This is a genomic window from Caproiciproducens sp. MSJ-32 (assembly GCF_018918055.1).
Lineage (GTDB): Bacteria > Bacillota > Clostridia > Clostridiales > Clostridiaceae > Clostridium.
Window position 1 is genome coordinate 1 of the sequence record NZ_JAHLPS010000093.1, and the last position, 43,956, is coordinate 43,956.

46 protein-coding genes are annotated in these 43,956 nt (G+C 29.1%); 43 read left to right on the plus strand and 3 right to left on the minus strand.

Features of this window, described 5'->3' with window-relative positions:
* A partial coding sequence (locus KQI16_RS13105) for an IS1/IS1595 family N-terminal zinc-binding domain-containing protein (protein WP_286172843.1) occupies positions 1-194 on the minus strand: 194 nt, incomplete at its 3' end.
* Between the two features lie 123 nt (positions 195-317).
* Here KQI16_RS13105 and rpsP point away from each other — a divergent pair.
* The 7 genes from rpsP to KQI16_RS10385 all read left to right on the plus strand — a co-directional run bounded on the left by rpsP (position 318) and on the right by KQI16_RS10385 (position 4,457).
* Positions 318-563 (plus strand): 30S ribosomal protein S16, encoded by a 246-nt coding sequence (rpsP, locus tag KQI16_RS10355; RefSeq protein ID WP_216434184.1) that lies wholly within the window; start codon positions 318-320, stop codon positions 561-563.
* 43 nt (positions 564-606) lie between these two features.
* A complete protein-coding gene (locus KQI16_RS10360) occupies positions 607-846 on the plus strand; it encodes a KH domain-containing protein (protein ID WP_216434187.1) in 240 nt (79 codons plus the stop codon).
* A gap of 145 nt (positions 847-991) precedes the next feature.
* The gene (gene rimM, locus KQI16_RS10365; protein ID WP_216434189.1) at positions 992-1,489 is read left to right on the plus strand and encodes a ribosome maturation factor RimM; all 498 of its coding nucleotides are present in this window, start codon (positions 992-994) and stop codon (positions 1,487-1,489) included.
* Positions 1,479-2,192 (plus strand): tRNA (guanosine(37)-N1)-methyltransferase TrmD, encoded by a 714-nt coding sequence (trmD, locus tag KQI16_RS10370; RefSeq protein WP_216434191.1) that lies wholly within the window; start codon positions 1,479-1,481, stop codon positions 2,190-2,192. The genes rimM and trmD overlap by 11 nt, the downstream gene beginning before the upstream one ends.
* A 112-nt stretch (positions 2,193-2,304) precedes the next feature.
* On the plus strand, positions 2,305-2,649 hold the full coding sequence (rplS, locus tag KQI16_RS10375; RefSeq protein ID WP_216434192.1) for a 50S ribosomal protein L19: 345 nt from the start codon (positions 2,305-2,307) through the stop codon (positions 2,647-2,649).
* A 117-nt stretch (positions 2,650-2,766) separates the two neighbouring features.
* Complete coding sequence (ylqF, locus tag KQI16_RS10380) at positions 2,767-3,612, plus strand: ribosome biogenesis GTPase YlqF (RefSeq protein ID WP_216434194.1); 846 nt, start codon at positions 2,767-2,769, stop codon at positions 3,610-3,612.
* A 23-nt stretch (positions 3,613-3,635) separates the two neighbouring features.
* The gene (locus KQI16_RS10385) at positions 3,636-4,457 is read left to right on the plus strand and encodes a ribonuclease HII (RefSeq protein ID WP_216434197.1); all 822 of its coding nucleotides are present in this window, start codon (positions 3,636-3,638) and stop codon (positions 4,455-4,457) included.
* Here the strand turns inward: KQI16_RS10385 and KQI16_RS10390 are convergent.
* The gene (locus tag KQI16_RS10390; RefSeq protein ID WP_216434198.1) at positions 4,444-4,815 is read right to left on the minus strand and encodes a YraN family protein; all 372 of its coding nucleotides are present in this window, start codon (positions 4,813-4,815) and stop codon (positions 4,444-4,446) included. The genes KQI16_RS10385 and KQI16_RS10390 overlap by 14 nt on opposite strands.
* A gap of 125 nt (positions 4,816-4,940) precedes the next feature.
* On the opposite strand from KQI16_RS10390, the gene KQI16_RS10395 reads away from it, so the two are divergent.
* From KQI16_RS10395 to KQI16_RS10570, 36 genes are all read left to right on the plus strand, one after another.
* Positions 4,941-6,470, plus strand: a complete 1,530-nt coding sequence (locus tag KQI16_RS10395; RefSeq protein WP_216434199.1) for a YifB family Mg chelatase-like AAA ATPase — start codon at positions 4,941-4,943, stop codon at positions 6,468-6,470.
* A 15-nt stretch (positions 6,471-6,485) separates the two neighbouring features.
* Positions 6,486-7,520 carry a DNA-processing protein DprA gene (gene dprA, locus KQI16_RS10400; RefSeq protein WP_216434201.1) on the plus strand — a complete coding sequence of 345 codons (1,035 nt, stop codon included), beginning with the start codon at positions 6,486-6,488 and terminating at the stop codon, positions 7,518-7,520.
* 45 nt (positions 7,521-7,565) lie between these two features.
* A complete protein-coding gene (topA, locus tag KQI16_RS10405) occupies positions 7,566-9,662 on the plus strand; it encodes a type I DNA topoisomerase (protein ID WP_216434203.1) in 2,097 nt (698 codons plus the stop codon).
* A gap of 125 nt (positions 9,663-9,787) precedes the next feature.
* A complete protein-coding gene (gene codY / locus KQI16_RS10410; RefSeq protein ID WP_216434204.1) occupies positions 9,788-10,558 on the plus strand; it encodes a GTP-sensing pleiotropic transcriptional regulator CodY in 771 nt (256 codons plus the stop codon).
* Positions 10,559-10,775: 217 nt separating this feature from the next.
* A complete protein-coding gene (gene rpsB / locus KQI16_RS10415; protein WP_216434207.1) occupies positions 10,776-11,477 on the plus strand; it encodes a 30S ribosomal protein S2 in 702 nt (233 codons plus the stop codon).
* Positions 11,478-11,559: 82 nt separating this feature from the next.
* Complete coding sequence (tsf, locus tag KQI16_RS10420; RefSeq protein ID WP_216434209.1) at positions 11,560-12,471, plus strand: translation elongation factor Ts; 912 nt, start codon at positions 11,560-11,562, stop codon at positions 12,469-12,471.
* Between the two features lie 69 nt (positions 12,472-12,540).
* Positions 12,541-13,257, plus strand: coding sequence for a UMP kinase (gene pyrH / locus KQI16_RS10425; RefSeq protein ID WP_216434211.1), 717 nt, complete (start codon positions 12,541-12,543; stop codon positions 13,255-13,257).
* Positions 13,258-13,267: 10 nt separating this feature from the next.
* Complete coding sequence (gene frr / locus KQI16_RS10430; RefSeq protein ID WP_216434213.1) at positions 13,268-13,825, plus strand: ribosome recycling factor; 558 nt, start codon at positions 13,268-13,270, stop codon at positions 13,823-13,825.
* 56 nt (positions 13,826-13,881) lie between these two features.
* On the plus strand, positions 13,882-14,628 hold the full coding sequence (locus tag KQI16_RS10435; RefSeq protein ID WP_442861808.1) for an isoprenyl transferase: 747 nt from the start codon (positions 13,882-13,884) through the stop codon (positions 14,626-14,628).
* Between the two features lie 18 nt (positions 14,629-14,646).
* Positions 14,647-15,441, plus strand: a complete 795-nt coding sequence (locus KQI16_RS10440) for a phosphatidate cytidylyltransferase (RefSeq protein ID WP_216434216.1) — start codon at positions 14,647-14,649, stop codon at positions 15,439-15,441.
* Positions 15,442-15,712: 271 nt separating this feature from the next.
* Positions 15,713-16,873: a 1-deoxy-D-xylulose-5-phosphate reductoisomerase gene (dxr, locus tag KQI16_RS10445; RefSeq protein WP_216434218.1), complete on the plus strand. Its 1,161-nt coding sequence runs from the start codon at positions 15,713-15,715 to the stop codon at positions 16,871-16,873.
* Positions 16,874-16,884: 11 nt separating this feature from the next.
* The gene (rseP, locus tag KQI16_RS10450; RefSeq protein WP_216434220.1) at positions 16,885-17,904 is read left to right on the plus strand and encodes an RIP metalloprotease RseP; all 1,020 of its coding nucleotides are present in this window, start codon (positions 16,885-16,887) and stop codon (positions 17,902-17,904) included.
* Between the two features lie 12 nt (positions 17,905-17,916).
* Positions 17,917-18,966, plus strand: a complete 1,050-nt coding sequence (gene ispG / locus KQI16_RS10455; protein ID WP_216434222.1) for a flavodoxin-dependent (E)-4-hydroxy-3-methylbut-2-enyl-diphosphate synthase — start codon at positions 17,917-17,919, stop codon at positions 18,964-18,966.
* A gap of 254 nt (positions 18,967-19,220) precedes the next feature.
* Positions 19,221-19,685 (plus strand): ribosome maturation factor RimP, encoded by a 465-nt coding sequence (gene rimP / locus KQI16_RS10460; RefSeq protein ID WP_216434224.1) that lies wholly within the window; start codon positions 19,221-19,223, stop codon positions 19,683-19,685.
* A gap of 16 nt (positions 19,686-19,701) precedes the next feature.
* Positions 19,702-20,790: a transcription termination factor NusA gene (nusA, locus tag KQI16_RS10465; RefSeq protein WP_216434226.1), complete on the plus strand. Its 1,089-nt coding sequence runs from the start codon at positions 19,702-19,704 to the stop codon at positions 20,788-20,790.
* A 13-nt stretch (positions 20,791-20,803) separates the two neighbouring features.
* On the plus strand, positions 20,804-21,070 hold the full coding sequence (gene rnpM, locus KQI16_RS10470) for an RNase P modulator RnpM (protein ID WP_216434228.1): 267 nt from the start codon (positions 20,804-20,806) through the stop codon (positions 21,068-21,070).
* Positions 21,063-21,368 (plus strand): ribosomal L7Ae/L30e/S12e/Gadd45 family protein, encoded by a 306-nt coding sequence (locus KQI16_RS10475; protein ID WP_216434230.1) that lies wholly within the window; start codon positions 21,063-21,065, stop codon positions 21,366-21,368. Before rnpM ends, KQI16_RS10475 begins: the two co-directional genes overlap by 8 nt.
* 22 nt (positions 21,369-21,390) lie before the next feature.
* Positions 21,391-23,469, plus strand: coding sequence for a translation initiation factor IF-2 (infB, locus tag KQI16_RS10480; protein ID WP_216434232.1), 2,079 nt, complete (start codon positions 21,391-21,393; stop codon positions 23,467-23,469).
* A gap of 15 nt (positions 23,470-23,484) precedes the next feature.
* Entirely contained in the window at positions 23,485-23,835 is a 351-nt protein-coding gene (gene rbfA / locus KQI16_RS10485) for a 30S ribosome-binding factor RbfA (RefSeq protein ID WP_216434233.1), read from the plus strand.
* On the plus strand, positions 23,835-24,809 hold the full coding sequence (locus KQI16_RS10490; protein WP_216434235.1) for a DHH family phosphoesterase: 975 nt from the start codon (positions 23,835-23,837) through the stop codon (positions 24,807-24,809). Before rbfA ends, KQI16_RS10490 begins: the two co-directional genes overlap by 1 nt.
* 1 nt (position 24,810) lies before the next feature.
* A complete protein-coding gene (gene truB, locus KQI16_RS10495; protein WP_216434237.1) occupies positions 24,811-25,689 on the plus strand; it encodes a tRNA pseudouridine(55) synthase TruB in 879 nt (292 codons plus the stop codon).
* Positions 25,690-25,698: 9 nt separating this feature from the next.
* Positions 25,699-26,634 carry a bifunctional riboflavin kinase/FAD synthetase gene (locus KQI16_RS10500; protein WP_216434239.1) on the plus strand — a complete coding sequence of 312 codons (936 nt, stop codon included), beginning with the start codon at positions 25,699-25,701 and terminating at the stop codon, positions 26,632-26,634.
* Positions 26,635-26,756: 122 nt separating this feature from the next.
* Entirely contained in the window at positions 26,757-27,020 is a 264-nt protein-coding gene (gene rpsO, locus KQI16_RS10505) for a 30S ribosomal protein S15 (protein WP_216434241.1), read from the plus strand.
* Between the two features lie 78 nt (positions 27,021-27,098).
* Positions 27,099-29,210 carry a polyribonucleotide nucleotidyltransferase gene (locus KQI16_RS10510; RefSeq protein ID WP_216434243.1) on the plus strand — a complete coding sequence of 704 codons (2,112 nt, stop codon included), beginning with the start codon at positions 27,099-27,101 and terminating at the stop codon, positions 29,208-29,210.
* Positions 29,211-29,405: 195 nt separating this feature from the next.
* The gene (locus tag KQI16_RS10515) at positions 29,406-30,704 is read left to right on the plus strand and encodes a M16 family metallopeptidase (protein ID WP_216434245.1); all 1,299 of its coding nucleotides are present in this window, start codon (positions 29,406-29,408) and stop codon (positions 30,702-30,704) included.
* A gap of 70 nt (positions 30,705-30,774) precedes the next feature.
* Complete coding sequence (locus KQI16_RS10520) at positions 30,775-31,101, plus strand: YlmC/YmxH family sporulation protein (RefSeq protein ID WP_216434247.1); 327 nt, start codon at positions 30,775-30,777, stop codon at positions 31,099-31,101.
* 21 nt (positions 31,102-31,122) lie between these two features.
* Complete coding sequence (dapG, locus tag KQI16_RS10525; RefSeq protein ID WP_216434248.1) at positions 31,123-32,322, plus strand: aspartate kinase; 1,200 nt, start codon at positions 31,123-31,125, stop codon at positions 32,320-32,322.
* Positions 32,323-32,367: 45 nt separating this feature from the next.
* On the plus strand, positions 32,368-33,171 hold the full coding sequence (locus KQI16_RS10530) for a ClpP family protease (RefSeq protein ID WP_216434250.1): 804 nt from the start codon (positions 32,368-32,370) through the stop codon (positions 33,169-33,171).
* A gap of 114 nt (positions 33,172-33,285) precedes the next feature.
* Positions 33,286-35,658, plus strand: coding sequence for an FtsK/SpoIIIE family DNA translocase (locus tag KQI16_RS10535; protein WP_216434253.1), 2,373 nt, complete (start codon positions 33,286-33,288; stop codon positions 35,656-35,658).
* A 73-nt stretch (positions 35,659-35,731) separates the two neighbouring features.
* Entirely contained in the window at positions 35,732-37,069 is a 1,338-nt protein-coding gene (gene rimO, locus KQI16_RS10540; protein WP_216434255.1) for a 30S ribosomal protein S12 methylthiotransferase RimO, read from the plus strand.
* Complete coding sequence (gene pgsA / locus KQI16_RS10545; protein ID WP_216434257.1) at positions 37,053-37,643, plus strand: CDP-diacylglycerol--glycerol-3-phosphate 3-phosphatidyltransferase; 591 nt, start codon at positions 37,053-37,055, stop codon at positions 37,641-37,643. The genes rimO and pgsA overlap by 17 nt, the downstream gene beginning before the upstream one ends.
* A gap of 190 nt (positions 37,644-37,833) precedes the next feature.
* Positions 37,834-38,883 carry a recombinase RecA gene (recA, locus tag KQI16_RS10550; RefSeq protein ID WP_216434258.1) on the plus strand — a complete coding sequence of 350 codons (1,050 nt, stop codon included), beginning with the start codon at positions 37,834-37,836 and terminating at the stop codon, positions 38,881-38,883.
* A gap of 272 nt (positions 38,884-39,155) precedes the next feature.
* Positions 39,156-40,697, plus strand: a complete 1,542-nt coding sequence (rny, locus tag KQI16_RS10555; protein WP_216434260.1) for a ribonuclease Y — start codon at positions 39,156-39,158, stop codon at positions 40,695-40,697.
* 180 nt (positions 40,698-40,877) lie between these two features.
* Entirely contained in the window at positions 40,878-41,138 is a 261-nt protein-coding gene (locus KQI16_RS10560) for a stage V sporulation protein S (RefSeq protein ID WP_009169189.1), read from the plus strand.
* Positions 41,139-41,312: 174 nt separating this feature from the next.
* Complete coding sequence (locus tag KQI16_RS10565) at positions 41,313-41,573, plus strand: HPr family phosphocarrier protein (protein WP_119865040.1); 261 nt, start codon at positions 41,313-41,315, stop codon at positions 41,571-41,573.
* A 90-nt stretch (positions 41,574-41,663) separates the two neighbouring features.
* Positions 41,664-42,803, plus strand: coding sequence for a DUF6398 domain-containing protein (locus KQI16_RS10570; RefSeq protein ID WP_216434262.1), 1,140 nt, complete (start codon positions 41,664-41,666; stop codon positions 42,801-42,803).
* Positions 42,804-42,880: 77 nt separating this feature from the next.
* On the opposite strand, the gene KQI16_RS10575 is transcribed toward KQI16_RS10570, so the two are convergent.
* Positions 42,881-43,894 carry a site-2 protease family protein gene (locus tag KQI16_RS10575; protein ID WP_216434264.1) on the minus strand — a complete coding sequence of 338 codons (1,014 nt, stop codon included), beginning with the start codon at positions 43,892-43,894 and terminating at the stop codon, positions 42,881-42,883.
* Positions 43,895-43,956 lie beyond the last annotated feature (62 nt).

Genomic DNA, 43,956 nt, shown 5'->3' on the forward strand with positions numbered 1-43,956 from the left:
CCATTACCACAAACAGGACAACGAGGATATCCTCTCAATATACGATTTTTCTTACCCCTACAATCTTCAAAAGTAAACTGACGTCTACAGTCTTTACATTGATATTTTTGATTACCTGCCTTATCTTTACCAAAGCGATAAAGGTTATGACTATGGCATCTTGGACATGTAATTTTATTCACTAATTTGCACATAATTTCATCTCTCCTTCGGAGGTATTTTTGGTGTTGCTATATTTAAGATACTCTAAGGAGGGATGAAATTCAAATATCATATAACTTAACAGAACTAGTTTAATTAAAAGGAGGTGAATTATAATGGCAGTAAAAATCAGATTAAGAAGAATGGGTGCTCACAAGGCTCCTTTCTATAGAATAGTTGTTGCTGATTCAAGATCACCAAGAGATGGTAGATTTATTGAAGAAATAGGATATTACAATCCATTAACTGAACCAGCTACTATTAAAATTGATGAAGAAAAAGCTACTAAATGGGTTGCTAATGGAGCTCAACCAACAGACGTAGTTAAGAGACTTTTTGAAAAAGCAGGGTTAAATAAGTAATTTTTAGGAGGTGAACTCTGTAATTTCTTAATTACAGTTGTTTATGAAGGAATTAATTGAAATTATCGCTAAAGCTCTTGTGGAAAATCCAGATGAAGTTCATGTAAATGAAGTTAGAGGAGAGCAATCAATTATTCTGGAACTAAAGGTTGCTCCTGCAGATATGGGAAAAGTTATTGGAAAACAGGGAAGAATAGCTAAGGCTATTAGAACTGTTATTAAAGCAGCAGCAATAAAAGAAGATAAAAAAGTAGTAGTAGAAATTATTGATTCAAAGAGTTAGGATTTTCCTAACTCTTTTTATAAATGTAAAATATTAATTTGCTTACCTAGTACTTATAGAAATTTCAATAAATATTGAAATTTGTACAAATACTAGATAAGATCTTATAAAATAAATATTATTTCATGATAAAAAGAGGTGTGATATGAGAGATATTTTAAGAGTTGGAAAAATTCTAAATACTCATGGCTTAAAGGGTGAATTAAAAGTATTGCCTTTAACTGATAATCCAAGAAGGTATGATGATTTGGAATTTGTTTTATTAGATGGAAAAGAAGTTAAGCTAGAAGGCTGTAAATATCAAAAAGATAGAGTGATTTTAAAATTAGAAGGTATTAATACTATTGAAGAAGCTGAAAGATTAAAAAATAAATATCTAGAAATACCAAGAGAATACGCTGTTGAATTAGAAGAAGATACATATTTTATTGCTGATTTAATTGGCTGTACAGTTTATGATACAGAAGGAAGAAATTTAGGTAAAATTTATGATGTAATACAAACAAAAAATAATGATGTTTATTGGATAAGAGAGCCAAAAGAATTATTAATTCCTGTATTATTGGATATAGTTTTAGATATAAATATAGAGGAAGAAAAAATTATAATTAAACCTGTAGGAGAATGGCAAGATGAAGATTAATATACTAACATTGTTTCCAGAAATGTTTGATATATTTAGTCATAGCATAATTGGTAGAGCAAGGGAAAAGAAGATAGTTGAAATAGAGCCTATAAATATAAGAGATTTTTCTTTAAATAAACATAAAAAAGTTGATGACTATCCATATGGTGGAGGGGCTGGGATGGTTATGACTCCTCAGCCTTTGGCAGATTCAATAAAATATTGTAAAAAAAATAATAAAGGAAAGGTAATATTTTTAGGGCCTAGGGGGAAAACTTTTAATCAAGAATTAGCAAAGGAACTGGCGAAGGAAGAGGAATTAATTTTTGTCTGTGGACATTATGAGGGGATAGATGAAAGAGTTTATAAATATATTGATTTAGAAATTTCTTTAGGAGATTTCATTTTGACAGGTGGTGAAATGGCAGCTATCCCTATAATTGATTCTATTTTAAGATTAAAAGAGGGAGTTTTAGGCAAAAGTGAAAGCTTTGAAGAGGAATCTTTTAGTGATGGGCTTTTAGAATATCCTCAGTATACTAGGCCAGAAATATTTGAAGGAGAGGCTGTACCAGAAGTTCTTTTGTCAGGGCATCATGAAAATATAAGAAAATGGAGAAGATTAAAATCTCTAGAAGTCACTAAGGAAAAAAGACCAGATTTATATAATAAAGTAAAATTAAGTAAGGAAGATTTAAAATTGCTAAAAAATAAAAAATAATGTTGAAATAGAATATAAATTATGTTACAATAACCTTTGTGTTAGTACGAGCGGTCCTCTGTCAAGTAAAATTGTTAAGAACGCTTAATATTAATCAAGGAGGGACTACACAATGAATGAATTAATAAGACAAATAGAAGCAGAACAATTAAGAAATGATCTTCCACAATTTAATGTTGGAGACACTCTAAAAGTTTATGTTAAAATCAAGGAAGGTACTAGAGAAAGAGTACAAATGTTCGAAGGAACAGTAATTAAGAAGCAAAACGGCGGTTTAAGAGAAACTTTCACAGTAAGAAGAGTTTCTTATGGAATCGGTGTAGAAAGAACTTTCCCTTTAAATGCACCAACTATTGAAAAAATCGAAGTTGTAAGAAAGGGTAAAGTAAGAAGAGCTAAGTTATTCTACTTAAGAGACAGAGTAGGTAAGGCTGCAAAAGTTAAAGAATTAATGTAATGGATATATAATAATATCTATTGGCAGTTAAGGGACTTTTTAAAGTCCCTTTTTCTATATATAAAAAGGTTAATATTAGATAATAATAACTCTAATGAAGTATAAGGAGGAGATATTATGCCGAGAATAAATTGGTTTCCAGGTCATATGAAAAAAACTCAAAGGGAAATAAAAGAGAATTTAAAAGTAGTAGATGCTGTTATTGAAATTAGAGATGCTAGAATTCCAAATAGTTCAGCAAATCCTGATATAGATAAAATTTGCGGGAAAAAGCCAAGAATAATCTTATTAAATAAAAGTGACTTATCAGAAGCAAAAGTAACAAAAATGTGGATTAATAAGTTATCATCTGAAAATATAAAAGCAATAGAAGTAAATTGTTTAACAGGAAAGGGATTAAATCAAATACGACCTACTTTAGATTTAATATTTAAAGAAAAACACGATAGATTAAAGGAAAAAGGCTTAGTGAAAATTCAAATGAGAGTAATGGTCGTAGGAATTCCCAATGTTGGTAAATCTACATTCATAAATAAAATGGCAAAAAATAATATAGCTAAAACAGGAGACAGACCCGGTGTTACAAAAAATAAGCAATGGATAAAAACAAAAATGGATATAGAAATGTTAGATACACCGGGAGTATTATGGCCAAAGTTTGAAGATGAAGAAACTGCATTAAATCTAGCTTTTACAGGAGCAATAAAGGATGAAATTATGGATAGGGAAAATCTTGCTTATAATTTAGTTAAGAGGCTTCAAGAACATTATCCAGAGAATTTAAAAGAAAGATATAAAATAGAAGAAATAAATGAAGATCCGTTAGAAACTTTAAATAATATTGCAAGAAAGAGAGGCTGTTTAATAAAAGGAGGAGAAATCGACTATGACAGAATTTCAACTGTAATTCTAGATGAATTTAGAGCAGGAAAAATAGGAAATATTTCCTTAGAAAGACCTTAAGTCATAGAAAACGAGGTAACAAAATGAGTTTATTAAATTTTAAAATAGAAGAAGAAAATTATAAGAAAGTGAAAGAATTTGTAGATAAAATAGACATAAGCAAAGAAAGAAAAAATCAAGAATTAGAAAAAATTATAGAATTACTACTAAATGATAAAAGAAAAAATATTAATTTATTAGGAAATAAATTAATAAAAGAAAAAGAAAAAATAGAAAAAGAAATATATAGAGTTAAGCAGATGTATGATTTTGATAAAACTCTAGGAAATTTTAAATATATTGCCGGAGTAGATGAAGTAGGTAGAGGGCCCCTTGCTGGACCTATAGTTGCATCTGCTGTAATTCTTGATTTGAATGTTTTAGAGGAAGATTTAATTCTTGAGCTTAAAGATTCTAAAAAGCTTTCAGCGAAAAAAAGAGAAGAACTTTCAAATATAATAAAAGAAAAGGCCTTAGCTTATTATATTGCAGAAAGTTCAAATGAAGAAATTGATGAAAAGGGAATTGCTTATTGTAATAATAAAGTTTTTTTAGAAGCATCTATGTCCATTAAAATAAAACCTGATTTAGTATTATCAGATGGTTACAAAGTTAAAGGTATTGATATCCCTAATAAGGAAGTAATAAAAGGAGATGCAAAATCAGCATCAATTGCAGCAGCATCGATTATAGCTAAAGTATATAGAGATAATTTAATGAAAGAATATGCTAAAAAATATCCTTACTATGATTTTGAAGAGAATGCTGGTTATGGCACACAAAAACATGTTGCTGCAATTAAAGAAAAAGGAATTTGTAAAATACATAGAAAGTCTTTTTTAAAAAACATACTTAATAATTTCTAAAGGCATCCTCAATATGAATTATATTACTTAAATCATTTTTTGTGTTAAAATATATTTCAATAACATCAAATCTACAATTATAATTAAATAACTTCTTTTTATATATGTAATATTTACATATGTTAATAATTTTCTTTTGTTTTGAGTAGGTTACAGCTTCTGAGGGTTTTCCAAAGGAGCTGTTATACCTGCTTTTTATTTCTACAAAAATAATCATATCTTTAAATTTACAAATCACATCTATTTCTCCATATTTATTTCTAAAATTTCTATCTAATATATAGTAACCTTTTTCTTTTAATAAAGTTATTCCTATATCTTCTCCGTAATCACCAATATTTTTATTGTAGTTTTTCATTTAAATCACCCATTAATAATATTGCCAAATAAAATAAAAGTTTAACATTTCTTAAAAAGATGATTAATAATTAAAGTTTATTGTCAATAATTTCAAAGAGATAAGAGAAATAAGGGGTGATGTATATGTCTATAGAAATAGTTAGTGCCAGTTATAGCGGCCTTGATGGAATATTAGTAAATGTAGAAGTAGATATTGCGAAGGGAATACCAAGTTTTAATATTGTTGGTTTACCTGATGCTCCAATAAAGGAGGCAAAAGAGAGAGTAAGAGCTGCAATTACAAATAGCGGCTATGAATTTCCTTTAGGCAGAATTACTATAAATCTTGCTCCTGCAGATGTAAGAAAGATTGGTTCATTATTTGACTTACCTATAGCTATAGGAATTTTAATGGCATCAAAACAAATCACTCATAAAAATCTTAAAGATTTTATTATATTTGGAGAGCTTTCATTAGGAGGAGATTTAAAAGAAATAAAAGGAGTTCTTCCAATTATATTTGAAGGGAAAAAGAAAGAAAAGAATAATTTTATTTTTCCTTATAATAACTTAAATGAATTGAGGTATTTCAATATAGGTAATTTTTATCCTTTTAAAAATTTAAAAGAAGTAGTTTCTTTTATAGAGAACCAAGATCTATTACCATTTGAATTTGATAATAATGAAGAGATTAAAAAAAGTGATGATAAATATTTAGATTTTTCAGAAATAATTGGACAACAAACTTCTAAAAGGGCAATGGAGATAGCAGCAGCAGGAAGACATAATATTTTACTTTTTGGATCTCCGGGAGCAGGAAAAACCATGCTTGCAAAAGCATTGCCATCTATAATGCCTAATCTTACATATAAAGAAGAAATGGAAATAGCTAAAATATATAGTGCTTCAGGTATGTATTTAGAGGGCTATGGAATAAATAGACCTTTTCGTAATCCACATCATACAATAACAAAGGCAGCTTTAGCAGGTGGTGGGAAGGAATTAAAGGCTGGAGAAATAACTTTAGCTCATAATGGAGTCTTATTTTTAGATGAAATATTAGAGTTTAAGAGAGAAGTTTTAGAAGTATTAAGAGAACCATTAGAAGAAAAAGTTATAAGAATTAATAGATTAAATGGTTCTTATAATTTACCATCTAATTTTTTATTAGTAGGAGCTTTTAATCCGTGTCCCTGCGGGCTTTATTCAGGGAATTTTGGGGATAACAGCTGTACTTGTTCAGAAATAGAAATAAAAAGATACCAAAAAAGGCTGTCACGAGCTCTTTTAGATAGAATAGATATATTAAATTATGTTCCAAGAATAAAACTTGAAGATATCAATGATAAAAAAGATAGATTAGATTCAAAGACTATGAAGAAGCGTGTAATGAAGGCTGTAGAGATGCAAAGGGAAAGGTATAAAAATAGCAGTTATAATTATAACTCAGAAGTTAGGGGGAAAGATATGTATAAGTTTTTTAATATTACAAATGAAGCAGTAGATCTTGTCAAATTGTATTATGATAAATTTAATTTAACCATGAGATCCTATGATAAAATAATAAAAATAGCAAGAACTTTAGCTGACTTAGATGAAAGTGAAAAAGTTTATGAATATCATGTCTTTGAAGCTTTAGGCTATAGAAAAAATATTTTTGGAGAAATTATTTAGTTATAGGTGATAGAAATGAATAAAGATGAATTGTGGTTTATTTTATTAAATTTATCTAATAAAGAAAAGATATATTTAATAAATAAATATAAAAGCATTAATTATATTAGGAATAATATAAATAAAATCAGTGAATTATATAAATTAAATATAAAAGCAAATGAAATTGAAATAGAAGAACTTATAAAATATATGAAGGAAAAAGGAATTGGATACATTACAATTTTTTCAGAAGAGTATCCAGAGTCATTACTAAGTGCATATGATCCACCTTATGCTCTATTTTATATAGGAAATTTAGACTTATTAAAAACTAAGATGATAGCGGTAGTAGGCGCAAGAAACTGCAGTCAATATGGAATAGAGGTTTCAAAATTAATAGCTAAAGAATTAAGTGAAAATAATGTTACTTTAGTTAGTGGAATGGCTTTAGGTATAGATTCAGTTGCCCAAAGTTCAGCTATAGATAATTTTGGAAAAACTATTGCAGTATTAGGTTGTGGAGTGGATTATATTTATCCAAAGAGTAATAAAATTTTATATGAAAAGATAAAAAAAGAGGGCTTAATAATATCGGAATATCTTCCAAAGACTACACCAAGACCTTATTATTTCCCAATGAGAAATAGAATAATAAGTGGAATTTCGGAAGGGGTAATAGTTGTTGAAGCTTCAGAGAAAAGTGGATCCCTAATTACAGCGGATTATGCCCTTTATCAAGGAAAAACGGTAGTGGCAGTTCCAGGATCAATATTTCAGAAAAGTTTTTCTGGCTGTAATAAATTAATTAGAGATGGGGCTTATATATTTTCAAGCTTAGATGATTTTAGAAGTCTTTTTAATCTTAGGAAAAAAGAAAGGGAAAAGAGTGAAATTAGCCTTTTAAAAAAGTCTTTATTTAATATTATCAGTGATGAACCCAAACATTTAGATGAAATATTAGAAAGTGTAAATGTTGACAGGAAGGTATTATTTGGGTTATTATTTGAAATGCAAAAGAAAAACGAAATTATTTGCCTTCCAGGCAATTATTTTGTAAAATCATTATAAAAACTTAAGGGGGTGAAAACTCCAAATAAAAATGGAGTTTTATATATGGGACAAAATCTTGTAATAGTAGAATCACCTGCAAAAGCAAAGACTATAAGTAAATATCTTGGAAAAAACTATATAGTCGAAGCATCAATGGGACATGTAAGAGATTTGCCAAAAAGTAAATTAGGTGTAGATGTTGAGGATAATTTTAACCCCAAGTATATTACAATTAGAGGAAAAGGTGAATTACTTAATAAATTAAAAAAGGCTGCTAAAAAAGCCGATAAAATATATTTAGCTACAGACCCTGACCGTGAAGGTGAAGCAATATCATGGCATTTAGCAAATATATTAAAAATAGATGAAAATGAAAAATGTAGAATAGTCTTTAATGAAATAACTAAAAAAGCTGTTAAGGGATCAATAAAGGAAGCAAGGAAAATAGATATAAATTTAGTTGATGCTCAGCAGGCAAGAAGAATATTAGATAGACTAGTTGGGTATGAAATAAGTCCAATATTATGGAAGAATGTTAAATGGGGTTTAAGTGCTGGTAGAGTTCAGTCTGCAGCATTAAAATTAATTTGTGATAGGGAAGAAGAAATTAAAAACTTTGTGCCTAAAGAATATTGGACTGTAGATTGTACTGCTGTTAAAGATAGAAAGAAGTTTCCTATTAAGCTTGTTCAATATAAAAATAAGAAGTTAAAAATAAATACAGAAGAAGAAAGCAATAAAATAATTGAAGAACTAAAAAAGGGAGAATTTATTGTAACAAAGGTAAAAGATGGAACAAGAATTAAAAATCCATTGCCTCCTTTTACAACTAGTACTTTACAACAAGAAGCTTCTAAAAAGCTTAATTTTATTACAAAAAGAACCATGTCAATTGCTCAAGTATTATATGAGGGAGTAGAAGTTAAGGGCTATGGTACTGTAGGTCTTATAACTTATATGAGAACAGATTCTGTAAGGATTTCTGATGAGGCTCAAGAAAAAGCATTAGAGTTTATTGTTTCAAATTTTGGTAAAGAATATGCTCCTAAAAATAAGAGGGTATATAAAAGCAAGAAAAATACTCAAGATGCTCATGAGGCTATAAGACCTACAATAATAGAAATTACGCCAGAAATAGCAAAAGAATCTTTGACTGCTGAACAATATAAATTATACTCCTTGATATGGAATAGATTTATGGCAAGTCAAATGGAAGCTTGTGAATTAAAAACTAAGAGTATCGAAATAAATAACGGAGATTATAAGTTTAAAGCAAACGGTTCAATAATAAAATTTGATGGATTTATGAAGGTGTATGAATATTCTTCAGAAGAAGAGAAAGAAGATGTATCATTACCAGAGCTAGATGAAGGCAATAAGCTTACAAAGGTAGATATAGAAGGAAAACAGCATTTCACTCAGCCACCAGCAAGATATACTGAAGCTTCCTTCGTTAAACTTCTTGAAGAAAAGGGAATAGGAAGACCAAGTACCTATGTTCCAACAATAGCAACATTGTTAAGCAGGGATTATGTTAGAAGGGAAAAGAAAAATTTAGTAGCTACAGAGCTTGGTATTATAGTTAATAATATTTTAAGTGAATATTTTAAGGAAATTGTAGATGTTGATTTTACAGCAGATATGGAAAGAAATTTAGATTATATTGAAGAGGGAAAAGAAGATTGGAGAAAAATTGTTGGTGATTTTTATAAGCCATTAAAAGAAGCCATTGATAGAGCAGAAAAGGAAATCTCTAAGGTTGTAATTGAAGATGAAGTGAGTGACATTCCTTGTGATAAATGTGGTAGAATGATGGTTATTAAAAAAGGTAGATATGGAAAATTTTTAGCTTGTCCAGGTTATCCAGAATGTGAAAATGCAAAACCATTAGTAGAAGAATTAGACGTGCCTTGTCCAAAGTGCGGAGGAAAGGTAATTATTAAAAGAAGTAGGAAAGGCAAGAAATTTTTTGGATGCAGTAATTACCCAGAATGTGATTTTGTAAGCTGGAACGAACCTTTAAAAGAAAAATGTGAAAAATGTAATTCTTACATGGTATTGAAATATGGTAAGTCAAAAGGAAATTATGCAGAATGTGCTAATGAAGAATGTAAAAATGTAGTTATTTTAAACAAAGAAGATAAACCTAGCGATGTCTAATAAGATAAAAAAATGTTGAAAACAGGGGATAGTTATGATATTCTTTAATAAAGGTTTATATTTTTTGAAAATTCAATTTATTTTAAAAATTCAAAAAATAGCTTTTGAATATAGGAGGAAGTGGAATGTCATCACTATTAGATAAAACTAGGAAGCTTAATAAAATATTGCAAAAATCTGGCACTGAACCTGTGGCTTTTGAAGATATTTGTTCTATCTTAAGTGAAGTTCTTGCATGTAATGTATATGTAACAAGTAGAAAAGGAAAAATATTAGGATATACATTTGTTAAAGATTTTGAATGTGATATTATGAAAAATTATGTAGTAAGGGAAAAAAGATTTCCTAAAAGCTATAATGATAGCTTGCTAAATATTAATGAAACAATTGCAAATTTAAAAAATAAAGGCGAATGTGTCTTTAAAGGTGAGGGTGCTTGTATTATAGACAATAAAATAACTACTATTGTTCCAATAATAGGAAATAGAGAAAGGCTTGGAACTTTAATACTTGCTAGATTTGATAGAGACTTTACTGATGAGGATCTTGTTTTAGCAGAATATAGTGCTACTGTAGTTGGCATGGAAATATTAAGATCAAAACAGGATGAAATAGAAGAAGAGGCAAGAAAAAAAGCAGTCGTAGAATTAGCAATTGGCACTCTTTCTTATTCTGAACGTGAAGCTATTTTACATATCTTTGAGGAATTAGATGGCAATGAAGGCTTATTAGTAGCTTCAAAAATAGCAGATAAAGTAGGTATTACTAGAAGTGTTATTGTAAATGCATTAAGGAAATTTGAAAGTGCTGGAGTTATAGAATCTAGATCTCTTGGAATGAAAGGAACTCATATTAAAATATTAAATGATAAACTTTTAGATGAATTAAAAAAATAAAATAACATAAATTAAAGATGTCAACTTATATTGGCATCTTTTTGCATGAAAAATAAAATTGAAGTATTTTGGTAAAAAAAATGTTGCCACTATAATTAGCTTATGTTATACTAACAAAGGTAATAAAATACACACAATATCAGATTTATAAAGACGGTGCCTTATTTAAGGAAGCTTTATAAGAAGATATTGGAGGAAATAACCAGGAGGTAAGAAAATGTCAGTAATATCAATGAAACAATTATTAGAAGCAGGTGTACATTTTGGACACCAAACAAGAAGATGGAACCCTAAAATGGCTCCATATATATTCACAGAAAGAAATGGAATATATATAATTGACCTACAAAAAACTGTAAAGAAAATTGATGAAGCTTATAACTTTATTAAAGAAGTTGCAGCTGAAGGAAAGGATATCTTATTTGTAGGTACTAAAAAGCAAGCTCAAGAAGCTATTGAAGAAGAAGCTAAAAGATCTAACATGCATTATGTTAATAATAGATGGTTAGGCGGAATGCTAACAAACTTCTCTACTATAAAGACTAGAATCAATAGACTTGAAGCTTTAAAGAAGATGGAAGAAGACGGAACATTCGAAGTTCTTCCTAAGAAAGAAGTAGCTCAATTAAAGAATGAAATGGAAAAATTAGAAAAAAACTTAGGAGGAATAAAGAACTTAGATGCTAACAATATAGGAGCTATGTTCGTTGTTGATCCAAGAAAAGAAAAGATTGCAATTTCAGAAGCTAAGATTTTAGGTATTCCAGTTGTTGGTATAGTAGATACTAACTGTGATCCTGAAGAAGTTGATTATGTAATTCCAGGAAATGATGATGCTATAAGAGCTGTTAAATTAATAACTGCTAAAATAGCTGATGGAATTATCGAAGGAAGACAAGGAGAACAATTAGTAGAGTAATTATTAAAAGGTAGGTGAGAATTCTCATTTACCTTTTAACCTAAATAATAAGGTTTACAATAAGTTAGGAGGAATATACATTATGATAACTGCTCAATCAGTTAAAGAGCTAAGAGAAAAAACTGGTGCAGGAATGATGGACTGCAAAAAGGCTTTAACAGAAGCTAACGGAGATATGGAAAAGGCTATCGAAATATTAAGAGAAAAGGGATTAGCAGCTGCTGCTAAAAAGGCTGGAAGAATTGCAGCTGAAGGTCTTGTTAAAACTTATGTTTCTGAAGACGGAAAAACAGCTGGAATAATTGAATTAAACTGTGAAACAGATTTCGTTGCAGCAAACGAAGAATTCGTTGCTATTGCTGATAGAATAGCTGAAATAGCTTCAAAGACTTCTGCAACAACAGTAGAAGAACTTGCTAACGAAAAGTATGATGATAACAGCACTATTCAAGAAACTTTAACAGCTTTAATTGCTAAATTAGGCGAAAACATGACATTAAGAAGATTTGAAAAATTCTCTGTTGAAAAGGGATTAGTAGAAAGCTATATCCATGGAGGCGGAAGAATAGGAGTTGTTGTTGAATTAGCTTCTGATTCTGATAATACTGCAGTATTAAAGGAAGTAGCAAAAGATCTTTGTATGCAAGTTGCTGCTGCAAATCCACTATTCTTAAGTGAAAATGATGTAGACCAAACTACTTTAGAAAAAGAAAAAGAAATATACAGAGTTCAAGCTTTAAATGAAGGAAAGCCAGAAAATATTGTAGAAAAAATGGTTAATGGAAGAATTCAAAAGTACTTCAAAGAAGTATGCCTTTTAAATCAAGCTTGGGTTAAAGATGGAGATAAGAGCATAAGCAAATACCTTCAAGAAAAATCAAAGGAAATTGGTTCTCCTATAACAGTTAACAGATTTGTAAGATTCGAAAGAGGAGAAGGTATCGAAAAGGCTGAAGATAACTTCGCGGAAGAAGTAGCTAAGATGACTAAGTAATACAAAGGAGGACACATTGTGTTCTCCTTTTTTTAGGAGATACCAAATAAATTTGTGGAGGTACTAAAAATGGGAAAAAGTGAATATAAAAGAGTGATACTAAAAATTTCAGGGGAAGCTTTAGCAGGAGAAAATGGATTTGGTTTCGATTTTGATGTTATAAGAAGAATAGCCCTTGAAATAAAAGAATTAGTAAATATGAATTTAGAAGTCGGAGTAGTAGTCGGTGGAGGAAATATTTGGAGAGGTAGAAGCGGAGAAGGCATGGATAGAGCTCAAGCTGATTATATGGGAATGCTAGCAACTTGTATAAATGCTTTAGCCCTTCAAGATTCTTTAGAGCAAAACGATGTAAAAACCAGGGTTCAAACAGCTATAGAGATGAGGGAAATTGCAGAACCATTTATTAGGAGAAGAGCTGTTAGACATTTTGAAAAAGGAAGAGTTGTTATTTTTGCAGCTGGTACTGGTAATCCATATTTTTCAACTGATACTACTGCAGCTTTGAGAGCAGCTGAAATCGAGGCAGATGTAATCTTATTAGCAAAAAAGGTAGATGGGGTTTATGATAAGGATCCAAATTTATATTCAGATGCTAAAAAGTATGATAGATTAACTTATATAGAAGTTTTAGAACAAGGATTACAAGTAATGGATTCTACTGCTACTTCATTATGTATGGATAATGATATTCCAATCCTAGTATTTGGATTAGATACTCCAGGAAATATTATAAAAGCTGTTTCTGGTGAAAAAATTGGTACATTAGTTTCAAGTACAAAATAGGGAGGTTTATATGATTAAAGAGATAATTCAAAAAGTGGAAGAGAAGATGAATAAAACAATTTCTGTATTAAAGAAGGATTTATCAACAATGAAAGCTGGTAGAGCAAATCCTACTATGCTTGATAGAATCCAAGTTAATTACTATGGAAGTCTTTGTCCAATTAATCAAGTTGCAAATGTATCTGCACCTGAACCAAGAGTTTTAGTAATTGCCCCATGGGAAAAATCAATGATTAAAGAAATAGAAAAAGCAATTTTAATATCAGATTTAGGAATAAACCCTTCAAATGATGGTAGTGTAATAAGATTAGTTGTACCTGAATTAACTGAAGAAACAAGAAAAAATTTAGTAAAGGTTGTTAAAAAAACTGGAGAAGAATCAAAAATTGCTTTAAGAGCTATTAGAAAAGAAGCGAATGATAAAATAAAAGCTCTTAAAAAGAATGGTGAAATTTCAGAAGATGAATTAAAAGCAGCTGAAGAAAAAGTACAAAAAATTACTGATACATTTGTAAAAGAAATAGATTCAATAGTTTCATCTAAGGAAAAAGAGATAATGTCAATATAAACCTGCTCTTTAGCGGGTTTTTTCCTTATATAATATTGGAGGTTGAAGGAAAAATGATAGGATCCTTTATAAAGAAAAATAAAAAAGAAATAGTTATAGATAAAGAAAACATTCCTGAACATATTGCTATAATAATGGATGGTAATGGTAGATGGGCAAAAAAAAGAAACCTTCCAAGAACTATGGGGCATAAAGCTGGAGTTGAAGCTATAAGAAAAATTCTTAAAGAGGCAGATAGACTTGGAGTTAAGTATTTAACTCTTTATGCTTTTTCAACGGAGAATTGGAAAAGACCAAAAGAGGAAGTATCAGCTTTGATGAAATTATTAGTAGAGTATTTAAAAAATGAAATTCGGGAATTGAATGAAAATGGAGTAGTTATTAGAATATCCGGAGATATTACAAAACTTCCTAAAGATGCACAAGAAGAGATAAAGAAGTCAGTTAGTTTGACTAAAAATAATAAAGGCTTAGTTTTGAATTTAGCCTTTAATTATGGTGGAAGAGATGAAATACTAAGGGCAGTAAGAAGCATAGCGGAAGAATATAAAAATAATGAATTAGAATTAGAGGAAATAACAGAAGAGAGATTCTCAAATTATCTATATACAAAAAATATGCCTGATCCAGATCTTATTATTAGGCCATCAGGGGAACAAAGAATCAGTAATTTTTTACTATGGCAATGTGCTTACTCAGAATTTTGGTATTCAGATATATGTTGGCCAGATTTCAATGAGGAACATTTACATAAGGCAATTTATGATTTCCAACATAGAAATAGAAGATATGGTGGAATATAATAGTTTAGAGGTGTGATAATGAAAAAAAATAGCAGATATTTTGGAGCTTTAGTTATGGCCCCTTTTATAATTTTTCTTTTCTTAGGAGGGGTTTGGTTAAAATATATTACTTTTATTATTTCAATTTTAGGATTATATGAAATTTATAATGCTTTAAAGGAAAAAGAATTTAATCCTATAGCTATAGCTGGATATATTTTATTGTTTATTTATTATATTATGAATAATAATATCGAAAAATTTGTATATGTATTATTATTTGTATCAATTATATTACTTATTATTCCTGTAATAAATTTAAAATATAATTTTGTTGATTCAGCTCTTACTATATTATGTTTTATTTATGTTGGAATTCTATTTAGCTTTATTCCTTTAATTACTTATAAGGAAAATGGTAATTATTTAATTTGGCTAATATTTATAGGTTCTTGGATTTCAGATACTCTTGCTTATTATTGCGGCAAATATTTTGGAAGAAAAAAATTATGTTCAGAAATTAGTCCGAATAAAACAATTGCAGGATCTATTGGAGGATTTTTAGGAAGTACTATTGCTTGTGGAATTTTTGGTATAATTATGCTTAATAAAATTGCAAATATAAATCTAATACATTTTTTCTTGATAGGTGCCTTATGTGGAATTATGGGACAATTTGGTGATTTAGCAGCCTCATCTATTAAGAGATATGTAGGCATAAAAGATTATGGTAACTTAATACCAGGTCATGGTGGGATACTTGATAGATTTGATTCAATCTTGTTAAATTCTTTTGTAGTTTATTATTATTTAAGTTTTATTATAGGAGTTTAAACTTATTAATAAATACTAATAAAATAACAGATGAAATAGTATTTATAAAAATCCTGTTTCAGCTGTTATTTTTTATTTTATATTTTATTACATAATTTAAATAATTAATAATTTTTATTTGTTAATAATTTAGTAATATATTTTTATATTTATAATAATTGTTTTTATAAGAATAATAATATAAAATAATAAGGAAAAATAAATAAATTAAGGCAAGCTAATAATCTCAGGAAGAGATAGTTTATATAGGTATTTAATTTAGGAGGCAAGAATGAGTAATATTTCAATTTTAGGAGTAACAGGCTCTATAGGAACACAAACCTTAGATGTAATAAGAAAATCTAATAAAGAAATAAACTTAGTAGGAATTAGTGCAAATACATCTACAAATAAAATAAAAGAAATAATAAAAGAATTTATGCCTAAATATGTTGCTATGATGGATAGAAAAGCATCTGATGACATAAAATCTTATTGTATAGAAAATAATTTTAATATAGAAGTATATTCTGGAATTGAAGGTTTAGAAAAAATTGCTGTATTAGATGAGGTAGATATGGTTGTAACCTCTGTTGTAGGAATGATTGGTCTAAGGCCAACAATAAAGGCAATAGAGGCAAAAAAGGATATAGCTCTGGCTAATAAGGAAACACTAGTTGTTGCTGGGGAACTTATTATGAAAATGGCTAGAGAAAATAATATTAATATATATCCAGTTGATTCAGAGCATAGTGCAATATTTCAAGCTTTAAGTGGCTATAAAACTGAGGATATAAGTAAAATTATTTTAACAGCTTCAGGAGGACCTTTTAGGGGAAAGGATTCTGAATATTTAAAAAATGTTACAGTAGAAGAGGCTTTAAATCACCCTAAATGGAATATGGGTAAAAAAATTTCCATTGATTCAGCAACTTTAATGAATAAAGGTTTAGAAGTGATCGAAGCTCATTTTCTATTTGATTGTCCTTATGAAAAAATTGATGTGGTTATTCATCCTCAGAGCATAATACATTCAATGGTTGAATATAATGATGCAAGTATTATTGCTCAGCTGGGATCAACTGATATGAGACTTCCAATTCAATATGCATTAAATAGAAAGGAAAGAAAAAATTCTATTGCTAAAAAGCTGAATTTTTATGAAATTAATGAACTAACCTTTGAAAAGCCAGATATAGAAACCTTCAAGTGCTTAACACTTGCTTATCAAGCAGGAAAAGAAGGAGGTCTTGCGCCTTGTATTTTAAATGGTGCTAATGAAGAAGCTGTTGCATTACTATTAGAAGAAAAAATAAAATTTATGGAAATTCCAACTATAATAGAGAAGACCTTAAATTACTTTAAGGAAGAAAAAACAAAGGAAATTACTTTGGAGAATATATTAAATATTGATAATAGGGTAAGAAAATATGTAAGGGAAAATTGGAATTAGGAGGAAGTATTTTGTATATAATTTATGCGTTAATAGGATTTGGGTTGCTTATTATTGTTCATGAACTTGGACATTTTATTATGGCTAAGGTTAACGGAATTAAAGTTGAAGAATTCTCTATAGGAATGGGACCAAAAATACTTTCTACTCAGGGAAAAGAAACAAAATATTCCTTAGGTTTGTTTCCTATTGGAGGATATGTTAAAATGCTAGGTGAGGAGGAAGAAGTACAGGATGAAAGAAGTTTTTCATCTAAGCCTCCTTTAAGGAGAATAAGTGTAATAGTAGCAGGAGCTGCTATGAACTTTTTATTTGCTGTACTAATGTACACATTAATTCTAAATAAATTTGGTTATAGCTTGCCAGTAGTAGATAGCCTTGTAGAAAATTCTCCTGCTATGGAAGCAGGACTACAAGAAGGAGACAAATTTCTAAAGGCTAATGGAAATAAAATTTATACATCAGATGATATTCAAATTGCTATAGGAATGGCAAAGGATAATCCGGTAGATTTTGTAATAGAAAGAAATGGGGAAAAGTATGAATATACAATAACTCCAGAATTAGTTAAAGATGTTGATGGTGAAAGATATATGATAGGTTTTGCATTTAAATATGTTCATGAACCTAACATCTTGGAAAGTTTTAAACATAGTTTTAATAAAACTATTTCTGCAGTAAATCAAACTTTTACTGGACTAAAAATGATGATTACGGGAAATATCAATTTAAAAACAGACGTTGGTGGTCCCTTATCTATTATTAGAATGTCCAGTGCAGCAGCTCAAAATGGAATTTGGAATTTAATCTATTTTTTAGCTTATATAAGCATAAATTTAGCAGTTATGAATATGCTGCCATTCCCTGCTTTAGATGGCGGTTGGACAGTTATATTATTAATTGAATTAATAACAAGAAGAAAGGTTCCAGAAAAAGTAGTTGCAGCAATAAATTATTTTGGAATTATGTTTTTATTTGGAGTTATGATTTTAGTTACTATAAAGGATATACTGTTCCCTATAAGTTTATAGGAGAGATAAGATATGGAAAGAAGAAAAACAAGGAAAATAAAAGTAGGAAATATTTATGTTGGTGGAGATGCAAAAATTACAATTCAATCAATGACTAATACTGATACTAGAGATGTAGAAGCAACTCTTGCTCAAATAAGAGAACTAAGTATTGCAGGTTGCGATATAATTAGATGTGCTGTTCCAGATATGAAAGCAGCAGAAGCATTAGAGGAAATTTGCAAACAGTCACCAATTCCAGTAGTTGCAGATATACATTTTGATTATAAATTAGCCCTTAAGGCAATAGAGAATGGAGTTTCAGCCCTTAGAATAAATCCTGGCAATATAGGAAGTGTAGAAAAGACAAGGGCTGTAGTTGAAGCTGCTAAGGCTAAAAATATTCCCATAAGAATTGGTGTTAATGCAGGTTCCTTAGAGAAAAGCATATTGGCAAGAGATGGTAAGCCAACAGCAAAAGGTTTGGTTGAATCAGCTTTAAAACATGTTAAAATTTTAGAAGAATTAGACTTTCAGGATATTGTTATTTCTATAAAATCTTCAGATGTTGTTATGATGATAGATGCTTATAGATTGATAGCAGATAAATGCGATTACCCACTGCATCTAGGAGTAACGGAATCTGGAACTCCTTTTAGAGGAACAATTAAGTCAAGTATAGGTCTTGGAACTTTATTGGCAGAAGGAATAGGAGATACAATAAGAGTTTCTTTAACAAGTGATCCAATAGAAGAAGTAAAGGTTGCAAAGGAAATATTAAAAGCCTTAAAATTAAAAGAAACAGGGCTAGAATTTGTTTCTTGCCCAACTTGCGGAAGAACTCAAATAAATTTAATTGAGATAGCTAAGGAAGTTGAAAAGAGATTAGAAAATATAAATAAAAATATTAAGGTTGCAGTAATGGGTTGTGCAGTTAATGGGCCTGGAGAAGCAAGAGAAGCTGACATAGGAATAGCTGGCGGTAATGGTGAAGGATTAATATTTAAAAAAGGTAAAATTATAAAAAAAGTCAAGGAAGAAGATTTAATTGAAGAATTAATGAAAGAAATTGAAAATTTATAAGGGAAATTTTCTATAAAAATCTTCAATTTAATTCCTTCTCTATCTTTATTTTAAATTTCACTTGTATTAATTTTTAAATTATGTTAGGATAAAAATATGAAGTAATTTACTAATAGCTAGAATTTGGGAGTGGGATATTAAATACCCGCTCTTTCTATTTAATTGCAACTAAAATAGTTGCTTTTTTTATAGAATATTGGGAAAACTTCTATTATAGCTTTTAATCTTCAAAATTATTATAAAGGAGGCTTAATATGAGGGTTGATTCTTTAATTAAAGAAATTGATCAATATGCAAGACCTATAGCAGAGGAATTAAATTTAGAAATTTATTACATCGAATATGTAAAAGAAGACGGAGAGTATTATTTAAGAATATATATCGATAAAGAAGGTGGTGGCATAACTTTATCAGATTGTGAAGCTATGTCTAGGAGAATAAGTGATATATTGGATGAAAAGGATCCAATTCCAGAAGCTTATTATTTAGAAGTATCTTCTCCAGGCTTAAATAGAAGACTATATACTGATAATCATTATATAAAACAAATAGGAAAAGAAATTCAAGTTAAGCTATCAAAGGGGCTTGAGGGAAGAAAAAATTTCAAAGGAATACTTAAAGAAGTAAAAGAAACTTCAGTTGTTTTAGAAGAAGCTGGAGAAACAATAGAAATTCCAAAAGAAAAAATAAAATCAGCTAATTTAGAAGGGGAAATATAATAAGGAGGATACTAAAATGAATGAAGCGTTTATAGCTGCTCTTAAAGAAATAGTAAAAGAAAAGGGGATTAGTGAAGAGCTTTTATTTACAACAATTGAAGATGCATTAGTTGCAGCATATAAGAAAAATTATGCTGGACCAACAACTTCTGCACAAAATGTAAAAGTAAGTATAAATAGAGATAATGGAGAAATTCGTGTATATTCACAAAAAGTAGTTGTTGAGGATGTATATGATCCGGTAACAGAAATAAGTATAGAAGAGGCAAAGGCTATTAGTCCTAGATATGATTTAGACGATATAGTAGATTTAGAAGTTACTCCTAAAAACTTTGGTAGAGTTGCTGCTCAGTTAGCTAAAGGTGTAGTAACTCAAAGAATAAGAGAAGCCGAAAGAAATGCTATTTATAATGAATTAAAGGAACTAGAATATGATATAATTACTGGTACAGTATTAAGAAAAGATAAAAATAATGTATTTATTAATCTTGGAAGAATTGAGACTACTATTGGACCTAATGAACAAATACCTGGAGAAGAATATAAGTTTAATGAAAAAATAAAACTATATGTAGTAGAAGTAAAAAATGGTTCAAAAGGTGCTCAAATTACAGTTTCAAGATCACATCCAGGACTTGTAAAAAGATTATTTGAATTAGAAGTTCCAGAAATATATAATGGCGTTGTGGAAATAAAAAGTATTTCAAGAGAAGCTGGTTCAAGAAGTAAAATTGCTGTTCATTCAAATGATGAAAATGTTGATCCAATGGGAGCTTGCGTTGGTCCAAAGGGTGCAAGAGTACAAAAGATTGTTGATGAACTTAAGGGAGAAAAAATTGACATTATAAAATGGAGTAAAAACCCAGAAGAATTTATAGCAGCAGCTTTAAGTCCAGCAAAGGTATTAGAAGTTACTGCTGACGAAGAAACAAAGTCAGCCAAAGTAATTGTTGATGATAATCAATTATCTTTAGCAATTGGTAAAGAAGGGCAAAATGTAAGACTTGCAGCAAAATTAACAAATTGGAAAATAGATATTAAAAGTAAATCACAAGCTGAGGCTTTAGAAGAAAATCCAGATATTGATGAAGCAGTTGAAGAATAAGGAGGGTTTTTCTATGAAAGTAAAGAAAATTCCTTTAAGAAAATGTACTGGATGTATGGAAATGAAACCTAAGAAAGAACTTATAAGGGTTGTAAAAAGTCCAGAATTAGAAGTTTCGGTTGATTTAACTGGAAAGAAATCTGGTAGAGGAGCCTATATATGTAGAAACATAGAGTGTCTAGAAAAAGCCTTCAATACCAAAAGACTTAGTAGAAGCTTAGATATTGCAATTGATGAAAGTGTTTATAATAGGTTAAAGGAAGAAATAATAAATGAATAAATTCTTTAATTTTTTAGGATTAGCAAAAAGATCAGGTAATTTGATTGAAGGCTATAGTAAATGTGATGAACAAAGAAATAGAAAAAATATTTCTTTATTTATAATTTCAAAGGACGCTTCAGAAAGTACTAAAAAGAAATTTATCAATCATTGTAAAATAAAAAATATAGATTTTATCGAAGATTTTACAAAAGAAGAGTTGGGTACTTCTATAGGTAGAGAAGAAGTAAAAATTTTAGCTGTCACAGATGAAAATATGGCTAAAAAACTCTATACCCTTTATGAAGAGGAAAAATAAAATTTAATCGGGGGTGTTTTTATTGTCAAAAATAAGAGTTTATGAATTGGCAAAAGAACTGAAAATTAGTTCAAAAGAACTTATTGAACTATTAATGAATGAATTTAGCATTGATGTTAAAAATCACATGAGTGTGATAGAAGAAGAGGACGCAGATTTAATTAAGGAATTACTTGCAGAGAAAGAAAAAGAAGAAAAAGAAGAAAAAACAAAAAATATTGTAGATGAATATGAGGAACAAATAGAAGAAGAAGTTAATACTAAAGTTAAAAAGAAAAAGAAAAAGAAGAATGAAAATAAAGAAGAAAAATCATCTGAAACTACTTCTGAAGTTATAGAAATTGGAGAAACTATAACTGTAAAAGAATTAGCAGAAAAGCTAGGAAAGCCAGCTGCTGATGTTATTAGAACTTTAATCTTCACAGGTGTTATGGCGGCAATTAATCAAGAAATAGACTTTGAAACTGCAGAAAAAGTTTGTGAAAAATATGAATGCCTAGCTGTTAGAAAAGAAGAAAGCGAAGAAATTAAAGAATTAGAAGTGGAAGGAATAGAAGAATTAGAAGAAGATATAAATGAAGAAAATTTAGTAAAAAGACCTCCAGTAATTACTGTAATGGGGCATGTTGACCACGGTAAAACTTCATTATTAGACTATATTAGAAAGACTCATGTTACATCAAGTGAAGCTGGTGGAATAACACAACATATTGGTGCTTATACAGCTAGTTTAAACGGAGAAAAAATTACTTTCCTTGATACACCAGGACATGAGGCATTTACTGCAATGAGAGCAAGGGGTGCTCAAATTACAGATATAGTTATTTTAGTTGTGGCAGCAGATGATGGATTAATGCCTCAAACAAAAGAAGCAATTAGCCACTGTAAAGCTGCTAACGTACCAATGATAGTTGCTATTAATAAAATTGATAGACCGGGTGCTAATGTTGATAGAGTTAAGCAAGAACTTGCTGAAGAGGAAGTGTTAGTAGAAGAATGGGGTGGAGATACTATAGCCGTTCCAGTATCAGCAAAGACTGGTGAAAATATTGATCAATTATTAGAAATGCTTCTATTAACAGCAGAAATGCAAGAACTTAAAGCAGATCCAAAGAGAAAGGCAAAAGGTACGGTTATTGAAGCTAAATTAGATAAGGGAAGAGGTCCAGTTGCTTCCTTACTTGTTCAAAATGGTACTTTAAATGTAGGAGATTCAATATTAGTAGGCTCAACCTATGGTAGAATAAGAGCTATGTTTGATGATAAAGGAAAGAAAATTAAATCTGCTGGTCCATCTATTCCAGTAGAAATATTAGGTCTTTCAGAAGTACCTGAAGCTGGAGATAGATTTATAGTAGTTAAGGATGAAAAAACTGCTAGAACTATGGCTGAAGCTAGAAAAGAAAAAATTAAGGATGAAAGCTTACGTGCAAGTACTAGAGTTTCATTAGAAGACTTATATAATCAAATAAAAGAAGGTAATGTAAAAGAATTAGATATAATAGTAAAAGCTGATGTGCAAGGATCTGTTCAAGCTTTAAAACAATCTTTAGAAAAACTGTCAACTGATGATGTAAAGGTTAGAGTTATTCATGGGGCAGTTGGAGGAATAACAGAAACTGATGTAAGTTTAGCAACAGCTTCAAATGCTTTACTTATTGGATTTAATGTAAGACCTGATTCTAATGCAACAGCAGCTGCTGAAAGAGAAAAGGTTGATATTAAGACTTATAGAGTTATATATGACGCTATTGAAGATGTTAAATCAGCTATGATAGGAATGCTTGATCCAGAATATAAGGAAGTTGTACATGGAAAGGCAGAAGTTAGGGCAACTTACAAGATTTCAAATGTAGGAACTATTGCAGGTGCTTATGTTCTTGAAGGTAAAATAATTAGAAATTCAGAAGTAAGGATAATAAGAGATGGAATAGTAATTTTTGAGTCTAAGCTTGCATCCCTTAAGAGATATAAAGATGACGTAAAAGAAGTTAGCGCTAATTATGAATGTGGATTAAGCATTGAAAAATTCAATGATATTAAAGAAGGGGATATAATAGAATCATTCACTATGCAGGCAGTCGAAAGAAAAAAGCTTTAAAAAGAGGTGATTTTAATGGCTAATTATAGAAGCGGAAGAATTAATGAAGAGGTCAAGAAGGAAATAAGCATCATAATAAGAGATGAAATAAAAGACCCTAGAATGACTGGAATGGTATCAATAACATCTGTTAAGGTAACTAAAGATTTAAGTTATGCTAAGGTATATGTAAGTATATTTGCCAAAGATGATGAAGAAAAGAATGAAACATTTCAGGCATTAAAAAGTGCAAGTGGATATGTTAGAAGGGAATTAGGCCATAGATTAAACTTAAGAAATACACCCCAAATACTTTTTGAATTAGATGATTCTATAAGCTATGGTATGAGAATAGAGGAACTTATAGAAAAAGGAAGGTCAAAGTAGTGAATTCCTTAGAAGAAATAAGCAGAACTTTGTTAAGAAGCAAAAAAATAGGCATTACCTACCATGTATCACCAGATGGTGATGCAGTAGGTAGTGCGCTTGCACTTTTAAATGGACTTAGGTTATTAAATAAAGATGCTTATTTAATTTCAAAGGATCTTATTTCTGAAAATCTTCAATTTTTAAAGAATTCTTCTGAAGCTGCTGGTAAAGTAGTTAAAGCAGAGGATGGGACAGAAGTTGTAGTTGTTTTAGACTGTGGTAATTTTGAAAGAATTTCTGCTGATCTTTGTGATTATAAAGGAGAAATAATAAATATCGATCATCATATTAGTAATGATAAATATGGAAATAAAAACTACATTGACATAAAAGCAGCTGCAACAGCAGAGATTGTTTTTATGCTTCTTGAAAAATTAGGAGTAAGTTTTGAAGAAGAAAATGATGATATTAAGGAAATTGCCACATGTCTTTACACATCTTTAGTAACAGATACGGGTGCTTTTAGACACTCAAATGTTACATCAAGAACTCATCTAATTGCTTCAAAGCTAAAAAATGTAGGAGTCAATAATACAAATATATATGAAAATCTTTTTGATAGTAATAGCTTTGAAAAGATGAAGCTAATAGGAAAAGCACTAAGTAATATTGAACTATTATTTAATGGAAAAGTGGCTTTAATAAGAATTCCAATCTCTTATGGAAAAGAATTAGGTATTGAAATCGGAGATACTTCTGATATTATTTCTTTTGCCTTACAAATAAAAGGAATAGAGCTAGCAGTTTTAATTAAGGAAATAGAAAATGGGTCTAAAGTAAGTCTTAGATCAAAAACTGCCTTCGATGTTAGAGAAATTGCTGAAAATTTAGGTGGTGGAGGACATGTTAAAGCTGCTGGAATAACATTTAAAAATATCAGCTTAGAAGAGGCTGAGGATAAAGTACTTAATGAAATAAGGAAAGTGTTGTAAAATGGATGGAGTAATTAATGTTTATAAAAATAAAGGTATGACCTCTTTTGATGTAGTAAGAAAAGTAAAAAAGATAGCAGCTACAGGAAAAGTAGGTCATACAGGTACTCTTGATCCAGAAGCTTGTGGAGTATTACCAATTTGTATTGGAAAAGCAACTAAAATAATAGATTATATTATGAATTCTGATAAGGTCTATGAAGTTGAGTTTAAACTAGGAATAAAAACAACAACTTATGATTTAGAGGGAGAAGTAATTGAAGAAAAAGATACATCAACTTTAGAAAATAAGAAAATAGAAGAAGTTATTAATTCTTTTATTGGGGAGTATTATCAAATTCCACCAATGTATTCTGCTCTAAAACAAAATGGAGTAAGGCTTTATGAATTAGCTAGACAGGGAATTGAAGTTCCTAGAGAAGGAAGGCTTGTAAATATCAAAGAAATTACTAACATTGTAATTAATAACCCCTATGTAAAAATGAAGGTAAGGTGTTCAAAGGGAACATATATAAGAAGTCTCTGCTATGATATTGGAGGAAAATTAGAAGTTGGAGCTACAATGACAGAGCTTAAAAGGACTAGAACTTCAAATTTTTCAGAGGAAGGAGCCATAAATATTGACTGTTTAACTTCCGAAAATATAAAAGACTATCTTATTAGTATAGATGAAGCTTTATCTTCTTATGATAAGCTTATTATATCAAATAAATTTTCAAAGCTATTGATAAATGGTGTTAAAGTTTTTGATAAAAGACTTACTAAGAGTAAGGTGGAAATTGGTAAGCTATATAGAGTATATGATGAAAATAAAAAATTTATTGGTCTTGGAAAGGCTGATGGTAAGGGGTTTAAAATTGAAAAATTACTTATTATTTAGGGGGATATTATGAAAATAGTTGATGATGATATTAATATAGAAGATAAGGAAAAGCCTAATTATGTTGCATTAGGAAGTTTTGATGGTCTTCATTATGGACATTTATCCCTTCTAAGGAAGACAGTTGAGATTTCTAAAAAAAATAATGGAAATAGTATAGTATTTACATATAAAAATCATCCAAAAACTTTAATTAATCCAGATAAGGTTCCAAAGTTAATTATGGATTTAGAAAGTAAGATAAAATGTTTGGAACAAGAAGGAATTGATATTGTAATATTAAAAGAATTTACAAAAGAATTTATGCATATTCAGCCTGAAGATTTTATTAGGATGCTTTGTGAAAGATATAATATTAAGGGAATTGTTGTTGGATTTAATTTTAGGTTTGGATATAAAAATCTAGGAGATATAAAGCTATTAGAAGCTCTAAAGGATAAATATGGTTATGAATTATTTGTTATGGAACCTTATACTTATAAAGATGATGTAATAAGCAGTAGTAGAATAAGAAAGGCAATATCTGAGGGAGAAGTTGATGAAGCTTCTAAAATGCTATCAAGATATTATTCAATTAAAGGGGAAATCATTCATGGCAAAAAGTTAGGAAGAACTATTGGTTTTCCTACTGCTAATTTAAAGGTAAATCATGAAAATATTATTCCTAAAAAGGGAGTATATTATACTAATGTAGAATTTAATAATAAAATTTATAAGGGAATAACTTCTGTTGGGAATAATCCTACAGTAAATGGGAAAGAATTAACTATAGAAACCTTTATTTTAGATTTTGAAGAAACAATATATGGTAAAGAAATTAGGTTATATTTTATTAATAGAATGAGAGATGAAATAAAATTTAATAGTTTAGATGAACTTATAAACCAGCTCAAAAAAGATGAAGCTTATGCTAAATCTAGGAATATAGAAATAAAAATTATGTAAATTTATAATTTACAATATAAATATCATTTGTTATAATATCAAATGGAGAACCTAATTCTAAGATATGAGGGTGCTGTCTCATTTCATGGATTTAGGGGATAATTATTATGGAGGTGCGATAAATGGACGCAATAAGAAAGCAAGAAATAATCAAAGAATTTGGAAGACATGAAGGAGATACTGGTTCACCAGAAGTACAAATTGCTTTATTAACTGAAAGAATCAATGCTTTAACTGAACACTTAAAGCAACATAAAAAAGACCACCACTCAAGAAGAGGTCTTTTAATGATGGTTGGACAAAGAAGAGGTCTTCTAAACTATTTAGCAGATCAAGATATCGAAAGATATAGATCTATAGTAAAAAGATTAGGCTTAAGAAGATAGTCTTTAGAGCGGTTTTTAAGCCGCTCTATTATTTTAATTATTTTAAAAACTGTAAGAGGACCGAAAGGAGGTTGCTTAATGAAAAATGTATTAAAAACTAATATTGCTGGAAGAGAATTAAAATTAGAATTTGGTAATATTGGAATGTTATCAAATTTAGCAGCATTTATTAGCTATGGTGATACAGTTATTTTAACTAATGTTAATGCTTCAGAAAAACCAAGGGAAGGTATAGATTTTTTCCCATTAAGTGTTGAGTATGAAGAAAAACTTTATTCAGTAGGAAAAATTCCTGGAGGATTTATAAAAAGGGAAGGCAGGCCTTCCGAAAATGCAATATTGCACGGAAGAGCTGTAGACAGACCTTTAAGACCACTATTTCCAAAGGGATATAGAAATGATGTGCAAGTAGTTTGTACGGTGGTATCAGTAGAAAAAGATAATTTGCCAGAAATTTTAGCAATTAATGCAGCGTCTTTAGCATTATGCTTATCAAGTATTCCTTTCTCAACACCTGTAGGAGCAGTTCAAGTAGGATTAGTAAATGGAAAATTCATTATAAATCCAACCTCAAGCGAAAGAGAAGAAAGCGATCTTCATTTAACAGTTTGTGCAACAAAAGATAGAGTAATGATGATTGAGGCTGGTGGAAATGAAATTCCAGAAGATGTTATGATTGAAGCTATAAAATTTGGCTTTGATGCTTGTCAAGATATTATTAAATTCCAAGAAGAAGCAGTAGCTAAGTTTGGTAAAGAAAAAATAGTTCCAGAATTATATGAACCAAATAAAGATCTAGAAAAAGAAATTACTGAATTTGCTGGCGAAATGATAAAAGAAGCTATGTGGATTACAGATAAGGATGAAAGAAATAAGGCAGTAGATGAGTTAACTGAAAAGGTTTATGCTGAATTTGAAGAAAAATATCCAGATAATATAGCTGATATTAAAGAAATATTATATAATCTGCAAAAAGAAGTTGTTAGAGACATGCTTCTAAATCATCATAGAAGACCAGATGGAAGAGCTTTTGATGAAATAAGACCAATTAGCTGTGAAGTAGGAGTTTTACCAAGAACCCATGGAACTGGTATCTTTACAAGAGGATTAACTCAAGTAATGACTGTTGCAACTTTAGGTGCAGTTGGTGATATTCAAATAATTGATGGCATAGGTGAAGAAGAATCTAAGAGATATATGCATCATTATAACTTCCCTGGATATTCCGTAGGAGAAGTGAAGCCGCTAAGAGGACCAGGAAGAAGAGAAATAGGTCATGGTGCTTTAGCTGAAAGGGCATTAGAACCACTTATACCATCTGAAGAGGAATTCCCTTATACAATAAGATTAGTTTCAGAAGTTTTAAGTTCAAATGGATCAACATCACAAGCTGCAGTTTGTGGAAGTACTCTAGCGTTATTAGATGCAGGTGTTCCAATTAAAAGACCGGCAGCTGGTATTGCAATGGGACTTATAACTTCAGAAGATTTATCAAGAGAAGAAGTATTAACAGATATTCAAGGACTTGAAGATTTCTTTGCAGATATGGACTTTAAAGTAGCTGGTACAGAGGTCGGAATAACTTCAATACAAGTTGATACTAAAATTAAAGGCCTAAGCTTTAAAGTAATTCATGATGCTATATATGGTGCAAGAAAGGCAAGACTTCAAATAATTGAAAAAATTAAAGAATGTATTCCAGAACCAAGAAAAGAAATTTCTAAATATGCACCAAAGACATCCGTTATTAATATTAATCCTGAAAAGATTAGAGATGTTATTGGTACAGGTGGAAAAGTTATTAATAAGATTATTGAAGAAACTGGAGTTAAGATAGATATTAAAGAAGATGGAACAGTATTTGTTTCTTCAACAAATCATGAAGGTGTAAATAGAGCTATATCAATTATAGAAGGTTTAACTAAAGAAGTAAAATCAGGAGAAATTTATCTAGGTAAGGTTATAAAAACAACTCCTTTTGGAGCTTTTGTTGAAATACTTCCTAATAAAGAAGGCTTATGCCATATATCAAAATTAGATAAAGAAAGAGTAAATAAGGTTGAAGATGTAGTTTCTATTGGTGATGAAATCTTGGTTAAGGTAACTGATATAGACAGTCAAGGAAGAATAAATCTTTCTAGAAAAGATGCTTTATTAGAGCAGGTTAAGGATAATAAAGACAATCAATAAAAGTAGTATTAAAGGGCAATTTATTGCCTTTTTTTATTTTTTAGGATTATTAATAATATAGAATATAATTAATATTTAGGATATTTTGTTGTAAATTATTTAAAATATAACTATAATCATAAATAATCTTAATATAAAAACTTCAATAATAGTAAAATTAATTGAAGTTTATTATTAATGATATGAGGAGGTATTATGTATAACATCTATAAATTAAATAATGGACTTAGAATAGTCACAGAGTACATAGAACATGTAAATTCAATTAGCGTAGGCGTAATGGTTCAAAATGGTTCAAGAAATGAAGATTTAATAGTGAATGGCATTTCTCATTTTATTGAACATATGTTTTTTAAAGGAACAGAAAAAAGAAATTCAAAGGAAATAGTAGAGGAAATTGAAAATGTAGGAGGACAGATTAATGCTTATACAAGTAAAGAAGTAACTTGTTATTATATTAAAGCATTAAATACCCATGTAAATTTAGCGATTGATATATTAGCTGATATGCTTATAAATTCAAAGTTTGATGAGGAAGAAATAAGGAAAGAACAAGGAGTAGTAATAGAAGAAATTAATATGAGTGAAGATAGTCCAGAAGATGTCTTAAGTGATATTCAAGCAAAGGCAATGTTTGGAGATAATCCATTATCTTATCCAATCCTTGGAACTAGTGATAATATAAAATCTTTTAATCAAAATAAACTTAAAAGCTTTGTAAGAAGTCATTATGCACCTAATAATTCTGTCGTATCTATATGTGGAAAATTTGATGAAAAGGAATTAAAAAAAATCCTTGAAGAGAAATTTGGCGGATGGAAGTCTGAAGATGAGTATAGGCCATTTTATGAAGAACCAGAAATAATAAATGGAACTATGTATACAAATAAACCTATAGAGCAGCTTCATATAAATTTGGCATTAAAAGGATTGCCATATGCTGATGATAAATCCTATGCTTTATTGCTTTTAAATAATATTTTTGGTGGTGGAGCTTCTTCAAGACTATTTCAAAAGGTCAGAGAAGAATTAGGTCTTTGCTATTCAATTTATTCTTATGCTCAACCCTATTTAGGAGTAGGAGTAAATAATATTTATACTGGAGTAAGCAAGCAATATGCAGAAAAGGCTTTAGATGCAATAAATAAAGAACTTAATGATTTTGTAAAAAATGGAATAACGAAAGAACAATTAGAAATAAATAAGGAGAAAATTAAAGCCGGCTATATTTTAGGTTTAGAAAGTACATCTTCAAGAATGTTTGCAAATGCTAAATCCTTATTATTACAAAGTAAAATAAAAACTCAAGAAGAAGTTATAGAAAAAATTAACACTATAAATAATGACGACATAAATTATGTATTAGATACTTGCTTTAAACCAGGCATAATAAGCACAGCTTATGTAGGTCCTGATGTTGATTTTGAAAAGTTAAATAATAGTATAGAACCTAATATAAATGCTTTTAAAATCTTAAATTCACAAAAAGTATAATAATATTATGTAATAAAAGAACTCCTATTATCATAAGATTTACAATAAGAGTAAAGTGGAGGTGGATCTTATGTTAAGAGGAGATAGAAAAAAAAGTGATTATTATCATGAAGAATTTAATGAAGAAAATAAATATAGACTGCTTAGTGAATTAGAGACTTATGAGATTTTTAATACTGAAGAGGCAGAAAAATATGATACTCAGCATGATTTAGACTTTATTATAGATGAAAAAGGAAACTTGAGATATATTGTAGCTGCTGTTTATGGCAGTAAATTCGGATTCTTTGGTAGTAAAGAATATGTGGAAATACCATGGGATTTTGTAACTAAAATAGGAGCAAATGTTATAGTAGTTTCAGCGGATAGGAGTAAGATAAAAAGAACAAGAGCATAGAATTTTGTAGGGGGTTATTACTTGAAAATAATTATTCAAAAGTTTGGTGGTACTTCTGTATCTACTGAAGAAAGAAGAAATCAAGTAGTAGCTAAAGTTAAGAAAGCAATAAAAGAAGGCTATTCTCCTGTAGTGGTTGTTTCTGCCATAGGAAGAGCAGGAGATCCTTATGCTACTGATACTCTTCTTTCACTTATTGATGATAATTATAAAAAGGGTAACCTACAAGGAACTGATATGCTTATGTGCTGTGGAGAAATAATAAGTACAGTTATAATGAGCAATGCATTAATTAATGCAGGAATTAATGCTACTCCACTTACTGGTGGTCAAGCAGGTATAATAACAGATGATAAATTCACTGAAGCTAATGTAACTTATGTAAATACTCATAATTTAAGGGAACTTATAAAAGAGGGTATTGTTCCTGTTGTTGCAGGATTTCAAGGTATTACTGAAAAAGGCTATTTTACTACTCTTGGAAGAGGTGGAAGTGATACTTCAGCCTGCATATTAGGGGCTTATCTTAAAGCTGAAGGCATAGAAATATATACGGATGTAGATGGTATGATGACTGCTGATCCAAGAATAGTAGAAAAAGCTAATTTAATTCAAAACATTAGTTATGAAGAAGTATTTCAATTAGCTAATCAAGGAGCAAAAGTAATTCATCCTAAAGCAGTTAATTTTGCTAAAGAGTCTAATATTCCTATTTATATAAAAAATACAATGAAGGATTCAGAGGGAACTTTAATTAATAATAAAATATTTTCTACTAATGATAAACACATTACAGGAATTACTCATTTAAAGGATAGAGTTCAGATAACTGTAAAGCTAAATGAAAATAATAATAGAAATTATAGAACTTTATTAGATAAAATTGCGCAAAAAAATATAAGTTTGGACTTAATAAATATCTTTCCTACTGAACAGATTTTTACTATCGATTTAAAAGAAAAATTAATTTTAGAAGATTTATTAAGGGAATTAAATATAAAATATGAAGTAAAAGATAATTGTTGTAAAATTGCAATAGTTGGAATTGGAATGATTGGTGTTCCTGGAATAATGGCTAAAATAATTAATACTTTGAGAAAAGAAAATATAGAAATACTTCAAACAGCCGATTCAAATATGACAATTTGGATTTTAATTGATAATAGAAATTTAGAGAAGGCATTAAATTTACTTCATGAAGTTTTTCTGTTTAATGAATAAAATACATCCTCCTGTACAAAATAGAACTGTATAGGAGGATTTGCTATGAAAAGATTTGGGATTTTAAAACTTAAAAATAATAAAGAAAATGAAGTTTTAGGAATAAGCAAAAATAGTACAATATATGATAAAGATATTACTTTAATTAATGAAAATGGGAATAAAGATACAAAGGAAGAGAATGAGGAGCTAAAGGAAAAATTTCAAGAAATAAAGGAATTTGGTACTGCAAATGAAAGTGAAGACGAATCTATTCAAGTATTACCTATAATAGGACAAATAGAAGGACATCAAGTCCTTCCAGCTCAGGCTAAAGCTACAAAATATGAACATGTTATTCCTCAGTTAATTTCCTTTGAAAGAAATGAAAAAGTTAAAGGAGTATTAATTGTATTAAATACAGTTGGTGGTGATGTTGAAGCAGGTTTAGCTATTGCTGAGATGATAAATTCTTTATCAAAGCCAACAGTATCTATAGTAATTGGTGGAGGTCATTCAATAGGAGTACCTCTTGCTACATCATCTAATTATTCCTTTATAACTCCTTCAGCTACAATGATTGTTCATCCAATTAGAATGAATGGTTTTGTGATTGGGGTTTCTCAAACCTTTGAATATTTTCAAAAAATGCAGGAAAGAATTGATAATTTCATAGTAAGAACATCAAAAATAGAAAAAGCAAAATTAAAAGAAATGATGTTAAGATCTGATGAATTATTAAATGATATGGGAACAATTTTAATTGGTGAACAGGCTGTGCAATGTGGTTTAATAGACGAAGTTGGAGGAATAAATGATGCTTTAAATAAATTAAAAGAATTAATTGAAGAGAAGGAAAATAATAAATAATAAAAAGAAAGCAATTTAAATAATATAAGTTATTTAAATTGCTTTTTTTCTTATAAAGTTTATAATATTATTATGTATATGTAAAATTGGAAAATATGCGTAAGAGGTGATTTAGTGCCTAGAAGTAAAGGGAAAAAAACAGTTAAAAAAGAAGAAAAGAAGAAAAGTGAAAATGGCGATATTAAAGGAATAGTATATATTGCATCAGGATTATTATCAGGAATTGCTATTTATACAAGCTTAGCAGGAAGCTTATCGGTAATTTCAAGACAAATAATATATAGATTGATTGGTATAAGCGCATATGTTTTACCATTATACTTAATATACTTTGGATATAATGTAATAATATCCAAAGGAAGTATTAAAATATCAAGAAGAATTTTTGGAATTACATTAATAATAATAGCAATAACCTTAGGCTGTGCTACAGCAAGTATTCATATTTTAAAAGGAATAGAAGGTTTCAAAGAAACTTGGGATTTAATTGTTTTTGAAGATGGAATAAATGGAGGATTTTTAGGACATTTAATAGCATATCCTTTATTTAAGCTAATAGGTTTTCCAGGTTCTTATATACTATATTTTTCAGTTTGGGCTATTGGTTCAACTTTAATAATGAATATAACTTTATACGATATTATTATGTGTCTAAAAGAAAAAATAAATAGTAAAAAGTTTACTAAAAAGAAGATTAAGAAAGAAGAAAAGCAGCATTCTAAGGAAAGCTCTAAAAAGTCTTCTTTAGTTGAAGTTGTTCCAGAAGTAAAAGAAAGGGAAGAATTCATAAATGGAATTAATAATAAAATAAAAATATTAGATTTTATGAAAAATTCTTCATTAGATGATATAAAGGAAGATAATTCTAGTAAAACTGATAATCCTTTTAATATAGAAGTTTATGATGAAGAAATGATTAGTGATAATAAAGCTGATAAAGAAGTAGTGATTGAAGAAAAAGTATTCAAAAAAGAAAAGCTTTCTAATGATGTAAAGGAAGTAATAAATAAAGAAATTGAAAATCACTTAAATAAAGATAAAGTAGAAGTAAAAGAATATATACATCCTTCAGTTGACTTATTAAATATTAATTCGAAAATGAAGTTAAAAAGTGAAGATAAAAAGGAATTAATAGAGAGTGCTGGAAAGCTTGAAGGAATATTAAATGATTTTGGAGTGGATGCTAAAGTAGTTCAGGTAACAAAGGGGCCTTCAGTCACAAGATTTGAAATACAGCCTAGTCCAGGAGTTAAGGTTTCAAAGATAGTAAATCTTCAGGATGATATTGCTTTAGGCCTAGCAGCCAGCGGAGTAAGAATGGAAGCTCCAATACCAGGAAAGGCTGCTATAGGAATTGAAGTTCCTAATAAAAAACAGACACCTGTACTCTTAAGAGAAGTTTTAGATTCAAAAGAGTTTAAAAATTCTAATCATAAACTTGCCTTTGCCTTAGGAAAGGATATAGCAGGGAAATGTGTGGTAGGGGATCTGGCTAAGATGCCTCATATGTTGGTTGCAGGTGCTACAGGCTCAGGAAAATCAGTTTGTATTAATTCTTTAATAGTTAGTTTATTATATAAATATAGTCCAAAAGAAGTAAGATTATTACTTGTGGATCCAAAAGTAGTTGAACTTAGTGTATATAATGGAATTCCACATTTATTAATACCTGTTGTAACTGATCCTAAAAAGGCGGCAGCAGCATTAAACTGGGCAGTAAATGAAATGAATAAGAGATATAAATTATTTGCTCAATCTTCAGTAAGGAATATTGAAGGTTATAATGCTTTAGCTGATAAGGGGATAGTAGAAGAAAAACTTCCATATATAGTAATAATAGTTGACGAGCTTGCAGACTTAATGATGGCGTGTCCAAATGATGTAGAAGACTATATTTGTAGACTTGCACAAATGGCAAGGGCAGCAGGAATGCACTTAATAATTGCAACTCAAAGACCTTCTGTTGATATTATAACTGGTGTTATTAAAGCAAATATTCCATCTAGAATATCCTTTGCTGTTTCATCAGGAATAGATTCCAGAACAATTTTAGATCATGTCGGAGCAGAAAAACTTTTAGGAAGAGGAGATATGCTGTATAGTCCTTTAGGGGAAAATAAAGCATTAAGAGTTCAAGGTGCTTTTATTTCAGAAGAAGAAGTTGAAAAGGTAGTTAATTTTATAAAAGAGGAAGATAGTATTAAGGCTGATTATGAAGAAGAAATACTAGAGCATATTGAAATGGGTGTAAAGGAAGAAGGTAAGAAAGCTGAAGAAGAGGGAGCAGATGAGCTGTTAGAGGAAGCAATAAAAATTGTAGTTGAATATAATCAGGCATCTACATCTTTCCTGCAAAGAAAATTGAGAATAGGTTTTAATAGAGCTTCTAGAATAATGGATGAATTAGAGGTAAGAGGAATTATTTCAGAAAAAGATGGAAGTAAGCCAAGGCAAGTATTAATTTCAAGAGAAGAACTGGATTTATAATAAAAATATTGTAAATGCATTTTTTCTCCATTAAAATAAATATGTTATAAATTAAAACTTAGGAGGAAGAAATTTGGAAAAATATAAAGTTGGAATGATAAGCTTGGGCTGTGATAAAAACAGAGTTGATTCAGAGCTTATATTAGGAACAATTAATAAATTTTATGAAATTACTAATGATCCGAAGGAAGCAGACATTATAATAATTAATACTTGTGGATTTATCGAAAGTGCTAAGCAGGAATCTATTAATACTATATTAGAAATGGCGGAATATAAGAAAAATTATAAATGTAAAATGCTTATTGCAACTGGCTGCTTGACTCAAAGATATGGAGAAGAGCTATTAAAGTTAATGCCAGAGATAGACATCCTTATGGGTGTTAATGATTATATGAAGATACACAAACTTATATTGGACTTTATAAAAGGAGAAAGAAATATACTTTCAGCAAATTATAGTGATGAAAACATAAATGAGGGAGAAAGGTTATTAACAACAGATAAGCATTTAGCCTATGTAAGAATAGCAGAAGGCTGTGATAATCATTGTACTTACTGTATAATTCCCAAAATAAGGGGAAAATTTAGAAGTAGGAGTATAGAATCCATAATAAAGGAAGTAAAACAGTTAGCTGAAAATGGAGTTAAGGAAATAATATTAATTGCACAGGATTTGACAAATTATGGAACTGATATTTATAATGGTAAAAGACTTCATATTTTAATCAATGAAATATCAAAGGTAGAAGGTGTTCAATGGATTAGACTTCTTTATTGCTATCCAGAAGAAATTACAGATGAATTAATAGAGGAGATAGCAAATAATGAAAAAGTAGTAAAATACTTGGATCTACCTATACAACATATAAGTAGTAAAATTTTAAGAATGATGGCTAGAAAGACAAATAAAGAAAAAGTAATAGCTATTATAAATAAGTTAAGAGAAAGAATACCTAATATAGTATTAAGAACCTCTCTAATTGTAGGTTTCCCTAACGAAACTGAGGAAGATTTTAAAGAATTAGAAGAATTTTTGAAGGAGTATAAATTAGACAATGTTGGAGTATTTACATATTCTAAGGAAGAGGGAACTCCGGCAGCAGAAATGAATAATCATGTTCCAGAAAAAGTAAAAGTTGAAAGATACAACAGACTTATGGAAATACAGAAAGAGGTTGTAGTAAATCTAAATAAATTGAAAATTTCAAAAATTTATGATACTATTATTGAAGGAAGAAAAGGAAAATATTTCATAGGAAGAAGCACTGAGATGGCTCCAGAAATTGATGGAAACATACTTGTAGAAACTGAAAAAGCCCTTAATAAAGGTGATATAGTTAAGGTTAAGATAAATAAAATTCTAGATTATGATTTAATAGGAGAGATATATAATGAATTTAGCAAATAAGCTTACAATGCTTAGAATTATATTAGTTCCAGTTTTTTTGGTTTTTATAGCTGTTAAAGATATTCCTTATGGAACATTTATTGCTACCATAATATTTGTTATAGCATCTGTCACAGATCAGCTGGATGGCTATATAGCAAGAAATAGAAATCAAATAACAACTTTCGGTAAATTTATGGATCCCTTAGCAGATAAACTTTTAGTTACAGCAGCATTAATATCATTAGTAGAATTAAAGATAATTCCAGCTTGGGCAGCAGTTGTAATAATAGCAAGAGAATTTGCTGTTTCAGGATTAAGAACAATTGCTGCATCAGAAGGAAAGGTCATTGCAGCTAGTATTTGGGGAAAAGTTAAAACTGTTACACAAATAATTGCTATTTTACTATGCTTATTTAGAGTAAATATTGAATCAGTTGATTATTTATACACATCAGTTACTCAAAATCAAATTCTAAATTATATAATTATGTATGGTTCAAAATATATTTTAATATTGGCAGTTATAATTACAATAATTTCAGGAATTGATTATTTTGTAAAAAATAAAAATGTAGTAAATAGTAACAAGTAATAAAGTTTTTAATAGTTTATTACTAAACTGTTTATCTGAATAAAAAAAAGGATATAATTAATAATAAAGTTCCATCTAATAAAGTTGGAGCTTTTTATATAAATAATATTATATAAATATTGACTATATAAAAAAAATAAATTATAATAAATACATAGAACAAATGTTCGTTTGGAGAGGAAGGTGCTATATGGGAAATATAAATATAGATAAGTTAAAAGCCATAGAAAATGCAATGTCCCAAATTGAAAAACAATTTGGTAAGGGTTCAGTAATGAAGTTGGGAGAAAATAGTACATTAAATATTGATACTATTTCAACAGGATGTCTTGATTTAGATATAGCTTTAGGGATAGGTGGACTTCCAAGAGGTAGAATTATAGAAATATTTGGACCAGAAAGTTCAGGAAAAACAACAGTTGCTCTTCATGTTGCGGCAGAAGCACAAAAGCAAGGAGGAGCAGTTGCTTTTATAGATGCAGAACATGCTTTAGATCCAAATTATGCTAAGAATTTAGGAGTTGATATTGATAACCTTATAGTATCACAACCTGATACTGGGGAACAGGCATTAGAAATTACAGAAGCGTTAGTTAGATCTGGTGCAATTGATGTAATAGTTATTGACTCTGTTGCAGCATTAGTTCCAAGGGCTGAAATAGAAGGGGAAATGGGAGATTCTCATGTTGGACTTCAAGCAAGGTTAATGTCTCAAGCTTTAAGAAAATTAACTGGTGCAATACAAAAAACAGGATGTATAGCTATTTTTATTAACCAATTAAGAGAAAAGGTTGGTATCATGTTTGGGAACCCTGAAACTACTACAGGTGGTAGAGCTTTAAAATTCTATGCTTCTGTTAGATTAGATGTTAGAAAAACTGATTCTATAAAACAAGGTGAAAATATTATAGGAAACAGAACAAGAGTTAAGGTAATGAAAAATAAGGTTGCTCCTCCGTTCAAACAAGCTGAATTTGATATTATGTATAATGAAGGAATATCAAGAACAGGCAATATTGTAGATGTTGGAGTTAAGGAAGGTATTGTACAAAAAAGCGGTGCTTGGTTCTCTTATGGGGATGTAAGATTAGGTCAAGGAAGAGAAAATGCGAAACAATATTTGAAAGACAATCCAGAATTAGCATTAGAAATTGAAAATCAAATTAGAGAAAAATATAATCTTCCATTGGCTAAAGTTTCAATAGAAGCAAAAGAAGATAAAGAAAAAAAGGCAGAATAATTTTTCCTATTTATTGAATAAACTTGGTAATTATGTGTATAATAATAGTCGGTGTGCAATTTCATCGGCTATTTTTTGATGGGCTATTTATACATTGATAAAATGAAAACGATGTTATGGAAAATATTCAACTAAACTTGACATAATTTTAAAATTAAGATAAAATAATAACAAATACTGGTTTATCCTATTTCAAATATCAGTTAGATTAATTATGATACCTCTACATTTTCATTAAACAAATTGTTTATTAAATGGAGGAGGTGTTTTATATGGAAATTCTTATTAAAATTATAGTTGGAATTATAGTATTAGCAGTTATATGCTTAATACTTTATAACGCTATAAAGAGTGCATCTAAAAAGAAGATTGAAAGTTTAGAAAGAGAAGCTTTCGAAATTTTAGAAAATGCTAAAAAAGAAGCTGAAGCAATAAAGAAAGAATCAATTTTAGAGGCAAAAGAAGAAGTTCATAAATTAAGAAATGATCTTGATAAAGAATGTCGAGAAAGAAGAAATGAAGTCCAAAGGCTTGAAAGAAGAATAATTCAAAGAGAAGAATCATTAGATAAGAAAAGTGATTTTTTAGAAAAGAAAGAAGAATCTTTAAATAAAAGGTTACAAGAAATCAATGATCTGGAAGCAAGCGTTCAAGAACTTTACGCTAAGAGAAGAGAAGAACTTGAAAGAATATCAGCATTAACTTCTGAGGAAGCTAAAGAAATTCTTTTAAGTGAAGTAAAAAGAGAGATAACACATGAAACTGCTATGATGATTAAAGATATTGAAGCAAGAGCTAAAGAAGAAGCAGAGAAAAAAGCAAGAGAAATAATAACTACTGCAATTCAAAGATGTGCAGCAGATCATGTATCAGAATCAACAGTACATGTTGTTGCCCTTCCAAATGATGAGATGAAGGGAAGAATTATAGGTAGGGAAGGTAGAAATATTAGAACCCTAGAAACATTAACAGGAGTAGATGTAATTATAGACGATACTCCAGAAGCAGTTATTTTATCAAGTTTTGATCCTGTAAGGAGAGAAATTGCTAAAATAGCCTTAGAAAAGTTAATTGTAGATGGAAGAATTCACCCAGCTAGAATCGAGGAAATGGTAGAAAGAGCTACTAAGGATGTTGAAAATGATATTAAAGAAGAAGGAGAACAAGCAACTCTTGAAGTAGGAGTGCACGGAGTTCATCCTGAAATCATTAAGTTACTTGGTAGGCTAAAGTACAGAACTAGTTACGGACAAAATGTGTTAAAACATTCAATTGAGGTTGCCTATTTAGCCGGTATTATGGCTTCGGAACTTGGTTTAGATGTAAATTTAGCCAAGAGAGCTGGCCTATTACATGATATTGGCAAAGTAGCATCGAAAGAAGATGAAGGCCGTCATGCTGTAATTGGCGGCGATTTAGCTAAAAAATATGGAGAATCTCCTATTGTAGCTAATGCAATTGCAGCCCATCATGGAGATGTTGAAATGTTAACACTAGAAGCTGTATTAGTTCAAGCAGCAGATGCTATATCAGCTGCAAGACCAGGGGCAAGGAGAGAAACCCTAGAAGCGTATATTAAGAGATTAGAAAAGCTTGAAGAAATTGCAAATTCTTATGAAGGTGTAGAAAAATCATATGCAATTCAGGCTGGTAGAGAGATAAGAATTATGGTTAAACCAGATCAATTAGATGACGCTGGAATAGTAGAATTAGCTAGAGATTTATCTAAGGATATAGAACAAAACCTAGAATATCCAGGTCAAATTAAAATTAATGTTATAAGAGAAACAAGAGCGGTAGATTACGCTAAATAAATAAATGCATTTTGCTTAGCAAAGTGCATTTTAATTTTTTTATTAAAAAATTAAAAAATATAATAAAAAAATTATAATAAAAAAAGGATTTTTATTTGGAATGTAGAATATAAATATAGGGAATGAAATAATATTTAAATTAAATTGTAAACGATTTTTTATCTAGGAGGTAAAGACAAAGTGGAAGTATTAAAAGTTTCAACAAAATCAAATCCAAATTCAGTTGCAGGTGCGTTAGCTGCAATCATTAAAGAAAAGAATATAGCAGAAATTCAAGCAGTAGGAGCGGGTGCTATAAATCAAGCTGTTAAAGCAATAGCTATAGCAAGAGGCTTCGTTGCTCCTAGTGGTAAGGACATAGTTTGTGTTCCAGCCTTTACTGATATTCAAATAGACGGTGAAGAAAGAACAGCTATAAAATTAATTGTTCAGCCAAGATAGCGGAATTATTTTATTCAAAAGATTAAAAAGGACTAGCTTATAGTCCTTTTTGTAAATTAAAATACTATAATATTACAGAATAAGATTATTATAACTTGAAATTTTCTATAATAATAGATATAATTAAGAAGTTAGAAGTAAACAATTTAAAATATTTATAAAGAGGTGTGTTTAATGGTATCTAAAGACGTTGTTGTTAACAATGGAACTGGTTTACACGCTAGACCAGCAACTTTATTAGTTAAAAAGGCTTCATCATTCAAATCAGATGTAAGTATTGAGTACAATGGAAAGAAGGCTAATGTTAAAAGCTTAATTGGTGTTCTTTCGCTAGGAGTTACAAAGGGAGCTAAAATAACTATTATTGCAAATGGTGATGACGAAGCTAAAGCTGTTGAAGAAATTGCAACTTTAATAGCAAATTTAGAAGACTAATATAAAAAAGTGCCAATGGCACTTTTTTTTTGAGTAGGCCATCATAATAATATATTATGCTTTTAAAATTGATATAAGGAGACATAATTTATGCAACAAACACATAATAGTGAGAGAATAATAGAAATAATAAATGTTATAAATGATACATGTAAAGATATTTTAGATGAAAGATATTTGTTTCTTGCAGAGAATTTATGTAAAGAGTTATTAAAAATTAAGCATGATGGAATAAATAAGGGAAAGATAAGTTCTTGGGCATGTGGAATAGTACATGCAATTGGTATTAGAAATAACTTATTTAAAGATAGCAATATAAAAGTTGCTCAAATATATGAATTATTTAATGTAAGCAGTAGTACTGGCTTATCTAAGTCAAAGGAAATTAGAAATGCAATTGACTTAAAGGAAGATAGATGGTCAATAGAATTTCTGGAAAATAATAATGATAATGATGTTTGCGAAGAAATTGCTGCTGATTTGAAAATTGATGAGAATCTATTAAAAGCTAATGAATTAGCTAATGAAGCTTGGAATACTAAAAGTTTTAATAAAAGATTAAAATTAGCTAGAGAGGCTTTAAAAATAAGTGAAAGATGTGCAGAGGCTTATATAATTTTATCTTTTGATAATTCTTTATCTGATAAGCAGCAAAAAGAAATGGCCCAAAAAGCAGTAGAATTATCTGCAAATAATATTAACGAAGAAATATTAGAAAGACATAAAGAAAGTTTTTTAGATTTTGATCTTACTAGAACATATTTTAGTTCAAAATATAGATTAGGGATTTTACTTTGGAATATGAAAGAAAAACAAGCTGCTATTAAAGAATTTTTAGATTTAATTGAAGTCTTTCCAAAGGATTCATTAATGGTTCGATCTTTTTTAATGTCATGGTTAATTGAAGAAAATATGGATAAAGAATTAGAAATGCTTTTAGACAAATATAAGGGTGATTATTTATCTTCAACTAGATTCACTAAAGCTTTATACCTTTATAAAATTGGAAAAACAGAAGAAGCTTTGAGATACTTAAGAGTTGCGAATTCTACAAATCCATTTGTAGTGGAATTATTATTAAAACAAAGAAAAATCAAAAAGAATAATAATAAATTTGAAAAGTTAGGAACTGAAGAAGAAGCTATTAATTATATCAAATATGGTGATGCTGCTTGGAATTCTGTTAATGAAGCCAAGAACTGGCTTAAGGAAGTAAAAGATCTTTTATAAAATATATTTATTGTATAAAAAGGAGCTATCTCAAAATATAAGATTATTTATCCTTATTTTGAGATAGTTCCTTATAATTAAATATTTTTGTGTAAATTAATTAAATTGAATAATAGCTTACTATAACCTTGCTTAAAATTATATTCTAATGGCATATTTTTTTCATCTTTTAAATATTCAATTGTTTTTTTATCTTTTTTATCAAAATATAATTTTAAAAGGGCTTGATAATATGCTGAATTAACTCCTATATATATTTTTTTATATAACTCTTTATCATAGCTATAATTTAACTTATTAAGTTTATTATAAATTAAATAGTAAGCAATTAAAAGAGAAGTCTTTTTTTCTTGCCTATAATCAAGTTCTATTATTTTATCAAAGTCTCTTATTAATATTTCAGAGAATTTAATAAAATTTTGATCTATCTCATAAAGGTCATTATTAAAATAACTTAAGATAGAGTTCGTATAAAAAGAAGTATTATTTAAAAAATCCCATAGATTATTAACATCAAACTCTTTATAATCAATTTCATTAGAAATTTTCTTATGAATTTTTGTTAAAAATTCTTTAGAAGCTGGATTTACATATCCATTTGCACATAGGGTAAAATTTCTGACTAAATCAAAAGCTATTCTTTTGTCTTCCTTTGCTCCAATAGCATATTTACCATCGCTGTTAAAAAAATTGATAGTTGAAATTCCAAAGTGTAATAAAGCTATTATAGCAAAATAAGAATATTGAACATATATTATTCCAATTAAAAATAGAATAGTAAAAATTATAAAGTCAAATATTGGACCTGAAAATAAGAAAATTCTTAATTTTTTAATAAGATTATTGTAGGATTCCTTATTTGTAATATTTATTGAATTAAAATGCAGTTCGCTTGTTATATTATGCTTATAAAATTTGACAAAAGTTATTTTTATTTTATTTTTGTTCTTATATATTTTAAAAGGAATAATGTAAATATAGGAGCATTTTAATTTTAAAAATAAAGATGTAATAAAATGAGTTAATTCATGGAGGATAAGAAGTATATATTCAAAAAATAATATTTTAATAAGTAATATTATATAATTCAAATTTTCATCCGTCACAATTTTCTTTATATATTTCTATATTAATAATAAATACAGTAATAAAG

What these genes read in the sequence shown, in the direction of transcription:
- rpsP (WP_216434184.1), top strand. Translation starts at nt 318, where the DNA reads ATGGCAGTAAAAATCAGATTAAGAAGAATGGGTGCTCACAAGGCTCCT.
- KQI16_RS10360 (WP_216434187.1), top strand. Translation starts at nt 607, where the DNA reads ATGAAGGAATTAATTGAAATTATCGCTAAAGCTCTTGTGGAAAATCCA.
- rimM (WP_216434189.1), top strand. Translation starts at nt 992, where the DNA reads ATGAGAGATATTTTAAGAGTTGGAAAAATTCTAAATACTCATGGCTTA.
- trmD (WP_216434191.1), top strand. Translation starts at nt 1,479, where the DNA reads ATGAAGATTAATATACTAACATTGTTTCCAGAAATGTTTGATATATTT.
- rplS (WP_216434192.1), top strand. Translation starts at nt 2,305, where the DNA reads ATGAATGAATTAATAAGACAAATAGAAGCAGAACAATTAAGAAATGAT.
- ylqF (WP_216434194.1), top strand. Translation starts at nt 2,767, where the DNA reads ATGCCGAGAATAAATTGGTTTCCAGGTCATATGAAAAAAACTCAAAGG.
- KQI16_RS10385 (WP_216434197.1), top strand. Translation starts at nt 3,636, where the DNA reads ATGAGTTTATTAAATTTTAAAATAGAAGAAGAAAATTATAAGAAAGTG.
- KQI16_RS10390 (WP_216434198.1), bottom strand. Translation starts at nt 4,815, where the DNA reads ATGAAAAACTACAATAAAAATATTGGTGATTACGGAGAAGATATAGGA.
- KQI16_RS10395 (WP_216434199.1), top strand. Translation starts at nt 4,941, where the DNA reads ATGTCTATAGAAATAGTTAGTGCCAGTTATAGCGGCCTTGATGGAATA.
- dprA (WP_216434201.1), top strand. Translation starts at nt 6,486, where the DNA reads ATGAATAAAGATGAATTGTGGTTTATTTTATTAAATTTATCTAATAAA.
- topA (WP_216434203.1), top strand. Translation starts at nt 7,566, where the DNA reads ATGGGACAAAATCTTGTAATAGTAGAATCACCTGCAAAAGCAAAGACT.
- codY (WP_216434204.1), top strand. Translation starts at nt 9,788, where the DNA reads ATGTCATCACTATTAGATAAAACTAGGAAGCTTAATAAAATATTGCAA.
- rpsB (WP_216434207.1), top strand. Translation starts at nt 10,776, where the DNA reads ATGTCAGTAATATCAATGAAACAATTATTAGAAGCAGGTGTACATTTT.
- tsf (WP_216434209.1), top strand. Translation starts at nt 11,560, where the DNA reads ATGATAACTGCTCAATCAGTTAAAGAGCTAAGAGAAAAAACTGGTGCA.
- pyrH (WP_216434211.1), top strand. Translation starts at nt 12,541, where the DNA reads ATGGGAAAAAGTGAATATAAAAGAGTGATACTAAAAATTTCAGGGGAA.
- frr (WP_216434213.1), top strand. Translation starts at nt 13,268, where the DNA reads ATGATTAAAGAGATAATTCAAAAAGTGGAAGAGAAGATGAATAAAACA.
- KQI16_RS10440 (WP_216434216.1), top strand. Translation starts at nt 14,647, where the DNA reads ATGAAAAAAAATAGCAGATATTTTGGAGCTTTAGTTATGGCCCCTTTT.
- dxr (WP_216434218.1), top strand. Translation starts at nt 15,713, where the DNA reads ATGAGTAATATTTCAATTTTAGGAGTAACAGGCTCTATAGGAACACAA.
- ispG (WP_216434222.1), top strand. Translation starts at nt 17,917, where the DNA reads ATGGAAAGAAGAAAAACAAGGAAAATAAAAGTAGGAAATATTTATGTT.
- rimP (WP_216434224.1), top strand. Translation starts at nt 19,221, where the DNA reads ATGAGGGTTGATTCTTTAATTAAAGAAATTGATCAATATGCAAGACCT.
- nusA (WP_216434226.1), top strand. Translation starts at nt 19,702, where the DNA reads ATGAATGAAGCGTTTATAGCTGCTCTTAAAGAAATAGTAAAAGAAAAG.
- rnpM (WP_216434228.1), top strand. Translation starts at nt 20,804, where the DNA reads ATGAAAGTAAAGAAAATTCCTTTAAGAAAATGTACTGGATGTATGGAA.
- KQI16_RS10475 (WP_216434230.1), top strand. Translation starts at nt 21,063, where the DNA reads ATGAATAAATTCTTTAATTTTTTAGGATTAGCAAAAAGATCAGGTAAT.
- rbfA (WP_216434233.1), top strand. Translation starts at nt 23,485, where the DNA reads ATGGCTAATTATAGAAGCGGAAGAATTAATGAAGAGGTCAAGAAGGAA.
- truB (WP_216434237.1), top strand. Translation starts at nt 24,811, where the DNA reads ATGGATGGAGTAATTAATGTTTATAAAAATAAAGGTATGACCTCTTTT.
- KQI16_RS10500 (WP_216434239.1), top strand. Translation starts at nt 25,699, where the DNA reads ATGAAAATAGTTGATGATGATATTAATATAGAAGATAAGGAAAAGCCT.
- rpsO (WP_216434241.1), top strand. Translation starts at nt 26,757, where the DNA reads ATGGACGCAATAAGAAAGCAAGAAATAATCAAAGAATTTGGAAGACAT.
- KQI16_RS10510 (WP_216434243.1), top strand. Translation starts at nt 27,099, where the DNA reads ATGAAAAATGTATTAAAAACTAATATTGCTGGAAGAGAATTAAAATTA.
- KQI16_RS10515 (WP_216434245.1), top strand. Translation starts at nt 29,406, where the DNA reads ATGTATAACATCTATAAATTAAATAATGGACTTAGAATAGTCACAGAG.
- KQI16_RS10520 (WP_216434247.1), top strand. Translation starts at nt 30,775, where the DNA reads ATGTTAAGAGGAGATAGAAAAAAAAGTGATTATTATCATGAAGAATTT.
- KQI16_RS10530 (WP_216434250.1), top strand. Translation starts at nt 32,368, where the DNA reads ATGAAAAGATTTGGGATTTTAAAACTTAAAAATAATAAAGAAAATGAA.
- pgsA (WP_216434257.1), top strand. Translation starts at nt 37,053, where the DNA reads ATGAATTTAGCAAATAAGCTTACAATGCTTAGAATTATATTAGTTCCA.
- recA (WP_216434258.1), top strand. Translation starts at nt 37,834, where the DNA reads ATGGGAAATATAAATATAGATAAGTTAAAAGCCATAGAAAATGCAATG.
- rny (WP_216434260.1), top strand. Translation starts at nt 39,156, where the DNA reads ATGGAAATTCTTATTAAAATTATAGTTGGAATTATAGTATTAGCAGTT.
- KQI16_RS10565 (WP_119865040.1), top strand. Translation starts at nt 41,313, where the DNA reads ATGGTATCTAAAGACGTTGTTGTTAACAATGGAACTGGTTTACACGCT.
- KQI16_RS10570 (WP_216434262.1), top strand. Translation starts at nt 41,664, where the DNA reads ATGCAACAAACACATAATAGTGAGAGAATAATAGAAATAATAAATGTT.